We start from the raw sequence: 55,056 nt of genomic DNA on the forward strand, positions 1-55,056 counted from the left end.
GCTAAACCCGCTTTAAAAGTAGCCTGGGTCGAGCCATGCGACACCCGGGGCACCCTCTCCCGGGTATCGCTGCGCTCAACCCAGGCTACCGGCTGCATGCCCACGCGGACGGTTCGATGCGGGAACGACCATCCAGGGCGAGCCTTATTGCTTGGCCCTGGCCTGGCCGATCAGTGCGCCGCTGATCACGCTCTGGGGCTGCGCTTCGGTTACGTTGTACTCCTCGGCAGCGCGCGCGCTGTCGTCGCGCTCCTTGATCAACAGCCACTGCGCCTTACTGCCGGGCAGGCGGGTGCGCACCAAGGCCCAGGCGCCGGTAAGCTTCTCGCCGACCAAACGGAACCTGAGCCTGCCGGCCGCATAGGCCGCTGCGGGGGCTTCGAGGGGGTGCCAGACGCCGTGGTCCCAGACGATCACCTCGCCCGCGCCGTAGCTGCCTTCGGCAATGCGCCCCTCGAAGTTGGCGTAATCCAGGGCGTGATCTGCCACCTGCACGGCCAGGCGTTTGTCACGCGGGTCTAGGCTCGGGCCTTTGGGCACCGCCCAGCTCTTCAGGGTGCCGTTGAGCTCCAGGCGAAAATCGTAATGCAGGTGCCGGGCATCATGCTTTTGCACCACAAAACGCAGTGCCGCGGCTGTGCCCGGATCGGCACGGGGTGGCTCGGCATCTTGCTTGCGGGCGTGTTCGCTCTTGGCGCTGACCATGGTCGATGTCCTGCTTGGCGTGGGTACAGTTTGGCGGCCGCTGCCTGTGGCTTTCAGGCCTCCTTCAATAGCCTGCTACGCTCGCCATCCGGCGTCAGTTGGGCTGCGAGGTGGGCGAGATGCTCGCCAAAGCCTGAGCGGGCGCGGGTGTTCTTTCTGGCGCTGGTCACCACCCGGTTCTCGCCGGTCCAGACGATATGTGCGCCGGTGCCTTCCAGCGCCTGGACCAGGCCAACGTCTTCGTGCGCCGCAAGCGGGGGAAAGCCGCCGACCCGTTGATAGGCCGCCGCGCAGACACCCAGGTTGGCGCCATGGATATGCCGGTGACCATCCTCACTGCAGTACCGCTGTTGATAGGCGGCCTGCACTGCGTGGCTGTAGCCCTCCCAGTCCTCCACGTGCACGGTGCCGCACACCACCTCGGCGCCATGGCGAAGCTGCTGGTAGAGCCAGTCCGGCGCGACGTAACTGTCGGCGTCGGTGCAGGCCAGCCAACGAGCCCCGCGCGCAATGGCATGGGCTGCGCCGATACGGCGCGCCTGGCCAACGTTACAGACGTCTACCATCAGGGTGGCCACGCCGAGCGACGCCGCGATCTGTGGCGATTGGTCGGTGCAGGCATCCAGCACCACCACGATCCACACCGGCTCAGCCAATAGGCCAGGATGCCGAGCGGCCCCAAGCAAGGACTGCAGGCAGCGACCCAGCAGCGCCTCCTCGTTATGGGCTGGCACCACCACAGCAATCACCGCGCCTCCTCGCTCAGGTTTATGGCGCAGGACTCCTTGCACCACAGTTCCAGTACAAAGTCCTGCTCACGGTGGCAGATGACCCGGCGCAGCGGTAAGTGGCGGCGCAACAGGTGATGCACCTGGCGGCCATTCTGCGGGCCGTCGTCAATCGGGTGCTGCCAGTGGCAGGCGAGCACGGCACCGTCGTCCGCCAGGCTGGCGATGCAGCGCTGGATCAGGGCGTGCAGTGCGGCTTTGTCGAGGTAGTAACCGATCTCGCTCAGCACGATCAAATCAAAGGTCCCCGCCGGCCAGTCAGTGGGCAGCGCGCCGACGTAAACCTCGGCATGGGGCGCGTCGCTCAGGCGCGCCTGGGCAAGCGCCACCGCAGTCGGGCTGACATCGCAGCCCAGCAACTGAGCGCAGCGTTGTGCCAGGGCATGGCTGAGCTCGCCGTTGGCGCAACCGGCCTCAAAAATGCGCCGGTAGTGTTGGCGGGGCAGCGCGGCCAGGGTCAGCTCGCGCTTGCGCTTCTCGTACCAGCGGTGGCGAAAGCCCCAGGGGTCGGGCGTGTGCTGAAACTTCGTATCGAAGTGCTCGGCGGGCCGGCTCATAGAAAGAACACCTCGTAAGGCTGGGCGAAGCGCGCCAGGGTCGTTGGCGTGAGCACCGGCTCGGCTCCCGTAGAGGCGTCAGCCAGCAGTTGCGAGCGATGGGCGTGGATGGCCGCCTGTTTGCGCCCCAGTGCGTCGTTGTCCAGCAGCAGCTTTCTCGCCCTGGCCCACGGCAGGCGGTCATCCTCAGGCGCTGCCCAGTGCCAGGCCCAGACGGGCACCTCGTAGAGCTGGCAGCCCTGGTGTTGCACTGCAGCGGCGCAGGCGCGGCCAACGGCCTCATGGTCGCAGTGGCCGTCGTGCCGCCAGGTGCTGATCACATGGGTCGCGTCCGCGATGCACTGCACGAGCGCGTCCAGCAGATAGGCCTCGTCGCGCGCGACCTGGCTGTCGTCCAGGCGCAGGCGCGTCCAGTGCACGTCCTGCGGCGAGAAGCCGAGGCGGCGCAGGGCCAGCTGGCTTTCGCGGGGGCGCTCGCGGCGCAGCAGCTGCGTCGGCCACACCGCCGAGTGCGGGTGGCTGGCCTCGCCGTCGGTGACCGCCACCATGCTCACCCTGACGTCCTGCCAGGCAATTTGCGCGAGCAGGCCGCCACAGGCCAGCACCTCATCATCCGGGTGTGGCGCCACCACTACCACGTGCGAGCCGGGCGGCAGCAACTCGCTGGCGGTGATCAAGGGCACCCTGGCGAGCTGCGCCGAACGTTGCCAGGCCTCGCTTGGCGTGCCCTGGCCCTGGATGGGGTTGTGCGCCTGGCTCATAGGTCCCAGCGCTCAACCGGGTGCTCCAGCGTGAGCTGGCCAAGACGCTCCAGGTCGCGCTCGGCATGGCTCTGGCGCAGGAATACCGGTAAATCGGCCATCAGCCGCGCGAAGTGTGGGTCACGACAAAAAGGCGCGGCACCCAGTGCCCTGCCAGCGTGGTGCATGACCGCCTCCATGGCCGCTTCGACCGTTGCGCGCAGCCGCCGCGCCTCGAATTCGGCGTCCTGCCGGGGGTGCTCATCCACCCACTGCGCACAGGCGCGTAGCGCTGCCTGGGCGGTGCCGAGTGCGGCCTCGATGGCGCCTAAATGGGCCAGGCTATGGGCATCGCGCCTGGCCTGCTGGTGCACCTGGCGGGCCAGCGCCACCCCTGCGCCAAACCAGCAGGCGGCAATGCCCGCCGCGCCATGCCAGAAACCGGGGCGGTCGATATACACCGAACTGTCGCCGATGCACTGCGCCCGCGCGTCCTCAAACACCACCTCGACGCTGTCGGCCGCCGCCATGCCCACCGCCTGCCAGCCGTCCGTGGTCACCCGGATGCCGGGCTGCTGCATCGCCAGGGTCACCAGCGCCGGCTGGTTGTGTTCGTCGCGCACCGTCATCAGCGCATGGTCGACATGGGCCGCGCCCGAGCACCAGGCCTTGCGCCCGTTCAGCCTGACCTGGTCATGGGTGCGCGCGGTAATGCCCACCTGCGCGTAGGGTGGCTCTGCCGCCCAGACGGCCCACAGCCCGGTATCCGAATGGGTATCGACCCCCAACTCATGGAGGATCGACTGGGCATCTGCATGGGCCTCGAACAGCTTCACCAGCGCCAGATCCGCCGCCGCGACCTGGGCCAACAACTGCCAGCGCAACAAGGTGGCGCCTTGCCCCGGGTGTGGCAGGTCCGTCAAACCGGCCGCATGCAATATCTGCATCTGCCGTGGCACCTCCAGCCCAGGCTGGTCGGTGCCGCGCCGGCTGAAGTCACGCAGCATGGTTTCCAGTCCAATCAAATGTGCGCTGGCCATCGGGGTGTCTCTTGCCGTGTGTGGTCTCCTAATTCATGACCCGGCTGCGGGCTGTGGGGTTCAGGGAGAAAGTTGTGGGGGCTGGCTGCGGCAGGGTCGCTGCAACGGGCGGCGCCCCCTTGAGTGATTTACCAAGCGAATAAACATCGGTGGGCAAGCTTCGCGTTGCCCACCCTACAAGTGCCCGCCGTGGCTATCCGCGACCCGCCGCCAGAGCCTGTTGCACGCGTGGCAGCAGGGCATCGGTTGCAGTCAGCAATTCCGCCAGCAAGGTCTCGTCCACATCCATATAGCCCTCGTACTCAGCCAGATTGCGGCGCTCGTGGCAGAGCGCAAACAGGCGTACCTGGGGTTTGCTTAGCTCAAGGGTGTGCACCAGGCACTGAAACACCAAATAGCGGCGGTCTGATCGATAGCCCCGCAGACGCATGGCCGTCAATGCCAAGGCGTGAGCGGCGTTGTAGGCCAGGTCGAAGCGGCTGGCGAAGGACAGGGCGGGGGAGTGAGCGTCCTTCAAGCGATCTGCAGCTGATCTCAGTAGCCCCTCACATTCCTTTTGATCGGGCGGCTCAGCTTTCAGGCCGCCGCTGCGCACCAGGTTCTGCAGATTGTCGTTACCGTCCATGGTTTACCTCTTCCGGGTTGTGGCCAATCAAGTCGATTTTGTCCTGCTGCTCTACCCGTACCACAAAGCTGTTGCCGGCAGCTTTCTTCGCTTGCCAGTCGGTCAGCGTGTAGAGCGTCGGGTTAATGGTGCGGCCAAGCTGCTCCTCGACAGGGAGTAGGCGCTCCATTAGGTCACTGTAGCTGAGGTTTTCGCCAATCAGCATCAGGTCGATATCACTGCCTGCGTGCTCGCTGCCTTTGGCAATGGAGCCGTAAACGAACGCCCACACCACCTGTTCAGCCAGTGGCGCTAGCGCCATACGTAGCTGCTGCGCAATACCGAAGGTTTTGCGCACGATGCTTAGCAGCTCTGTATAAATGGGGCATTGCGGGTTGGCCTGGTAGTGCGTCTGGTTGCCCTGGCGGCTCATGGTCAGGATGCCCGCGTTGTGTAGACGCTCAAGCTCGCGCATCAGGCTGCCCTTACCAACCTGCGCCCAGCGGGCGATCTCATTGGCATAAAAACTCTGATCGGGCTTGCCATAGAGCAAGCCCAGCACCTTTTGCTGGGTGGCAGAGAAAAGAGCATCACTGAGCGGGATGGTTGGCATGGCTGTTTCGATAAGTCCCAAAAAGGGAACGATAGGTCCCTTTTTGGGACTTATCAAGTCGATGTCAGTAACGCAGGGCTGATTTGCAGAGTGGGCAGAATGGGACCAGGAAACAATTCGTCCATATAAAGGGCGTTTAGCGCGCAGCCCCCGCCCGGAAACGTCCCCGCCACCAGCGCGCCCACCACGAGCGGGGCTTGCGCGGCGTTGCGTGGGCCTGCCCATAAAAGCGCGGCAACTCGCCCAGGGCGATCCACAGTTCACCCTGCCACTCCAGCAAATTGACCTGCTGGTTGTCCCAGGCCATCAGGCAGCGCGACGGCCCATGAGCGGCGCCAGCCTCGCTGTCGCGCAGCGCCGGCAAGGCTACATGGCTAAGCCAGCGGCGCAGGTGACGGTTCTCCGGGTGCGAGAAGCGCCATAACGCGCGGTACATCCCTGACTCACTGAGCACTTCCACTGCCTCCACCTGCCCGCTCGCCAGTTGGAAGTACACCATCCGCACCTGATCGGCATCCATCAACCGACAGATCCGCTCCGGGTGGCGATGACCCAACAAGCGCGCAAACTCACGGGCACAGACCCACGGCTGACGGTCGATCAGCACCCCACGCAACGGGCGGCGATGGCGCATCAGTACGATGGGGGTAAAGGCGTCTTCCATAAGGCCTCCAGCGGCATAGTCTGCAATATCTGAAAATCAGATAACTGAAGAGTAGATATACCGTACCTGTCCTGTCAACGGACGGATGACCCCTGTGGAAAAGTCGGTTTATCGAGACGAAAACCTTATTTTTTTGAAGTTGCTCAAACAGTGCCGTGTCGAGTCAGGGCTGACCCAGGACGACTTCGCCAAAGCACTTGCCCGCCCGCAATCGTTTGTCAGCGATGTAGAACGCGGGCTGCGCCGGCTGGACCTGATACAGCTACGGGATATATGTCAGGTGCTGGGTGTTAGCTTGAGCAGCTTTGTGCAGCGTTTTGAGGATGAGCTGGCGGGAAACGTTGGTGGGGATAACGCGCAGGCGGATTAAGTGATGGGGCAGGGTAGAGTGGTGCAGCCGGAGCAGTGTACAACTACAGAGGAAAATAAATTTATTTTTCAAACGTTGTACTTGTTATATGAACTCAGGGGATGCAAATAGGGATACACGATTTGCAGGCTACGTTGACTCCTCGAACATTCTCAAATCTGTCCGAGGGGTCTAGGGGAAATCATACGTTCTTACCAGTTACTTGATTATCACACCACGCTTACAACAGTTGTTACACTTCGGATAGAACCTTTCTCCATCTTACTAGGTGAGATAGGTATTCGATCCCAGTTATAGGTTGTAGCTTCTCTATTGACGAATTAAGGTCGGCAAGTAAGTCCATTTTGCTAAAAGTGTTCGCTTTTTTGTGTTCAGTGTCTTTGGTATTTAAGTAATGCCTGAGGCAATTAATTTTTTCATCCTTGGTGGGGAATTGTAAGTTAACAAAGCTTTTCCCACGTCGGATCGTTTTAATAGAGCCTTCTCCTCCGAATTTGATAAAGTTGGTTATGTCTCCTGAAATGACTTTTGTGCACAGCTGACAGCTGCATACATTGGCGTGGAATTGAACTGAGTCAGATAACCAGCCAGCTTTGTTGAACCACTGTACGCAGTCGCGATATTTCTCTCTGCTGTGCATGTCAGGAACATAGTATTTAGATGTTGGAATCCCCCCGCCTACAGGAACTACCGCACGAGACTCGCCATACTCAGGACCGTGACAAACCCCCGACAATGCAGATCCAAAAGCTGGTGCACCATTAAGAATTGAAAAATATCCACCATGAAGGTTTATGACCTCGCGCTCACTGTTACCTCGTAGCTTAATATATAGCTTTCTACATGCATGTAGCTCAGATATTGAGGCCGTCTTTTCATTGAATTCGTCTACCCAGACTATAAATCCGTCGGGGTTGGCCTCTATCATTTTGTCTGCGAGCGTAAATAGCTCGTCAGTGAATAGTAGTCCTTTGTTGATCACTAAGTTTGAAAAGATCTTGGGTTTTAGTGAATTTTCATTTGCATAATTCTTTGCGTGGTGGAGCAGCTCTAGCGTAAGTGGGATCCATTCTTCGTTGTTTACATCTGTCAGGTAGAAGTAGGGGGCAATTAATGCGTACGGCTCACGCTGAATTTCATCGTCATCCAGATATTTAGCAACATCGCTTTTTTCCATGTATTTGTGCAGATAGCAGCGCTGAAATTCTAAGACATTCTTCGTGTAAGCAGCTAAGTCGGCTTTTTCAAAGTCGCTTGCCTGAAGTGCTCTCTGACCAAGATGGTCAATTATAGGAGACGAGAATTGCTCAGCCAGCTTGGCAATAGAAGACTTAATTTTTTTATTAGTGCCCGTTATGAATGACGGAGAGTGTTGGAACGCGTGGGTAAAAGGATCAATGATGAATTTTGTTGTCGGAGCTATTTTTTTTAACAAAAAACCTGCCATCGCTGAAGGGTTGTGTGCGGCCATATTGCCGTTGACAATTACGCCTTCATGGGTTTCTGCTGCAGGATAGACGAATTCCTCTTGTTCAGCGAAAGTGCCGAACTGCATCCAGTTCTCTACTGGCATTGAGACTGCTCCTTGAGGTTTTTCATTAATAGCTGCTTCTGCGGTGGCCAAATATTTTTGTTGATCTTTGGCTCATGAACCCACTGGCAACTGCTATCTTCTGGATTACACCAAACTAGTCCATAACCCAGTGATTCGACTTCCTGTACTAATTTAGTGGGTATGGATTTAGATCCCATGGCTAAGCATACGTAGTCTGCAATTAGCTCATGTGCCTTACATTGAGCTAATCCCCGTTTCCAGTTGTCTCTTTTTGCTTCAAAGGCATATATCCGGCAGCTTTTTTTTCCTACCAGATCGATGCTTTGGCCCATGCTGGAAACTTCTTCTGTCGTTTCGAAGCCTTTGTCTATAAGGAAGTTGCGGAGAACCTCCACAACCTCAGTTTCTGCTGAGAACTTCATTGTTGATCCATGTTTGTGATCGTCGTGGCATGGAAGAAGTAGCAAACCACATAGATGAAGCTAATAGCTGCGGTAATAGTTGCTACCCCTTTTGCTATCTCAGGAGTATTCATCAATAATGCAGCTATTAGATTGGCAAAGGCGACAAAGGGTAGTAGTGCTGATAGAAATAAAAAGAGGCTTGTTCTCTTTCTGAGTTTTTCAATTTTTGCAATAAATAAGGTGGATTCAATATTCTTTTTGGAGAACTCGTAGGCGTGATCCCTTTCACCCACTTCATTTCCTCTCCAGTTTCTAATATCAATGGTGGTATCTGCTTGTTTAATTATGTGATTTCCAAAGTTTGCATATGCTTTAGCTGTTGTTTCCAGATTTTCGAGTTTTAAGCGTTGAAGCTTATCCTTTAATTCAGATGGTTTTCCCATATTTGTTATAAGTGCAATCACGTTAGATAAGACAACGGAAATAACAGACATGCCAATTGTAAATAGATGAGCTTCCATTATGGCAGTATCTCGTCCTTGATTTTTGATTTTTCCGTATAGTCAGGGTATTTGGAGTAAACGTATTTCAGTAATGCTCTCAATGAGAGTCTCTGTGTTTCGGCTTTGAATTTTTCAAGAAGGTTTTGCTGGTCATCACTCAGGGTGTCATAGAGCTTTTTTGTAAAATTCAAACCTTTCTCATCAAGAAAAAAAATGTCTTCTGAGAATTCGGTTGCGGGTTCTTGCTCTTCATTTATTGCTATCCATTCTGACCACTCTGACGCGGCTTCTAGAGTTGCTTCTTCTTCTGAGGGTTTTTTTGAAATAAACTTCCTCAGGTGAAAAAAATTTAGATCCTCATATATCTCTTTGGAGAATGGTCCATAATTCCAGGGGAAGAAATTATAAAATTCTTCCTCTTGCATTTTGATATTTTTCTTGAATAGAGATAGCCATTCTTTTTGGAATAAAAATATCATTTTGGTAAGTCTTGTTCGTCCAGTAATCGGTTCGTTGATTACTTTCTCTTTGCCGGGGGCATACAACAGCAGCAGCAGGATGTCTTTACGGTTATCTATCATGCCTAGATTCCTTTGTTTCAAGCGGCCCCGAATACGTTAGTGACGATAGCACCTGGCAGCCAGACGCCCCTGCGGTGTGGCTCTGTCAAGGTCACTGTGCAGGGATCTGCAGGTATTTTGACTCTCGTAAGGTTCCTGTGAAAGCCCCCGCAACGTAAGTGTGCAGCATGCTGCGGCACTGAAGGAAAAGCGACACATTTAGCCCGTGGAAAAAGGGGGCAAATTTATTTCCTGCACGATAGCTTCTTGACCATTGCACTGCTCTGCCTTCAAAGGTTCTGCATCGTCCGACACCTGGGAAACCCCGAGCATCCCCAAAACTGTTGCCCCGCTTTCACCCCCGACTTCACGTTACGAATTACCAGAGCACTGCCGCATTTCGGGCACTGCCGCTCCGCTGTCGGATCACTTCTGCGCTTAAGGTTTTGCACATGCTCGCGGTGTGTGGCGAGAGTTGGCGCGCGGCGGCCGCTTTGCAGGGCTTGCAGCATGGCGTCGACTTCAGCCGCGCTAAATACCGCCTGCTGGAATGACTGGATATAGCGAATAAAGCCGATGCCCTGGGTCACGTTGGCCGGCATTTCGGTTTTAAAGGTGCTGCCGCCGACAAAGGTGATGACCGAGTGCAGGTGCTCGGGGCTGACGCCAAGGGTGGTTTCCAGCGCTTTGAGGTGTTTGTAGTTCTGCCGCAGCGGGTTCTGGAATTTGAAGGTGCGTTTGTAGAGCTTCTGCGTCCACTGCGCCTGGTTTTCGCTGCCGAAGATCCAGCCGCTCATGTTCTTCGTTTCCAGCACGAAGAGGCCGTAAGGCGATAGGAAGATATGGTCGATCTGCGTGGTGCCGTCGGGCGTGTTCAGGGTGACGTTGTGCAGGCGGCGGTAGGTCTGCTTGTCCAGCTGCCAATGGGCAAACAGTCGCACCAGCAGTTCGCCAATATGGCCCTTGGCCCAAGGCGATTTGAGCAGGCCGAGCAGCAGGACCGCCGGGATAAACCAGGCCAGCATGCCCCAGACCTGGGCGATGACGGGGGTGAAGTCCATTTCTTAACCTTCAGCAATTCTGAGTTAAGCGGATAGTACCGAAAGTAGGCGTAACTGGACGAAAGAATTCGAGGGCGTTTCTAGGCATGCCGGTATGGCTTCGCCGCATCTCGTAAGCTCGGTCTAACTCGGCCGTATCTGCTAGATCAGGAACTCAAATGCGGAGAGTAGTTTTACGGTTTTGGGGAGTTTTTTGCTGCAGTAGTTTGTCGAGGTATTGCCGCGCACTATGTGGCGGACTTTTCAGCGAGGCTCGCTGGCGCTGCGCCGCTTCGAGAACAGCTGCTTTGTCGAGGTCCCAAAGGTCAGTAATAAAGTCATCAGGGTGCACAGGTTCAATATCAAATGTACTGAGGACGTCTTTGGGTAAGTCCTTAAGGTTGAACGTTACGATGATTGAGGCGTTGCACTTAATTGCCGCTGCGAGTACATGGCGACCATCAGCGTCAGGGAGATTCAGCCCCTCAATCAGTGAGGCGTAGTCAGCCACCAGAGCATCCGGCACAGCCCTATCCATCAACGAGGATGTGCGGTCCAATTGTTCGGCGGTTAGCTCCGGTCGATTGATTAGAAGATTGCGCTTCCACTCGTCATGAACCTGCGCTGACCAGCGTGCACGGTACACGCCGGTCAATGCCAGGTGCATCAAAAAGTCACGCAGCGGAGCCGGGTAGAGCACATTCGCATCATAGAAAGCGGTGAACGGTGAATGCCTCATTCGTACCCCATCCCTAGCTCCTGTGCTTGTGCCGCCAGTTCATCCATAGCAGTGCGGCTCGCATGATCACGCTGTTCCTTAAAAGCCATCAGATCAGCGAACTTGATCCTGCGGTGCCGGCCGGTTTTGGTGTGTGGCAACGCACCTTGATCCAACAGTTTCACTAGGTGAGGCCGCGAAACGTTGAGCATGTCCGCACCTTCCTGGGTCGTCAGCTCGGCATGAATAGGGACGACCCTGACGGCATTACCAAGGGCCAGTTCGCTCAGGATTTCGCCGAGCAAGCGAAGGGCGAAGGTAGGCAGCTCGACGACTTCGCGCTGTTGCGTTTCGTCGATTAACTCAATGCGCTGGGTCTCAAGCTTGGTGGTGAGAAAGGCTGCTAACTGGCGACTTGACTCCACAGCCGCAGCGATTTCTTTCTCATCGGGAAGAACGGTGCGAGTGAGGTCGGCGGCGGTCATGGCTATCTCCAAAAGCTGTGCATTCGATGGTCATCGGGGTTGCTGCTCGGCACCCCCCAGGTGTTTATATTCGAAATAAACGAAAATCGCAATATACGAAACGGTTTTGCGGGGAATGATGGCTTCCTTTGAGCGGGTTTCGTCGCCACCAAAATCGCCGATGTGGTGAAAGCCCGCATGCGCACATGTTCAGCTTTGACCGGGCCAGATTGTCGGGGGCTAGGGATTTTCGCGTCCGCGAAAATAACGCGAGCCACTCAGGCGTTGTCAGCACCTTGTGCGGCTAGGGTGCAATTAACCTGATAACGGGTGCTACGCCCACCGCCCGGCAGTCGGGTGATGCAGCCTTTCGCCACAAGGTCGCTCAGGTGGCGAGTGGCCGTCGCTTTAGAGACCTTGGCCACGGCCTGGTATTGCGCCGCGCTGATACCACCCTCAAAACCACGTTCGCCACCATCGAGTAGGCGGTTAAGCACGTTGATCTGCTCCGCCGATAGCGCTTGGCTACGCTGTGCCTGCCAGAAGCGCGCCCTGGCCAGCACGCGGTCGATGCGGGCGAGGGCTTGCTCCAGGCTCTTGAGCAGCGTTGCGAGGAACCACTGCAACCATGCTGTGATATCCAGGCCACCTTTCTGGCTGGCTTCGAGGATGCGGTAGTAACCGGCGCGGTCGTCGAGGATGCTCGCGGACATGGCGTAAAAGCGGATGGCCTGTTGTTCGCCCTGGGCCAGTGCCAAGTCGGTAATGGCGCGCGTAAGGCGACCGTTGCCGTCATCGAAGGGGTGCAGGGTGACAAACCAGAAATGGGCAATGCCGGCGCGCAGCAACGGATCGAGACTGGCATCGCTGTGGCTGCTTTCGAACCAAGTAAGGAAGTCGGCCAATTGCTCTTCCAGCACTGCGCGGGGTGGGGCTTCAAAATGCACGGTAGGGCGGTCGAGCCTGCCGGAAACAACCTGCATGGGCTCTTCGCCGCGTAGCGTGCCGACACGCAGTGGTTGGGCCAACAGGTTGTTGTCGCGGGGGAACAGCCAGCAGTGCCAGTCGTACAGCCGCTCCAGATCCAGCGGCTGCTGATGTGCGCGGGTGGTATCGAGCAGCAGTTCTGCCAGGCCTTCGGAGCGCGCCGTGGTGCGACCTTTGTCGTTTAACCCCAAGCGCCGCGCCAGTGATGAGCGCACCGAGCCGACATTCAGCTGCTCTCCCTCGATAGCTGATGAGGTGACGATGTTTTGCAGCATGGCATCCAGGCTGCTCTGCACTTCCGTATCACTACCCACAGCGCCGAGCATGCCAAGCAAGCGCCCTTGGGCCTGGGTGCAGGCGCGCAACAGCGGGGCAAGCGGTTCGGCTTGCCAGGTGAAGTGTGGCCAGTCGGGCTGCTGCCAGATCCAGGCAGTGTCATTCATGAGCTTGCTCATCTGTGAGCCGATTAGCGACTCTATTCGGCTCATTGTGTGAGCTGATAGTGCCGGCTATTCGGCTCACTGTCGAGAGCAGTGGGCTGGCGGTGTCGCGCAACTAGGGTCTGTTGTTGTTTCGCTCAATGCGCTCAAGACAGACTTAGCTTCGTATCAATCATGCCAGAGCCGCCAGGTGCTCTAGGGTTTCTGGATATTTTTGTACGAGGCGGATCAAGGTTACGGCTTGGGCATTGGGTTTAGCGCGGCCCTGCTCCCAGTTTTCCAGGGTGCGGGCATTGGTGCGCAGGTACATTGCGAAGACCGGGCGGGACATGTTGAGCTGCTGGCGAATGCTAACCAGCTCTTCGGCACTGACCTCTGGAAGCGCGTTAAGTCGTGCCTTGTGGGAGCGCAGCGTGACCTTTCCCTGGCGCTCATCAGCCAAGGCTTCAAAGCCTTCGACCAGTTCGGCAAAAATGTCACGTTTCATGGTTTGTTCCTCGCCTCGATTTCGGTGTCTAACAGTTTTCTGAGTACCTTCTTCTGTGGTTCGCTCAAGTCGTCCTGAGCGTCTTTGCCATAGACGGTAAATAACCAGAACTGAGCACCACCCAGCCACCAGTATTAAATGATCTGAATGCCGCCACGCTTGCCTTTCTGGCGCTTCTCATCGGTGAAGCGGATTTTGCGCAAACTGCCTGTTCCCTGGATCACATCGCCGGCTTCGGGATTTTCCATTAGGGCCGTCTGGAAAGCGTGGAAGGCCTCATCATCCAGATAGTCCGCCCGGTACCGCTGGAACGGTGGGAGCTCAACAAATAGTGCGTTCATATTATGTACGTTATCTGCGTATAGATTGTGCTGTGTTTAGCGCACCGTCAAGGTGGTCTAGCGTTCGCTGGTTATCTTATCCAGCTTGGTGAGTAGGTCTTCGGCGCGCAAGTGTGTGTAGCGCTTCAGCATTGCGGGCATCTCCTGATCAGATCGGCCGCCTTACAGCAGTCGGCTGGGTGGTCGCTATGTGCCGGGGTTTTGTAGGGGCGTGGGCAGCGCTGCTTGCTCTGCGGGTGGCAGGCGTAGCCAGCCGAGTACCCGTGCGTGTTCTATATACCAGCGGCCGTCACGTTGGCTCAGGGGCAGGTCTTCTCGGGAGCTGGCAAAGGGGCCGGGGTTTTGTTGGGCGATTTGCAGGGTGCCGGTGCCGACGCTGGCGATTATCGCGACGTGGCCGTAGCGGTTAAGCAGTGACGGGGCGAATACCAGCAGGTCTTCGGCTTGCTACGGATCGCGGCGGCGAGTAACGGCTGCTTGCTCAAATCTGAGCAGCGACTTATAGTTGGACTGCGCCATTGACGTACTCCAGGGAAGGCCATGATCTTTATCGAAACCCCGATCTTCACCGATGACGTGAAAGCGCTTTTAAGCGATGACGAATACCGGGCGTTTCAGCAGTTCATGGCCCAGAACCCGCAGGCGGGTGATGTGATCACCGAGACCGGTGGCCTTCGGAAGGTACGCTGGAAGCTTGAGGGCGGAGGTAAGCGTGGCGGCGTGCGGGTGATCTACTTTCACGTCGTCGCGGCAAGTCAGATCCGGCTGGTGATGATCTACCAAAAAGGTGTGAAGGACGATCTGACCAAGGATGAAAAGAAGGCGCTACGCAAAATCATCGAAAGGTGGAAATGATGGACAAGAACCTGTTTAACCGGCTCCTGGAAAGCACCACACAGATGGATGAAATCGCCCGTGGCGAGCGCCAGCCGTCCCGCGAATTCCACGTCGATGCTGCCCAGGTTCGTATCATCCGTAAGCGCACGGGGCTGGCCCAGCCGGCCTTCGCGGAGGCTATCGGTGTGGCGGTGGGGACGCTTCGCAACTGGGAGCAGGGGCGGCGTGATCCAGAGGGCCCCGCCAAGGCTCTGCTCCGGGCGATCAACAACGACCCAACGAATGTGATGGCCGCGCTGCGGCAATGAAGCCAGGTTGTGTGGCGCTCCGAATGTCCGTAATCCCAGCACCCAGACGAACAAAAGCCGCGCATTGCGCGGCTTTGGAGTTGGTGGGCCCACACGGACTCGAACCGTGGACCAAAGGATTATGAGCCCCAGTCAAATACGCGTGCCGCCTGGGAAAAGCCAGCAATACCAATACGTTACGGGATATATGCGGCGTCCTTCCGCTGATATTACCAGTGGGTGTGGACACAATGTGGACACTCTCGACTGTACTGTTTTGCACGGCCTTGCAAAACCTTTCACAGCGTGAAAACACTCATCACCAGCCAAGGCCCGCGCCACTGCTGGCCCGGAACCCCTCTTTCACCACCACCCAGGTTTGCACAAAAAATTCACGCAAGGCCCGTCGGCGGGAGGGGGAAAAGTGCGTTCCTTTCCTCGGTTTCTTGGCCGAGTGGAATTTTCCCGGGGTGAGCGGCCCCCGGCCGTGTGCGACTCGATATCGGCGCTCGGCAGGATCTTGAAGGCATGAAAAAGCCCGCCAGTGGGCGGGCTTATCAGATGCAGCTTTGGTTCAGGCAAAGACTACTTCCACTCTTCCTTCCCGTCGCGAGCGCGGGGCAGCTTTCACCACAATCTGAACATCACGGCCTAGGCGTGACAGGCAATCAATCATTTTGGTTTCGCTGATGCCTCTGAACTTACCGCGCAGCATGTCGGAAACCTTGGGCTGAGGTAGCCCCAGTATCTCTGCCGCTTCGGTTTGGGTTAGGTGTCGTGCCTTAATGATGCCGCCGATTTTTTCGGCAAGTCTTGCCTTGACCAGCATTTCACCTGCATCGGCTCGACCGATGTCGGCGTATACGTTGCCGCTACCTTCTTCAATCTCAATCATTTCTTTCCACCGTTCGCATGTGCTGCCGCAGCTTGTAGTCGGGTTTTGATTAGCTCGACGTCGTGTTGCGGTGTCTCTATGCCTTTGGTCGATTTTTTTTGGAAGCAATGCAGGGCATAGACTGCTGTTCCAAACTTCACTGTGTAAACGGCTCGGTAGGTATCACCATCGAAGTCTTCAACGACTTCCAGAACCCCCGCACCTGAAAAGCCTTTAAGGGGCTTCGCTTGGGGGTGTTTACCGCCTCCCTGAGCCAGATGCAGGGCATATCCGAATATGTCCTGCACATCTTCGGGCATATTTCCGAGATCCTTCTTGCTTCCGCCCATCCAATGCAAAGGCTTCACTATCCGGACTGCTCCCTGTGTATATTTGCGCCAAATATATATCTATATCGGTATAAGATTCTATGGGTATTTAATAAATTTGATGAACGGCGTGGTTCACGCAGTGATCGGCTTGAGCTGCCCAGCCAGCGCTAGCGCCTGCCCTGCCTTGGCGGTGAAGGCCGCGGCATCGGGGGCGGCTTGGGGTTGGCCCTGGCACGTGGGTGTGGGCGGCCAGCTGGGTGTTCATGGCCTGCACTAGGTCGATCAGATCGCACACCACCTGCAGCACGTTGACGCCTTCGGATCCGAGCCAGGTCCCGAACACCTGGGCGAGGCTGTCCATGGCTTGGAAGCCGGTGGCCAGGCTGTAGAAGTAAGGGGCCTTCACCTTTGCGTAGGGCTTGTCTGGCACCCGAAAGCGCAGGCCGGTGCGGGCGGCGATCTCGCCCAGCACCTGGCGCATGTCCACGTGGCGCAGGTTCATGGGCAGGGGCAGGGCCAGCACGCTGGTCAGCTCGCGGCAGAACAGCACATGTTCCAGGCTGCTGGCTTGGGTGCAGCGCTCCACGTGCCCGATGAAGTGCCGCTGCAGGGCGCGTTCGTTGTAGCCGAGGTCGAACAGCACCAGGCCGCGCACAGGCACTTCGGACTTGATCGTAAAGCTGGCCCGGCCGGGGCTGCGCAGATCCAACCGCACGTCGTCTTTCACCAGCGGGTAGACCTTGCCGGCGATGCTCAACACCTTATGCAGTTTCATGCCAGTGAGTCGTCCAGGCGTTTCAGCACGGCCTCGAATCCGGTCAGTTCAGCCGGTTGCGCCGCGGTGCCCTGATCGTTGCCGGCGGCTGTTGCGGCTGCGCTGGCCACGGGTTGCCCTGGCGCTGACTGCTGCTTGACCGGGTTGCTTGGGCGGCGGGTTTCCACTCGTTCGGCTGTCGACAGTTTTTCGGTCAGGGTGAACTGCACCCGCCAAGCGGCCAGGCTGTCGTCCTCGCGGGCGGTCAGGTTGTCGCTGAACTCCACCTGGCGCACGCCAAAGGTGGCTGCGGTGTCGTTCACGATGCGATAGACGCGGCGCTGGCCACCGTTGGCGGTCGCTTCGGCCATGCTCATCAGCTGTTTCAGGTCGGCGGCATCCACAAAGGGGATCATCAGCGAAACGGTCAGCGCCTTGGGCTTGAAGCCCTTGTGCGCCGCGTCTGTGTTGCTGGTTTGACCCGACATGTCGTCGGACTCGATGCGCAGGCTGGCAGAAACTTTCAGCCCCTTGCCGCGCACCTTCTGGCCATCCAGTAGCAGGGTCATAAGCCCACCAATTCACGAACAAAGCTCAGCCCATCCAGCGAGCCCACCAGCACCACGCCGGCACTCAGCACCCACTCATGGCCAGGGGCGTCACCCTCAATCAAGGCGGTGCGCAGCTCGAACGGGTCACCGGGGCCGATCAGACGGGCGCGCATGTTGTTGTCGGCGGTGCCGCCGGCCAGCAGGGCCTGCAGATCCGCCAGTTGTTGATCACGGCTTTGCTGCTGGGCCGCCTTACGCCCGGCCAGCGCGGCCAGTGGCGATCGCGATGATCCAGGTGTTGATGAATTGGAATGATATTCGGGAGGGGGTATGCGATATCAACAGTCGTCTTTCACCCAGCGACACGCTTGCCGACGCTCGAAAATTTGTCAGAACGAGGCTCTGTGGTATGCCAGCGGCTTACGTGCGGATCGTGAGTCGAGATAATGTGAATCTTCGATCCGCGGCTGGCATGAAGTCAGAAGTGATCACTCAGTTGCCCAAAGGGCTTGCTGTTGCCGTTGTGAGTCGTGATGACCGTGATTGGCTGGAAGTATCTTTCAATCGTGACGGGTATGTGATTGAGGGCTGGGTCTCAAGGAAATATCTAACCCGCGTTCGCTAACGGGGACAATTTCCAGTCTGTCGATACCTCAGGGTATTGAAGCCCAGCAGCAGCTTTGCCGCTGGGTTTCCAGTCACTAACTGACTAATAACTCGCCTAGTGAAAACCCAGAAGTAGATGCAATTGTGCCCCTCCAAAGAACTCCGGGGGCGGATGGAATCTGCCCGCTTGGAGAGCACAATCTGGCGCTTTTCAGGTGTAGAAACTGCGGTGATGGAGCACCCTCATCATCAGTCTCCTGCGAAAGCACCCTCCCTTTTGCTTCATATGCTTCTCGGATCTCTTGGCGTTGTTCCTCAGGAAAGGCTTCTGAGAACGACTCAGCGTAAAGCCTGAAATACTCCTCCGCGCTAATTAGCTGCCCGGTTATCGTTCCACCAGCCGTGAAAATTGTAATGTCCATCGAAAACTTGAATTTGTTTACCAGCTTGACTTGGTCTTGGAGGAACCAGTCAGTGGTGCGCCCATTCCATTCCACAGCCTGAAAAACAGGATCGGCCAAACATTCAGCCATCTCTGCGTGCCAGACGGGCTTCTGATTTTCCGCTGTCATGATTGCTCCATATCGTAATTGCCGGTTTTGGCTGTACGGTTTTAGCGCATGAGCATCGAGTGTGCGAGTTCAATCAGATGGAGAGCGTGGACGATTTGTGGACGTTTTGGGTTTTTGAAACGCCAGTATTCATTGTGTAGAAACACAAAAGCCGCGCAGTGCGCGGCTTTGGAGTTGGTGGGCCCACACGGACTCGAACCGTGGACCAAAGGATTATGAGTCCTCTGCTCTAACCAACTGAGCTATAGGCCCTCAGAGGCCGGCGGATTATACCGATGCGCTGGCGCCTGCGCCAATCGTATGACGTGGATGCAGGAAGTTGGCGGCGAACGCCTCGGCGCTGACTGCGCGGCTGCAGACGAATCCCTGGATATGTTCGCAGCCCTCGGCTGCCAGGAAGCATTCCTGGGCCTTGGTTTCGACGCCCTCGGCGATGACCGTGAGTTGCAGGCTGCGGCCCATGGCGATGATGGCCCGGGCGATGGCCGCATCGTTGGGGTCGTCGGGCAGGCCGCGGACGAAGGATTGGTCGATTTTCAGGGTGTCCAGCGGCAGGCGCTTGAGGTGGCTCAGGGAGGAGTAGCCGGTGCCGAAGTCGTCGATGGCCAGTTGTACGCCGAGGGCCTTGAGCTGGTGCAGCAGGGCCAGGCCTTCTTCTTCTTTGTTCATGATGAAGCTTTCGGTGATTTCCAGTTGCAGCAGGTGCGGCGCCAGGCTGTTTTGTTCGAGCAGTTGGCCGATGCGCTCGAGCAGGTTTGGCTGGCGTAGCTGGGCGCCCGCGAGGTTGACCGAGAGGGGCCCGAAGGGCGCGTAGTGGCGTTGCCATTCCTGCATTTGCTGGCAGGCGTGCTGCAGCACCCAGTCGCCCAGGGGCAGGATCAGCCCGCTGTCTTCGGCCAGGGGAATAAAACGATCCGGTGGTACCTCACCGAATACCGGGTGTTGCCAGCGCAGCAGGGCTTCGGCGCCTACCAGGCGTTGGTTCTCCAGGCTGAATTTGGGCTGGTAGAACAGTTCGAGCTCGCCACGTTCTAGGGCGCGGCGCAGCTCCTGTTCCAGGGCCATGCGTTCGGTGGCCTGGAAGGTCAGGTCGCGGGTGTAGTGCTCCACCCGGTTACGGCCTTTGGCTTTGGAGCGGTACATCGCCGCGTCGGCGTTTTTCACCAGGGTGGCGACGTCCAGACCATCGTCGGGGTAGAAGCTGACGCCAATGCTGACGCTGACGAAAAACTCGTGCTCATCGAGCTGGAACGGCAACGTAAAGCAGGCCAGCAGTTTGTTGGCGATCTGGCTGGCGTCTTCGCGCTGGTGCAGGCCGGGCAGCAGGATGATGAATTCATCGCCGCCCAGGCGGGCGACGGTGTCGAGGTCGCGCAGCTGTTCTTTCAGGCGCCGGGCGATGCTCTTGAGCAGTTGGTCGCCGACCGGATGACCAAGGCTGTCGTTGATGTGCTTGAAGCGGTCCAGATCGAGAAACAGTACGGCCCCCTGGTGGCTGTCTGTCTGGGCGTCTTCCAGTGCGCTGTGCAGGCGATTTTCGAACAGCAGGCGGTTTGGCAGGCCGGTGAGTGGGTCGTGGTGGGCCTGGTGGTCGAGTCGCGCCTGGGCGTGTTTGAGCGAGGAAATATCCGCGAAGACACCGACGAAGTGGGTGGTCTGCTGCTCTTTATTGCGTACCGCGTTGATGGTCAGCCACTCGGGGTATACCTCGCCGTTGCGCCGGCGACTCCAGAGTTCGCCTTGCCAGTGGCCCTCGGTAATGAGCTGGTGCCAGATCGCATCGTAAAAGGCGCTGTCATGTTTTTCCGAGGTCAGCAGGTGAGGGGTTTGCCCCAGTGCTTCGATTTCGCTGTAGCCGGTGATTTCGCTGAAGGCGCGGTTGACTGCAACGATGCGCAGCTGGGTGTCGGTGATCATCACGCCTTCGGCCGTGCTCTCGAATACGGTGGCGGCCTGTTGCAGTTTTTCCTGAAGCAGCTGGCGTTCGGTCACGTCGCGGGCGATGGTCAGCATGCAGGCTTCGCCATCAATCGGGATCATCTGCGCGGACAGCTCACACAGGCGCAGCGCGCCGGCCTGGTTGCGAATCGGCACGGTGAAGTCATGCACACTGCCGTTGCTGCGGATCTGCTCGATCAAGCGTTGACGGTCGCTGAGCGAAGCCCAGAGGCCAAGCTCGATGGTCGAGCGGTTGCGGATCTCGGCCATGTCGTAGCCCATGATGCGGCTGAAGCCGTCGTTGCCTTCGAGCACCCGGCCATCGGCGATACGGGTGATCAGCAGGCCGTCGGGTGAGGCGTGGAAGGCCGTGGCGAACTTTTCTTCGGAGATTTTCAGTAGCTGCTGGGTGGCCTTGAGCTGGCTGATGTCGCGGATGATCACGACCAGCGCCGGGGTATCGGCATGCTGGAAGGCCTGGGCGGAGATGAGCCCGGTGAAGAACTCGCCGTTATGGCGGCGGAACAGCAGTTCCAGGTTGCGCAGGCTTTCCTGCTGCAGGCGATCAATCAGGATCTTGCCGATGCCAGGTGAGCCCCAGATGTTCAGTTCGGTGGCCGTGCGGCCGATGGCCGCGCGGGCGCTGATGCCGGTTTGCTGCTCGAATGCGCGGTTGACCTCCAGCAGGCAGCCGTCGGCACGGCGGGCGATCACCATGATGTCCGGGCACTGCTGGAATACGGACGAGAATTTCTGCTCGGATAGGCGCAGGGCCTGTTCGGTCTGTTTGGCCTCGCTGATGTCGATCATCAGGCCGCGCATGATCAGGCGACCTTCCTGGTGCGTCAGGGTGACGATGTTGCGGATCCAGATCAGGCGGCCGTCCGCGGTCTGCATGCGGTAATCCAGGCTATGGCTGCGCCCGGCGTTGGTTTCTTCGCGGCAGTAAGCCATTGCCCGCGCCTGGTCGGCCGGGTATACGCAGCGTTGCCAGAAGTCGGGCTGTTTCCAATCGTTCAGTGGGTAACCCAGCAGGGTTTCGGCATGGGCTGAGACGTAGGTGTAGGTGAAGTCGCCGGTGGTTGCTTCCCAGGCAATGGCGGAGAGGTTTTCGACCAGGTTGCGGTAGTGGGTTTCGCGCTCGCGAAGCTCCTCTTGTAGCACGGCGCTGCGGGCGATTTCCCTGTGCATGCGCTGGTTGATGCGCAAGGCCATAAACAAAATCAGCAATACGGGCAGGCCAAACAGCAGGCTGTGCCAGCCGCTTGAATCAATACCCAGCGCATCATCCGATGCGGCGGCCATAACGACGCCGCTGCAGAGCAGCAGGCACAAGGAAAGAACGGCCAGCAGTCTCGGCATGGCAGCCTCAGGGAGGGCGAAAGGTGGTGGCAGTGTAGCTGTGCCGCTGGCAGGAATAAACGCAGCGATGTGGCACTTTGCTACTGATGAGTGGGTTTGTTGTGCGCTGGCGCACGCTAGGGTCTGTTGCCGTTTCGTTCGCGGCAACGCGGCTCACGACGAAACGGGAACAGACCCTAGCCAGGCCGTGCGCCAATCAGGTCGTGCAGACGATGCGCCCGGTGTGCTTGTTTGCGGCTGTATGAGCTCGGGGTGGTCTGGTTGGCATTGTGTGTAGGCCGAAAGAGCATCGCGAATAAATTCGCTCCTACAGGGGGGGGGGGGGGCTGCAGGCAGTGGGCGTATCGCCAATGCAAAACCCCCGGCCTGGGCCGGGGGTTCTGGTATCACTCGTCGAGGAAGGAGCGTAGATGCTCGCTTCGCGTCGGGTGGCGCAGCTTACGCAGCGCCTTGGCTTCGATCTGACGAATCCGCTCACGGGTTACATCGAACTGTTTACCGACTTCCTCGAGGGTGTGGTCGGTATTCATGTCGATGCCGAAGCGCATGCGCAGGACCTTGGCTTCACGGGCGGTGAGGCCGGCCAGGACTTCGCGGGTCGCTTCCTTGAGGCTTTCGACCGTGGCTACGTCGATCGGGGACTGCATGGTGCTGTCCTCGATGAAGTCGCCCAGGTGCGAATCCTCGTCGTCGCCGATCGGGGTTTCCATGGAGATCGGCTCTTTGGCGATCTTCAGTACCTTGCGGATCTTGTCCTCAGGCATTTCCATGCGTTCGCCCAGCTCTTCCGGGGTCGGTTCGCGACCCATTTCCTGCAGCATCTGCCGCGAGATACGGTTGAGCTTGTTGATCGTCTCGATCATGTGCACCGGGATACGGATGGTGCGGGCCTGGTCGGCGATCGAGCGAGTGATCGCCTGACGGATCCACCAGGTGGCATAGGTCGAGAACTTGTAGCCGCGACGGTATTCGAACTTGTCCACCGCCTTCATCAGGCCGATGTTGCCTTCCTGGATCAGGTCGAGGAACTGCAGGCCGCGGTTGGTGTACTTCTTGGCGATGGAAATAACCAGGCGCAGGTTGGCCTCGACCATTTCCTTCTTGGCGCGGCGGGCTTTCGCTTCGCCGATCGACATGCGACGGTTGATATCCTTGATCTCTGCCAGGGTCAGGTCGCACTCCGCCTCGAGGGCAGTGAGCTTCTGCTGGCAGCGCTGGATATCAGCCTGCAGGTTGCCAATCGCTTCGGCGTACTTGCCTTTGCCCTTGGCCAGGCCCTCGGCCCAGGTCGGGTCGGTTTCATTGCCAGGGAACAGACGCAGGAAGTCGGCACGCGGCATGCGGGCATCACGCACACACAGCTGCATGATGGCGCGTTCCTGAGCACGCAGACGCTCCAGAGCACCACGGACGCGAACCACCAGGGCGTCGTACTGCTTGGGTACCAGCTTGATCGGCATGAAGAGTTCAGCCAGCCCGACCAGCGCTTCGGTGGCCTGCTTGCTGCCACGACCATGCTTTTTCAGGGCTTTCTTGGCCAGTTCGAGGGCGTCGCCAATCGCGGTGAAGCGGCGCAGGGCCTCTTCAGGGTCCGGACCGCCGTCGCCTTCTTCTTCCTCGTCGTCGCTGTCGTCGCCGTCTTCTTCATCGTCCTTGTCGTCGGCAGCGTCACCGTCCTTTGCCGGGACCGGGGCAGCCGCTTCGGCTGGCACGATGCCGTCATCGGGATCGATGTAACCACTGAGCACTTCGACCAGGCGACCACCTTCGGTGGTGACACGGGTGTACTCGCCGAGGATGCTGTCGACGGTGCCGGGGAAATGGGCGATAGCGCCCATGACTTCACGGATACCTTCTTCGATACGTTTGGCGATTTCGATCTCGCCTTCACGTGTCAGCAGCTCGACCGTACCCATTTCACGCATGTACATGCGCACTGGGTCGGTAGTACGACCGATATCGGTCTCAACGGCGGCGAGGGCAGCGGCAGCTTCTTCAGCCGCCGCTTCGTCGGTGTCGGCCTCGGCCAACAGCAAGGCGTCGGCATCCGGCGCACTCTCGAATACGTTGATCCCCATGTCGTTGATCATGCGGATGATGTCTTCCACCTGTTCCGGGTCGGAAATATCCTCCGGCAGGTGGTCATTGACCTCCGCGTAAGTCAGGTAACCCTGCTCACGACCACGGCTGATCAATTCTTTCAAACGAGACTGTTGTTGCGCTTTTCCGGACATAACACCCTATCCACTGAAGGTCTTGGCGGGCTAAAAACAAGCCGCGGATTATACCCGAGTAAGACCCTTACGCGCCAGTTGGGCTCGGGATTACTGGTGAAGTATTACGATTGAGCAGGTTACGCAGCTGATCTTTGTCTTCTGCGCTCAGCTCGCTTTGACGCGCTTTACGCAGCAGATGTTCCAGGCTGCGCTCACGTTGGCGGGCGACAAGACTAGTTATAGTGTCGAAAAACTGTTGTTCAAGGTTATCGGCTGAAATCAGCCATTCCTTTTCCGCCAGCGCCCGTAACAAGCGGCCCTGCTCGGTGCCGTGCCAGCGTGCAATCAGCTGCAATGAGCGCAGCTTGGGGTTTTTCTGCAGGGCGCCGAGCAGGGCGACCAGCAATTGGGCGTAGGTGTCGTCTTCGGCAGCGAAGTGGCTGACGTCCTCGACATTCTGCGCCAATTCCGGGTGGTGCAGCAGGGTGCGCAGTGCGCTCAGGTGCGGCGATTCGACGCTCACGGCGGTGCGTGGTGCGCGCGGAGCGAATTCGCCCTGGCCCTGGCGGCTCCATTTGCCACCGTCTTTTTTCCAGTTGCCCTTGCCTTTGCCGGCGCTGCGCTCGAAGGCTGGCGGCGGGCTGGGGTTTTCGTATTCGTTGTTGCTGGGGACGGCGTCGTAATAGGCGCTGTCCGGTATGTCCGGGTAGCTGGGTGGGCCGTCGTGTCCGGTGCTGGGCGCTGCGGCGCTCGTTGTGCGCGGTGCGGCGGACAGCTGGCTAAGGGCCTCGCCATTGAGACCGGTGATTTCGCTCAGGCGCTGGCGCATCAGGGTGCGCAGGTTGTTGCCGGGGATCTTGTCGATCAGCGGCGCGGCCAGGGTTACCAGGTGCGCCTTGCCTTCCAGGGAGCGCGGGTCGGCTTCTTCGCTGAGTTGCTGGAAGAAGTAGTCGGCCAGGGGCTGGGCGTGCTGGTTGATGCGCGCGCGGAAAGCGTCGGTGCCTTCGCTGCGCACCAGGGTGTCCGGGTCTTCGCCGTCGGGCAGAAACAAGAAGCGCGCGCGGCGGCCGTCCTGCAGGCTCGGCAGGGTTGCCTCGAGGGCGCGCCAGGCGGCGTTGCGCCCGGCGGCGTCGCCGTCGAAGCAGAACAGCACGCTGGGGACCAGGCGGAACAGGCGGCGCAGGTGTTCTTCGCTGGTGGCGGTGCCGAGGGTGGCGACGGCGTTGCGCAGGCCTTGCTGGGCCAGGGCGATGACGTCCATGTAGCCTTCGACCACCATGATTTCATCGAGGTCGCGGTTGCTCTTGCGTGCCTCGTACAGGCCGTAGAGTTCCTGGCCCTTGTGAAATACCGGGGTTTCCGGGGAGTTCAGGTACTTGGGTTTGTCGTCGCCCAGCACTCGGCCGCCAAAGGCGATGACCCGGCCGCGGCTGTCGCGAATGGGGAAGATCACCCGATCGCGGAAGCGGTCGTAGCGTTTGCCGCTGTCGGCGTTTTCCACCAGCAGGCCGGCGTCGATCATGGCTTTTTGCTGCAGGGTATCGCTGGCCAGGTGCTTGAGCAGGTTGTCCCACCCTGGTGGGGCGAAGCCCAGGCCGAAGTCGCGGGCGATCTCACCGGTCAGGCCGCGGCCCTTGAGGTAGTCGACGGCGGCGCGGCGCTGGGGGTGGCTCTTGAGCGCTTGGCGGTAGTAGTCGGCGGCGGCGCTCAGCAGCGGGTAGAGCGGTGAGTCGGTGGGCTGGCGCGGCTTGCTGGGGCGGCCGTTGTCTTCGCGCGGGATTTCCATGCCGGCGCGCTTGGCCAGGTCCTCGATCGCCTGGGGGAAGTCCAGTTGGTCGTGGTCCATGACGAACCCCAGGGCGTTGCCGCCGGCGCCGCAACCAAAGCAGTAATAGAACTGCTTGTCCGGGCTGACGCTGAACGAGGGGGTCTTTTCTTTGTGGAACGGGCAGCAGGCGGTGTAGTTCTTGCCGGCTTTTTTCAGCTGGATGCGCGAAGACACCACGTCGACGATGTCGGTGCGGTTGAGCAGGTCATCGATAAAGGACTGTGGGATCAGGCCGGCCATAGGTGCTCAGAATACTGCCGTGCGAGGCGGCTGGACAGGTCGGGCAGAAACTAAAAGACTCCGATCGTCACCCGAGGGTGGCGCGGAGTCCTTGAGCGACGCCCGGACAAGCCGGGCGCAGGGCGTTACGCGTGTACGGTATTAGTACAGGCGGACGCTGCGACGCTGCTCGCGTTGTACTTTCTTCGCGTGACGCTTAACTGCGGCTGCAGCCTTGCGCTTACGCTCGGAAGTCGGTTTTTCATAGAATTCGCGGCTACGAACTTCAGCCAGAACACCGGCTTTTTCGCAGGAGCGCTTGAAACGACGCAGAGCTACGTCGAAGGGTTCGTTCTCTTTAACTTTGACGGCTGGCATCCAGGGCGTACCTTCTTTATTACCGGGGGTAACGTTGCTCCTGGCAAATGGCGCTGGAGAACGTAGGTTTTTAAGGGTTGCGGATGTTACCGTCTCATCGCCCGGAATGCAAAGCCTCTGATCGAAAACCGCTAGGCGGCGTGCGGGGCTGGCCATTATCATGCGCGGCTTGCGTGATTACGCCCCCCTTTTTGAATGAAGGCGACCGCCATGTTGGTACTGGGACTGGAAACCTCCTGCGATGAAACCGGTGTCGCGCTCTATGACAGTGAGCGCGGCCTGCTGGCCGATGCCCTGTTCAGCCAGATCGACCTGCACCGCGTCTATGGCGGCGTGGTGCCTGAGCTGGCCTCGCGTGACCACGTCAAACGCATGCTGCCGCTGATCCGCCAGGTGCTCGAGGAGGCCGGCTGCACGGCCGCGCAGATCGACGCTGTGGCCTATACCGCCGGCCCCGGGCTGGTTGGCGCGTTGCTGGTCGGTGCGTCCTGCGCCCAGGCGATGGCGTTCGCCTGGGGCGTGCCGGCGCTCGGTGTTCACCATATGGAAGGTCACTTGCTGGCGCCGATGCTGGAGGCCACACCGCCGGCGTTTCCGTTCGTCGCCTTGCTGGTTTCCGGCGGCCATACCCAACTGGTTCGCGTCGATGGCATCGGCCAGTACCAACTGCTCGGCGAGTCCCTGGACGATGCGGCTGGGGAGGCGTTCGACAAGACTGCCAAGCTGATGGGCCTGCCGTATCCCGGCGGCCCCGAGATCGCCCGTATCGCCGAGGCCGGTGTGGCGGGGCGCTTCGTCTTCCCCCGGCCGATGACCGATCGCCCCGGGCTGGACTTCAGCTTCAGCGGCCTCAAGACCTTTACTTTGAACACCTGGCAGCAGTGTCAGGCCAGCGGCGACGACAGCGAGCAGACCCGTTGCGATGTGGCCCACGCGTTCCAGCAGGCGGTGGTCGATACCCTGACCATCAAGTGCCGCCGCGCGCTCAAGCAGACCGGCCTGAACAGCCTGGTGATCGCCGGCGGCGTCAGCGCCAACAAGGCCTTGCGGCAGTCCCTGGAGCAGATGCTCGGCTCGATCAATGGGCAGGTATTCTATGCACGTCCGGCGTTCTGCACCGACAATGGCGCCATGATCGCCTACGCCGGTTGCCAGCGTCTGCTGGCTGGCCAGCATGAAGATTTGAGCATCAGCGTGCAGGCGCGCTGGCCGATGGAGCAGTTGCCGGCACTGTGAACCGCTGGTTAGAAGTGTCGTTCCCGCCCGGCGAACAGGTCGCGTAGATTGCTGCGGTGGCGCCAGACGATCAGCCCACAGAGCACGCACATCGGCAACAAGGCAGCCGGTTGCTGCCAGGCCAGCAGTGGCAGGGTCAGCGGCGTGGCGATCAGCGCCGCGAGGGAGCTGGTGCGAGTCATGATGAAGGTCAACAGCCAGGCGGCGATGGCCAGCAGCGCTGCTGGCGGGTAAAGCCCCAGTAACATGCCGGCAGCGGTGGCGACACCCTTGCCGCCACGGAAGCGGAAGTACAGGGGGTAGAGGTGACCAATCACCGCTGCCAGGCCCAGCCAGGCTTGTTGTTGCAGGCTGAAACCGAGCAGTTTGGCCAGCAGTACCGGCAGCAGGCCTTTGAGCAGGTCGCCGAGCAGGGTGAGAATCGCCAGCTTGCGACCGGCGACGCGTAGCATGTTGGTCGCGCCGGGGTTGCCCGAACCGCTGATGCGCGGGTCGGCACGCCCGGCCAGGCGACTGAGCAGGATGGCGAAGGACAGGGAGCCGAGCAGGTAGGCGAGGATCGCCAGCAACCAAAACATGGTAACCATTCCGGGCATGGGATGGCCGATTCTAACGAGGTGCGACGCCCTTGTCGTGCCGTGGAGAGCGTGCTTGGACACAGTCTTTATTCAGGGTCTGGAAGTCGATACGGTGATTGGTGCCTACGACTGGGAACGGACCATCCGCCAGTGCCTGAGCCTTGACCTGCAGTTCGCCTGGGACAACCGCGCGGCGGCGGTCGACGATGACCTGAGCAAGGCCCTGGACTACGCTGCGGTGTCCGCGCGGATCCAGGCCTTCGCTACGGATTCGAGCTTTATCCTGGTGGAAACCTTCGCCGAACGTCTGGCTGCGGTGCTGATGAGCGAGTTCCAGATTCCCTGGCTGCGGCTGAAACTGACCAAGCCGGGTGCCGTGCCGGCTGCCCGTGGCGGTGTCGGCGTGGAGATCGAGCGCGGATGTCGCTGACCCCGGTTCTGCTCGGGCTCGGCAGCAATATCGAGCGCGAACCCCATTTGTGCGCCGGGCTCGATGCCCTGGCCGAGCTGCTGACCGACATGCGCTGCTCGCCGGTGTTCGAGAGCCAGGCGGTCGGCATCAAGAGTGGGCCTTTCTATAATCTGGTAGTGGCCGGGCAGTGCGCGTTATCGCTGCGCGACCTGGACCGCCGGCTGAAATTCATCGAGGCCGATAACGGCCGCTACGCACCGGACCGCAAGGGCTTGCCACTGGATATCGACGTGCTGCTGTACGGCGACCTGGTCGGCAACTTCGATGGGTTGATCCTGCCGCGGGCGGAGATTCTGCGTAATGCCTTCGTGTTGCGCCCGCTGGCGCTGCTGGTGCCTGAGCGCCTGCACCCGGGTGAGCAGCGCAGTTTTGCGGATTTGTGGCAGGCGGCGCAGATCGATCAGCAACTGCAACCGGTGGCCTTCCAGTGGCGTGATCGCGAGTTGACCCCGGCGGAGCTGCTGCAGGGGCATTCTTCGTAGCCTGGTGTGGCGGGTGCCATCCGGGCGATTTTGCTTAGATCGTGCAGACGCTATCGCGAATAAATTCGCTCCTACAAAAAACCACCAGCCTGTCGCCCGAATGCAGGCGCAACACAAAACCTGTAGGAGCGAATTTATTCGCGATCCGGCCCAGGCACGCTCTTAAGGGCCTTGTAGGCTTTGAGCGCTTGCAGGCGTTCGCGGTTGAGTGCTTCGCCCAGCTCTGCACCTTTGAAGCCCTTCTCCAGCAAGGGTTTGACTGCGACCTGGCGCGCCACATCGGCGGCGCCGAGCAGGTAGGCGGCTTGGGGGTAGTCGCGCTGCTCGAGGCCAGTGCGGCCGCGGGCATCCATCTCGCAGGCGGCGACGAAGGTCTCGAAGCGCTGCGGGCGGCGGTAGACGTCGAAGCGTTGCAGCAGCTCAAGCAAAGTCGAGGCCTTGAGCTCCAGGGCGCGATGGCCGTGGGTGTGAAACTCGCCCACCAGCAGCGCCAGTTCGGCGCAGTCACGCGGCACCTTGCAGCGCTCGTTGATGGCCTGTATCAGGCGTACGCCCCGGTGTTCGTGGGCGATATGCCGGGGCCACTCAGCCTCGGGTGTGAGTCCCTTGCCCACGTCATGCAGCAGGCAGGCCCAGCGCACCTCTAGCGGCTGCGCATGCTCGGCACATTGGCGCAGCACGGCGAGCACATGGGCGCCGGTGTCGATTTCCGGGTGATGGGCCGGCGGTTGCTGCACGCCGAACAGCGCGTCGACTTCCGGCAGCAGCGCCGCCAGGGCGCCGCAGGCGCGCAGCACCTCGATAAACACATCCGGGCGCGGCTCCATAAGGGCGCGGGAGATTTCCTTCCAGCTGCGTTCAGGGGTGAGCGCGCTCAGTTCGCCTGACTCGCTCAGCTCGCGCATCAGCGCCAGGGTTTCATCGGCAACGCGAAAGCCCAGGGGGGCATAGCGCGCGGCAAAGCGCGCTACGCGCAAGACGCGCAGCGGGTCCTCGGCGAACGCTGGGGAGACATGGCGCAGCAGGCGCGCCTGCAGGTCGCGCTGGCCGCCATGCGGGTCGATGACTTGGCCGTGGTCATCTTCGGCCATGGCATTGACCGTGAGATCGCGGCGAATCAGGTCGTCTTCCAGGGTGACATCGGGGCTGGCGTAAAAGGTAAAGCCGCCATAACCGCGGCCGCTCTTGCGCTCGGTGCGTGCCAGGGCATATTCCTCGCCGGTCTGCGGGTGCAGGAACACCGGGAAATCCGCGCCGACCGGGCGATAGCCCAGGGCCTGCATCTGCTCGGCCGTGGCGCCGACCACCACCCAGTCCACCTCGGTGATCGGGCGCTGCAACAGGCGGTCGCGCACGGCGCCGCCCACTCTATAAATCTGCATGGTTACCTCCGTTGGCGCAGAGGATACCGGTTGTGCCCTGTACAGGTGTAGCGCGGCGGGCCCTGGTGGGCCCGGCGCTCAGATCGGCGGGATGATTAGATCCAGACGCGGGTAGTCGCCGTCTGGGCTGCTGTCGGCCCGCGGCGGGACATGGTGGGTATTGACCAGTTGATCGCCTTGCAGGGTTTCCAGGTGGATGTCGAAGCCCCAGAGGCGATGCAGGTGCTTGAGCACTTCCTCGGTGGAGGCGCCCAGGGGTTTGCGGTCGTGCTGCTGGTGACGCAGGGTCAGCGAGCGGTCGCCGCGACGGTCGATGCTCCAGATCTGCACATTGGGTTCGCGGTTGCCCAGGTTGTACTGCGCGGCCAGGGTCTCGCGGATGGCGCGGTAGCCGATTTCGTCATGGATCGCCGGCACGCTCAGTTCGTCCTTCTGGTCGTCGTCGAGCACGCTGAACAGCTTGAGGTCGCGGATCACCTTGGGTGAGAGGTACTGCAGGATAAAGCTTTCGTCCTTGAAGCTGTTCATGGCGAATTTCAGGGTGCTGAGCCAGTCGCTGCCGGCAATGTCCGGGAACCAGTGGCGGTCCTCTTCGGTGGGCGCCTCGCAGATACGGCGGATGTCGCGGTACATGGCAAAGCCCAGGGCGTAGGGGTTGATGCCGCTGTAGTAGGGGCTGTCGAAGGCCGGTTGGTAGACCACGCTGGTGTGCGACTGGAGGAACTCCATCATAAAGCCGTCGGTGACCAGGCCTTCGTCGTACAGGTCGTTCATCAGGGTGTAGTGCCAGAAGGTCGCCCAGCCTTCGTTCATCACCTGGGTCTGGCGCTGCGGGTAGAAGTACTGGGCGATCTTGCGCACGATGCGCACGATCTCGCGCTGCCAGGGCTCCAGCAGGGGCGCGTGTTTTTCCAGGAAATAGAGGATGTTTTCCTGGGGTTCGGCGGGGAAGCGCTTGTTGTCCTTGTCGCCGCCTTTGCTGGCGCTTTTCGGGATGGTGCGCCACAGGTCGTTGATCTGCTTTTGCAGGTGCTCTTCGCGGTCCTTCATGCGCCGCCGTTCTTCCTCGGCGGAAATCGGGTAGGGGCGTTTGTAGCGGTCCACGCCGTAGTTCATCAGGGCATGACAGGAGTCGATCAGGTCCTCCACCGCGTCGATGCCGTGGCGCTCTTCGCATTGGGTGATGTACTGCTTGGCGAACACCAGATAATCGATGATCGAACTGGCATCGGTCCAGGTACGGAACAGGTAGTTGCCCTTGAAGAAGCTGTTGTGGCCGTAGCAGGCGTGGGCGATCACCAGGGCCTGCATGCAGATGGTGTTTTCTTCCATCAGGTAGGCGATGCAGGGGTCGGAGTTGATCACGATTTCGTAGGCCAGGCCCATCTGCCCGCGCTTGTAGCCCTTCTCGGTGGCGAGGAATTGCTTGCCGTAGGACCAGTGGTGATAGCCCAGGGGCATGCCGACCGAGGCGTAGGCGTCCATCATCTGCTCGGCGGTGATCACCTCGATCTGGTTGGGGTAGGTGTCCAGCGCATAGCGCTCGGCGAGCCGGCCGATTTCCTTGTCGTAGGCGCGGATCAGCTCGAAGGTCCATTCCGAGCCGGTCGACAGGGGTTGGCGCAGATGGGCGCCCTCACGCTTGCTCATGTGGCGAGCCTCCGCTGGAAGAGTTCGCGAAACACCGGGTAGATGTCCCCGGCCGACACCAGTTGTTGCTGGGCGAAGGTGTCGGCGAAGGACTCACAGACCTTTTCGTACTCGAACCACAGTGCCTGGTGTTCGCGCGGGGTGATCTCGACATAGGTGAAGTACTGCACGAACGGCATGATCTGCTTGGTCAGGATGTCGCGGCAGATCGGTGAGTCGTCGTTCCAGTTGTCGCCGTCGGAGGCCTGGGCGGCGTAGATGTTCCACTCGTTGACCGGGTAGCGCTCGGCCATGATCTCCTGCATCAGCTTGAGGGCGCTGGAGACGATGGTGCCGCCGGTTTCGCGGGAGTAGAAGAACTCTTCCTCGTCGACCTCTTTGGCACTGGTGTGGTGGCGGATAAACACCACGTCGATCTTCTCGTAGCTGCGCTTGAGGAACAGGTAAAGGAGGATGAAGAAGCGCTTGGCGATGTCCTTGGTGGCCTGGGTCATGGAGCCGGAAACGTCCATCAGGCAGAACATCACGGCCTTGGAGCTGGGCTTGGGGTGTTTGACCAGCAGGTTGTATTTGAGGTCGAAGGTGTCGAGGAAGGGCACGCGATGAATGCGCGCGCTGAGGCGTTCGATTTCCGCCTCGATGGTCTGGATATCGCCGAAGTTATCCGGCTCCTCGCGTTTCAGGCGCTCCAGTTCGGCTTGGGCTTCGCGCAGTTTGGCGCGACTGGAGCCGGACAGGGCGATACGCCGGGCATGGGCCGAGCGCAGGGTGCGGACGATGTTGATGCGCGCGGGGTTGCCTTCATTGCTGATGCCGGCGCGCACGGTCTTGAAGGTTTCGACGCCGGTCAGCTGACGCTTGACCAGGTTGGGCAGCTCGAGGTCCTCGAACATGAAATCGAGAAACTCCTCCTGGGTGATCTGGAAGACGAACTCATCCATGCCGTCCCCGGAGTTGCCCGCCTTGCCCGCGCCCTTGCCGCCGCCACCGCCTTGCGGGCGGGGAATGCGATCCCCCGTGGTGAACTCGCGGTTGCCGGGGTGCACCGTGGTCTGCCGGCCACCGCGGCCGTGGTGCAGCACCGGCTCGTCGATGTCGCGGCCGGGAATACTGATTTGCTCGCCGTGCTCCATGTCGGTAATGGAGCGTTTGCTGACCGCGTCTTCCACGGCCTTTTTGATGTGGTCACGGTAACGCCGCAGGAACCGCTGACGGTTTACCGTGCTCTTGTTCTTGCCGTTCAGACGCCGGTCGATCACATAGCTCATAAGCCCCTCCGGGGCAGCTATAAGCCGCAAGCTGCACGCTGCAAGTGAAGCGCCGGTGACGCCTGCTTGTCGCGTGAAGCTTGTGGCTTGCCGCTGCTCTTACTGCGATTTACGAACCCGCAGATACCACTCGGACAGCAGGCGCACCTGCTTGTCGGTGTAGCCGCGCTCGACCATGCGTGTGACGAAGTCGTTGTGTTTTTGCTGGTCCTCCTTGCTGGCCTTGGCGTTGAAGCTGATGACCGGCAGCAGGTCCTCGGTGTTGGAGAACATCTTCTTCTCGATCACCACGCGCAGCTTCTCGTAGCTGAGCCAGGTAGGGTTCTTGCCGTTGTTGTTGGCGCGGGCGCGCAGCACGAAGTTGACGATCTCGTTGCGGAAATCCTTCGGGTTGCTGATGCCAGCCGGCTTCTCGATCTTCTCCAGCTCCTCGTTGAGGGCCACGCGGTTGAGGATTTCGCCGGTTTCCGGGTCGCGGTATTCCTGGTCCTGAATCCAGAAGTCGGCGTACAGCACGTAGCGGTCGAAGATGTTCTGCCCGTACTCGCTGTAGGACTCCAGGTAGGCGGTCTGGATTTCCTTGCCGATGAATTCGATGTAGCGCGGCGCCAGGTATTCCTTGATGAAACGCAGGTAGCGCTCGCGGGTTTCCGCCGGGAACTGTTCCTGCTCGATCTGTTGCTCCAGCACGTACAACAGGTGCACCGGGTTGGCGGCGATCTCGTGGGGGTCGAAGTTGAAGACCTTGGAGAGGATCTTGAAGGCGAAGCGCGTAGACAGGCCGTTCATGCCTTCGTCGACGCCGGCGCTGTCGCGGTATTCCTGGATCGACTTGGCCTTGGGATCGGTGTCCTTGAGGTTCTCACCGTCGTAGACGCGCATCTTCGAGTAGATGTTGGAGTTCTCCGGCTCCTTGAGGCGGCTCAGCACGCTGAACTGGGCGAGCATCTTCAGGGTGTCAGGCGCGCAATGGGCCTTGGCCAGGGAGCTGCTGATCAGCAGCTTGTCGTAAATGCGGATCTCATCGCTGACACGCAGGCAATAGGGCACCTTGACGATGTAGATGCGGTCTATGAACGCCTCGTTGTTCTTGTTGTTGCGGAAGTTATGCCACTCCGACTCGTTGGAGTGAGCCAGCAGAATGCCGCTGTAGGGGATCGCGCCGAGGCCTTCGGTGCTGTTGTAGTTGCCTTCCTGAGTCGCGGTGAGCAGGGGGTGGAGTACCTTGATCGGCGCCTTGAACATCTCGACGAATTCCATCAGGCCCTGGTTGGCCCGGCACAGTGCCCCGGAATAGCTGTAGGCGTCGGCGTCGTTCTGCGGGAATTCCTCAAGCTTGCGGATATCCACCTTGCCGACCAGGGCGGAGATGTCCTGGTTGTTCTCGTCCCCCGGCTCGGTCTTGGCCACCGCGATCTGATTGAGGATCGAGGGGTAGAGCTTGACCACCCGGAACTGGCTGATATCGCCGCCGAACTCGGCCAGGCGCTTGGTCGCCCAGGGCGACATGATGCTGCCCAGGTAGCGCCGCGGAATGCCGTATTCCTCTTCGAGGATGGCCGCATCCTCGGCCGGGTTGAACAGGCCCAAAGGCGACTCGAACACCGGCGAGCCCTTGATGGCGTAGAACGGCACCTTTTCCATCAGTTGCTTGAGCTTTTCCGCCAGCGAGGATTTACCGCCGCCGACCGGGCCGAGCAGGTAGAGGATCTGCTTCTTCTCTTCCAGGCCCTGAGCGGCATGGCGGAAGTAGGAGACGATCTGGTCGATGCACTCTTCCATGCCGTGGAAGTCGGCAAACGCTGGGTAGCGACGGATCACCTTGTTGGAGAAGATCCGCGACAGCCGCGAGTCAGCGGAGGTGTCGAGCAGCTCGGGCTCACCGATGGCCTGGAGCAGACGCTCGGCAGCGGTGGCGTAGGTATGGCGATCCTGCTTGCACAGTTCGAGGTACTCCTGCAGCGAGTACTCCTCCTGGCGGGTCGCCTCGAAACGCTGTTGGAAGTGGCTGAAAATACTCATGACTTCACCTCGCTCGATGCGTAGAGCCGGCAGGGCTTCGATCACGGGTGTCTGGCCGCCGCCCGTGCGGGCAACGATGCCGATAAATCCCCCAGAACACCTAATGATCGTACCGAATGGCCCGGCTGCCGGTTACCCGACTCTACCTGGTTTTGGATGGCCTGATCTAAGGATAGTTGCTTATGGGCAGGGTCAAGGACCGTATGGCGTTAACAGGATGTTGCTGGTTCAGTAAACTCCCGTCCGGGCCAGGATTAACAGGCCGTTGAAAAACTACCTGCGTTGGCAATACTGCGTTAAAAACAGCCTCAAAATGCTCATTTACAGCTCGTAAACTGCGCTTTTGGCTGTTTTGCGGGGCCGCCTAGGCCTTGTCCTGCCTGCCTCGCCTAGGTTTTTCAACAGCCTGTTGGTGGGAGTCTACGGAGTAATATTTTTATTCGTGCTCGACTCGGGCCGTCAAGTCCGGGAAGGTGGCGCGCCACAGCTCGAAGCCGCCGTCCAGGCTGTAGACGTCGCTGAAACCCTGGCCAACCAGGTAGGCGGCCGCGCTCTGGCTGGAGTTGCCGTGGTAGCAGGCGACGATCAGCGGTTGGTCGAGATCGGCCTCGCGGATAAAGGCATGCAGCGACTGATTGTCCAGGTGACGTGAGTCGCTGATATGGCCGGCGGCGAAGCTGGCCGGGTCGCGGATGTCGACCACGACCGCACCCAGCTCGCGCAGGGCCTGGGCCTGTTGGGGGGCAATGCGTTTGAATTCGCTCATGGGCGCTCCTCATGGCAGTCGCAGGTATGACGTTCGCCACTGTCGATGTTCATCAGGGTCATATGGTTGCCCCAGACGCAGCCGCTGTCGAGGGCGAAAACTCCTGGCTCGTCGCACTGACCTTCCAGGGCAGCCCAGTGGCCGAATATGATCTTGTTGACCCGGGTACGACGGCTCAGGTGGCTGAACCAGGGGGCATAGCCGGGTGGCGCGGTGCCGACGCCCTCCTTGCTCTTGAGGTCCAGGGTGCCGTCGGCGGTACAGAAGCGCATACGCGTGAAGTAGTTGGTGATGACCCGCAGCCGGGTGACGCCACGCAGGCTACCCTCCCAGCGCGCGGGTTCGTTGCCGTACATGCCGTCGAGGAACAGCGGCAGGCGGGCATCATCACACAGGGCTTCCTCGACTTCGGCGGCACGCCGCAGGGCTTTCTGCAGGCTCCATTGCGGAGGAATGCCGGCGTGCACCATGGCGATGTTGCGCTCGACATCGTAGTGCAGCAATTTCTGCCGACGTAGCCAGTCGAGCAGGTCGGCGCGATCGGGGGCGTCGAGAATTTCCTGCAGGGTGTCGGTTTTTTTCAGGCGCTCGATGTTATGCGCCGCGGCCAGCAGGTGCAGGTCGTGGTTGCCCAGCACACAGGTCAGGGCATCGCGCATGCGGTACAGGTAACGCAGGGTTTCCAGGGACTGCGGGCCACGGTTGACCAAGTCACCCACCAGCCACAGGCGATCGACCGCCGGGTCGAAGTGCACGCGCTCCAGCAGGCACTTCAGGGGCTCCAGGCAGCCCTGCAGGTCACCGACGGCATAGGTGGCCATTAGGGTCTGATCCCGTTTCGTCGCGAGCCGCGTTGCTGCGAAAAATGGCACCAGGCAAGGCGTGAGGCGCAGGTAATGGTCGTTCCCTTACCAAGCCTCGCAACGCAGCATGGTGCCATTTTCCGCGCAACCCGAAGGGCCGGGCCAGTTTTTGCGCGGTGCTGCGTTGCTCGTCGTTCATTTGGAATAACCACAAAAACGCCTGGAGCGTTTTTGCGCGTTAGCCCCGAAGGGGTGAAGCACATGGATGTGCTGAACAAATTTCTCTCCTCATGCCTTGCCCCGCGCAAAAACTGGCTCCGGCGCGGCCGTGAACGAAACGGGATCAGGCCCTAGTGCAGCGAACCCGGCACTGCCAGGCGAAAGGGAGCGATGGTGGCTTCGAAGTGGGTGCCGTCTTCGGCCAGCATCTGGTAGCTGCCCTGCATGGTGCCCACCCGCGTCGCCATTACCGTGCCACTGCTGTAGCTGTGGCAGGCGCCGGGGGCGATCAGTGGCTGTTGGCCGACCACGCCAGCCCCGCGCACTTCCTGCACTCGACCATCACCATCGGTGATCAGCCAGTGCCGTGACAGCAGTTTGGCAGCCACGTCGCCGAGGTTGGCGATGTCGATGCTGTAGGCGAAGGCGAAGCGGTTCTGCTCGGGCTGAGACTGCTCGGGCAGGTAGCGGGTGGTGACGCTGACGTCGATCTGGTAGCGGGTATCAGGCATAGGTTACTCGGTTGGCTGAGGCATCAGGCGCGGGGCACTCATGCGGGCGTCTGCAGGTCGGCGAGTTGATCGGCCAGGCGCACAAACGCGGCCAGGTCCAGTTGTTCGGGACGCAGGCTGCCGTCTACGTCGGCGGCGGTGATCTGCTCGGCCGTGAGCAGGGCCTTGAGCGTGTTGCGCAGGGTCTTGCGGCGCTGGTTGAAGGCTTCACGTACCACGGTTTCGAGCAGACGATGATCCTTGGCCGGGTGCGGCAGCACGGCATGGGGGGTCAGGCGGACGATGGCCGAGTCGACCTTGGGCGGTGGGTTGAAGGCGCCCGGCCCGACATTGAACAGGTGCTCCACGCTGCAGTGGTACTGCACCATGATCGACAGCCGGCCCCAATCGCCACCGCCCGGCTCGGCGGCCAGGCGTTCGACTACTTCCTTTTGCAGCATAAAGTGCATGTCGCGGATCAGCCCTGCATTGTTGAGCAGGTGGAAGATCAGCGGGGTGGAGATGTTGTACGGCAGATTGCCGACCACGCGCAGGCTGTGTGGCGCCGGTTGCAGGCTGTTGAAATCGAACTTCAGGGCGTCGCCCTGGTGCAGGCGAAAGCGTGTTTGCCCGGCGAACTTGTGATTGAGGATGGGCACCAGGTCGCGATCGAGTTCGATCACGTCCAGCTCGGCGCCGCTGCTCAGCAAACCTTCGGTCAGGGCGCCCTGGCCTGGACCGATCTCCAGCATGCGCTCGCCTTCGCGGGCATGGATGGCGCGCAGAATGCGGTGGATCACCCCGGCGTCATGCAGGAAGTTCTGGCCAAAGCGCTTGCGCGCGCGGTGTTGGTACTCGGACATCGAAGGCAGCTCCACGCTTCGCGGCACGGGCCCGAAGCGAATACAAAAGAACGGAAGTTTAGCAGCATTGGTAGGGCAAGCCGACCTCGCGTGGTGCTGTTCGCAGGCCGCAGGGGTTGTTGCCATTGTGTTTGTGACGCGGCGCGCGCTTCCCCGCTGAGCCATTCGCTGCACCGCTCGCTGCGTAGAAGCCTGCCCTGGGGCGAAGCTTTAACGCAGCGAAGCAGTTTGCGAGGACGTTGCTCTTAGTGTGCTGGTTGCTGGCTGGCTGCCATCGCATAGGCGGTGTGCAGCGCCACCTTGAGGCTGCCGCTGTCGACGTTGCCACTGCCGGCCAGGTCGAGGGCGGTGCCGTGATCGACCGAGGTGCGGATAATCGGCAGGCCCAGGGTGATGTTCACCGCCGCGCCAAAGCCTTTGTACTTGAGCACCGGCAGGCCCTGGTCGTGGTACATCGCCAGGACCGCATCGCAGTGCTCCAGGTGCTTGGGAGTAAACAGGGTGTCGGCCGGCAGTGGGCCGATCAGGTCGATGCCTTCTTCACGCAGGCGTGCCAGGGTTGGCTCGATGATTTCGATCTCTTCGCGGCCCAGGTGACCCCCTTCACCAGCGTGGGGGTTGAGCCCGCAGACCAGAATGCGCGGCTGGGCGATGCCGAATTTGCTGCGCAGGTCATGGGCAAGAATGCGCGTAACCCGGATCAGGCGCTCTTCGGTAATGGCGGCGGCGATGTCCTTGAGTGGCAGGTGGGTGGTCACCAGGGCCACACGCAGGCCTTCAGTGGCCAGCATCATCACCACTTGTGGTGTCTGGGTAAGGTCAGCGAGGAACTCGGTGTGCCCGGAAAACGCGATGCCGGCCTGGTTGATCACACCCTTGTGCACCGGGGCGGTGATCATTCCGGCAAAGTCGCCCGTCATGCAGCCTTCGGCCGCACGGGTCAGGGTCTGCAGCACGTAGCCGGCATTGGCGACATCCAGCTGACCCGCGACGACTGGCTCGGCCAGGGGAGTGTCCCAGACGTACAGGCTGCCGGCCGCTGCCGGCTGGCTGGGCCACTGGCCGGGGGGGACGTCGAGCAATTCAATTTGCAGGCCCAGCTGTGTGGCGCGATCAGCCAGCAATGTGCGGCTGGCGATGGCCACCAGAGCGGCGGGCTGTGCATCACACGCCAGCAGCAGGCACAAGTCAGGGCCGATGCCGGCCGGTTCACCAGGGGTCAGGGCAAAAACAGGTGTGCGGCTCATCGCGAGGCTCCGAAAAACTGAGCGGTCATTGTAGCGGTGTTGTGTGGTGAAGGCGGGGGTCTGGCGATTGAGTGCGGAGCGACGGTGCCATCTGGATCCTGGGGGCGGACATGAATAAGGCTATGTCCTGCATGGCTATTGCAGTTCCGGTTTGGCGTGTAGACACGAAGTAGGTGCATAGGTCATGCATTAAATGGCGGTCAATGCCAGGCGGCGAGAGAGGGGCGGGATGTGCTCCGCTCTAGCCGCGACACTATCAGCGCCTTCAAGGTCTATCGCGAATAAATTCGCTCCTACAGGAGGGAGGCAGCTCGTTGTTGTGTAGGCATAAAAAAGCCCGGTCCTGAGACAGGTACCGGGCTTGATCTGCAGCGAGCGGTTAGATCCGCGTTTCGACGTAGGCCTCGTCGCGGATCTGGCGCAACCAGGTCTGCAGTTCTTCGTCGTACTTGCGGTTACGCAGCAGGGTCATGGCCTGTTGCTCGCGGAACTGCGCGCTGCTGTCGGTGGCGCGGCGGCCCATGACCTGCAGCACGTGCCAGCCGAACTGGCTCTGGAAAGGCTTGGACACTTCGCCACTCGGGGTGTTGTTCATCACCTCGCGGAACTCCGGTACCAGCGCGTTGGGGGCGATCCAGTTCAGGCTGCCGCCGTTGAGGGCCGACCCCGGGTCTTCGGAGAAGCTCTTCGCCAGCTCGGCGAAGTCTTCGCCGGCTTCGATGCGCTGGTAGATGCGCTCGGCCAGGCGTTGGGTTTCTGCAGCGCTGCGAATTTCGCTGGGCTTGATCAGGATATGGCGCACATTGACTTCGTCACGCACCAGGGTCTCGCCGCCACGCTTTTCCAGGACCTTGAGGATGATAAAACCACCCGGGGTACGGATCGGCTCGGTGACATCGCCGGCTGACAGGCTGCCCAGCAGGGTGTCGAAGGGCGGTGGCAGTTGGGCGGCCTTGCGCCAGCCCATTTCGCCGCCTTCCAGAGCAGTTTCACTGGCCGAGCGGGCAATTGCCAACTGGGCGAAATCGGCACCCTGTTGCAGTTGCTGGTAGATATCGCGGGCCTGGGTTTCGGCGGCGCGGATGGCATCTGAGGAGGCACCGTCCGGCGTCGGGATCAGGATGTTGGCCAGGCGGAACTCTTCCGACAGCTGCATCTTGCCCAGGTCCGAGGCGAGGAAGTTCTGCACTTCCTGATCGGTGACCTGGATGCGCTCGGCCACACGGCGCTGGCGCACGCGGCTGATGATCATCTCGCGACGCACCTGGTCGCGCGCTTCGATATACGACAGACCGTCCTGGGCCAGCGCCGCCTGGAACTGTTCGACGCTCATTCCGTTGCGCTGGGCGATAGTGCCGATGGCCTGGTTGAGCTCTTCATCGGTGATGCGAATGCCTGAGCGGTCGCCGATCTGCAGCTGGATGTTCTCGACGATCAGGCGTTCGAGCACCTGTTGCGTGAGTACATCCTGCGGCGGCAGTTCAGCGCCGCGCTTGCTGATGGTCTGCTGGACTTCACGCACACGCGCGTCGAGCTGGCTTTGCATGATCACGTCGTTATCGACGATCGCCACCACGCGGTTGAGTGGCTGTACCTCGGCCATGGCCGATGTACCCAGTAACAGCGCGCCCAACAGCAGCGGGCGCACGCAATCAGAAAGCTTGGTCTTCACGTTCACGGTAACCTTGAATGCCTTGGTCGAGGAAAGACTCAGTTTTGTTGCCCACTACACCGCCGAGGCCCTTGAGGACGATCTGCAGGAAGATCCCACGATCCGGCTCATCGTTAAGCGATGGGTTGAGGCTGACTTCGTCGTAGTCGATCCAGTAACGGTTGATCAGGCGCAGCTTCCAGCAGCAGCTGTCGTACTCGAAGCCACCAAAGGCTTCCAGGGTACGGTTGCGACCGTAGTCATACTGCCAGCGGGAAATGACGCTCCACTGCGGGACGATTGGCCAGATGACCGAGAAGTCATGCTGGCTGATCTTGTAGTAATCCTTGATGTAGTTCGGATTGACCGAGCCATCCGTCAGTGTTGGGTTGCCGTAGTCCGAGCCATAAGACCACTGTCCACTGCTCTGGTCGTAGCGCAGGGTGTCGTTGCGGTAACGATAACCGGCGTTGACCACCTTGTTCGGGTTGTCTTCAGGCTGGTAGTGGAACATCGCGCTACCCGAGCGAGTGCGGTGAGTGTCCGGGTCCCAGTTGAAGTCCGAGCTGAAGCGCCAGTCGCGGTTGAAACGGTACAGGTATTCCAGCGCATAGGGCGACTGCGAGGCCGTGGCATCGGAGCGAGTGCGGTAGTCGATGCCTGGCATCTGCACGGTGCGGTCTTCGAAATAGAAGGCCTGGCCGATGCTGAAGCGCTGACGCTCGAAGCCGTTCGGCTCGATCCAGCGGTTGGTCACGCCCAGCGAGAGTTTGTTCTCGTCGCCGATGCGGTCCTTGCCGGAGAAGCGGTTTTCACGGAACAGCGACGAGTAGCTGAAGGTGCTTTCGCTGGTGTCGAACACCGGAATATCGGTCTGGTCTTCCTCCGGTACATAGAGGTAGAACAGGCGTGGTTCCAGGGTCTGGCGGTAGTTGTTGCCGAACAGCTGGGTTTCGCGGTCGAAGTACAGGCCGCTGTCCAGGCTGAACATGCCGACGCCACGGTTCTGGCTGCTGTTGTAGCTCTGCTCGGCGAGCAGGCTGTCCTGGCCGCGCTGATCCAGGTCCAGGTCGTAGTTGGTCTGCAGGTACTTGACCTTGGGCGTGATAAAGCCCCAGCTCCAGTTCAGCGGCAGGCTGACCGAGGGTTCGAGGTGCATGCGTGTGCCGTTGGCGCGAGCCAGACCCTGAACGCGAGTGTCATACCAGGGTTGCTCGGTTACACCGTTTTCATTGATGAAGTTACCCGAGCGCAGGTCGCGGTCGAAACGCACCAGTTCAGTACCGTAGGCGAAGTTCAGGCCGCCCGGCTGGAACGGCAGTTTGCCGTCGAGGGTGATCTGCGGCAGACGGTTGTACGGGGTGATGTCGGTGATATTCGCCAGTTCGTAGGCGTGGGCATTGAACTTTGCGGTGTAGCTATCGCCGCGGTAGGTCAGGGTGCCGCGCTGGTCGACGTAGCTGCTGGTCTCGATGCCCAGGTCGGTGTTCAGGTCCTGGAAGTAATACGGGTCGCTGATGTCGGTGTAGTCGACTTCGGCGAGCAGACGCTTGTCCAGGCCCTGGCGGTGCTGCCAGCTGTACATGTAGCGCTGGTCTTTGTAGTCGGACTGCAGCTTGCGGTCGTCGTTGCTGTCGTCCAGGTACGCGGCGCCCACCTGACCTTCACTGCTCTTGGTCAGGTAGCGGAACTCACCCTCCAGCAACAGCCCACGGTCGGCCATATAGGTCGGGTACAGGGTGGCGTCGTAGTTCGGCGCCAGGTTGAAATAGTAGGGCGTCTGCAGCGTCATGCCGTTGTCGCTGGAGCTGCCGATGCTCGGCGGCAGGAAGCCGGACTGGCGACGGTCATCGATGGGGAAGTAGATGTACGGCGTGTAGAACACCGGGAAATCTTTGACCCGCAGGGTGACGTTGGTCGCGGTGCCGAAACCGGTGGCCGGGTTCAGCGTGATGTTGTTGCCCTTCAGGTGCCAGGCGTTGCTGCCCGGTTCGCAGCTGGTATAGGTGCCATCCTTGAGGCGGATGATCGCGGTCTCTTCACGCTTGGCGTACTGCGCGCTGCCACGGATATGGCTCTTGTGCAGCACGTATTCGGCGTTGTCGATCTGCGCCTCACCGTTATCCAGTTGCAGTTCGGCGGTGTCGCCGACTACGAGCATGCCCTGATCACGCAGGCGCACGTTGCCTTTGAGCTCGCCGCGGTTTTCTGCCTGCAGCAGGTTGGCCTCGTCGGCCTCGACCTGCATGCCGGACTGACGCACGACGACCTCGCCGGCGAGGGTCGCGGTCTGCGATTCCTGGTCGTAGCGCGAAGCACGTGCCGATACGAACATCGGCGCTTCGTTCATCGGCGTGCTGTCGTTCATCCCCGGTCGCGTCGGCTCGACATAGGCGCCGGCGCAGTACGGCCCGGCTTCTGCCAACTGAGCTGCCGTCAGTTGCTCACGTGGCACCCAGTCGAGGTGGCTGTAGTCAGCGCTGCGCGAGGCCAGGGCACGGCCACCCGCTTCGGTGACCAGTCGGGTGGCCGCGGCCTGCTGCGCCGGGGCTGCCGTCGCGCCATCGGTCGAGCTGACCGCCGCGCCGCTGTGCACCGGGCGTGCCGGCACGGCTGCGCTGGCGGAGCGAGGCGTACAGGCCCAGCCGCCGCTGGCCGAAGCCTGACAGTCGTACTGCTCTGCAGCACTGGCAAAGTGAGTGGCTAAGGGTTGAAGGGCGAGAAAGCCGCCAGTAACCAAAAGAGGAAATTTTCTGCGGAACGTGGGGTATTTTACTGCCATCTTGTTTTTCCGGGCTTCCTGCGCGCCAATGGCCCAGGGGCCGCACGCCTCTCGATGGGCTGAAAAAGATGCTGGATAATAAAGCATGACCCGCGCAACGGCTAGCGCCGTCGGAGACCCTTGTAATGCCTGATGAAGATGTACGCCTGCAACAGCTAGAAGACTGGCTCGCTGAGCAATTGCTTGTTCTGTTCGATACCCGCGGCTGGGGCGCTGTGCCTGCCGCGACCTTGGTCGCGGCCAGCAGTGACGCGAGCTTCCGCCGTTATTTCCGCTGGCAAGGAGAGGGGCGCAGCTTGATCGTGATGGACGCGCCACCGCCCCAGGAAGACTGCCGGCCGTTCGTCCACATGGCCGAATACCTGGCCTGTGCCGACTTGAATGTGCCGGAAATTCTCGCCGCCGATCTGCCGCGCGGTTTTTTATTGCTCAATGATCTGGGCCGGCAGACCTACCTGGATGTGATCGACGCCGATAACGCCGACCGCCTGTTCGACGATGCGCTCACCGCGTTGCTGGCCCTGCAGCGCCTGCCCATGGACCGGCCGCTGGGCCACTATGACGATGCCCTGCTGCGCCGCGAGTTGCAGTTGTTTCCCGAGTGGTATGTGGAAAAACACCTGGGCGTGCAGTTCAGTGCTGAGCAGCAAGCGCAGTGGGCACGGGTCAGTCAGTTGTTGATCGACAGCGCGCTGGCCCAGCCTAAGGTACTGGTGCACCGTGATTACATGCCGCGCAACCTGATGATCAGCACGCCCAATCCTGGGGTGCTGGATTTCCAGGATGCGGTCTATGGCCCGGTGACTTACGACGTGACCTCGCTGTTCAAGGATGCCTTCCTCAGCTGGCCCGAGGCACGCGTAGAGGATTGGCTGCTGCGTTACTGGCAGCAGGCGCGGGAACTCGGCATTCCGGTGCAGGCGACGTTCGAGGCGTTCCAGCAGGCCAGTGATCTGATGGGCGTGCAGCGCCACCTCAAGGTCATCGGCATCTTCGCGCGCATCTGCCATCGCGATGGCAAGCCGCGTTACCTGGGCGATGTGCCGCGTTTCTTCGCTTATATAGAAACCGTTCTGGCGCGCCGGCCGGAGCTGGCCGAGTTGGCGGCGCTGTTCGCCAGCCTGCCGCGTGACGCAGCGGTGCCAGCATGAAGGCGATGATTCTGGCCGCGGGTAAAGGCGAGCGCTTGCGCCCGCTGACCCTGCACACGCCCAAGCCGCTGTTGCGCGCCGCCGGCGTGCCCTTGATCGAATACCACGTGCGTGCGCTGGCCGCTGCCGGCTTCGATGAGTTGGTGATCAACCATGCCTGGCTCGGTCAGCAGATCGAGGATTACCTCGGTGATGGCGCGCGCTTTGGGGTGCGCATCGCGTATTCGCCCGAGGGCGAGCCGCTGGAAACCGGCGGCGGCATTCATCGTGCGCTGCCCTTGCTCGGCGATGCGCCCTTCGCCGTGGTCAATGGCGATATTTTCACCGACTACCCGTTTGCGGCGCTGCGTCGACCCTTGTCTGGCCTGGCGCATCTGGTGCTGGTCGATAACCCGGTGCACCACCCGAGTGGTGATTTCCGCCTGGTCGATGGGAAACTTGCGGCGGCTGAGGGCGATGCGCCCTGCCTGACCTACAGTGGTATCGCGGTGCTGGCGCCGGCGCTGTTTGCCGGCTGCACGGCTGGTGCCTTCAAGCTCGCGCCCTTGTTGCGCGAGGCCATGCAGCAGGGGCAGGTGAGTGGTGAGCACTTTGCCGGTAGCTGGATCGATGTGGGTACCCATGAGCGTCTGGCTGACGTCGAGCGTCTGCTCGCCCGTGGAGCCTGAGGGTGTTCTGGCCCGTAACCTTGCTCGGCGCGTTTGCCGGTTGGGCGCTGGCGAGTATTCCTGGCGCGCTGCTGGGTGGTTTGCTGGGGCAGGTGCTGGACAGGCGCCTGCGGCTGAACAGTTGGGCGGCACTGCGCGCCCGGCTGTGGGGCGCCCCGGCGGATGAGCCGATGCTGCTGTTCGTCATGCTTGGGCGTTTGGCCAAGTGCGAGGGGCGCGTGTTGCCCGAGCATATTCGCCAGGCAAAAGCAGAAATGCAGCGCCTGAGTCTGGATACGGTGGCGCAACAGCAGGCGATTGCCGCATTTGCCCGTGGCAAGACCGGGCATGACAGCCTGCGCCGGCCGTTGCAGCGCCAGCGCGATGAAGGTGAGCGGCTGCTACGCGCCTGCTGGCGCATGGCGTGGGTCGACGGCCAGATCGGGCAGACCGAGCAGGAGCTGATCCTGCTCTGGGGGCAGTGGCTGGGCGTGTCCGTCACCGTGCAGGAGGGCTGGCGTACGGCCTATGCACCGCGTCGCCAAGGGCCGCCGGCTTCACCGGCTGGCGGTGCCTACCCAGCGGCCTTGCGTGTGCTCGGGGTGTCGGCCGACACCGATCCGGCGCAGATCAAACGGGCCTATCGACGCCTGCTGAGCCAGCACCATCCCGACAAACTGACCGGCAGTGGCGCCAGCCCCGAGCGCATCCGCGAGGCCACCGAGCGAACCCGCGACCTGCACCAGGCCTATGCCTTGGTGCGTCAGCAGCGCGGGTTTCGCTAAGTTTCGTTGCACGCCGCGGTGCGGCGAAAAAGCTTCGCGCCGGGGCGGGGCTCCTACGCGGTGGGTGGTGCGGCGGATTTCCCTGTAGGATTCGCGCCCCGCGGCGAATAGTGGCCATACCGCGAGCGTTAAGGCATCACCTCGAAAAGCTGACCCGAGGAACCTCTCGGGGTTTTCCGCAGTAGAACAGCGTTAAGTCCGACAGGCCCCACGCTTCACTTCTGTACGTTCTTCTCAAGCCAGCCGCGGATACGCCGTTGCAGTTGCTCGCGCTCCACGGCCTGGTTACCCGGCAGGGCTTTCATGGCTATCTGGGTATAGGTTGTGTGTCCCAGGCGTTTGGCGGCCTGTTTGCGCAGCAGCGCTTGAGTGCGATCAACGGCCTGGTCCTTGTAGTAGAAATCACCGGTGCCGAGCTTGAGCGCTGGCAGCAACTCATCCAGAGGCGGCGCGAAGCCCAAGGGGACTGTGGGTTCGACCACGATCAGATGCTGCACGGTTTCCGGCTTGCGCTCGCTGAGGTAGCGACCTGCCCAGTAGGCGCCGCTGCCATCACCGAGGAGTACCAGGCGGCTGGCCTGCTGGCTTTGGGCAAAGGCCAGGGCCGCATCGATGCGCGCAAAGATGCGCTCGGCCTGTGCCTGTTGCTGGGCTTCTGGGCTCAAGGCCGGGTTGGCCGCTGCAGGCTCTGCGGCTTTTGGCGGCGCGGCTGTTTCGCTGGGTTCGGCGGGAGGCGCGCTGGGATCAGCGGCGGGGTCAGCCTCAGGCGTAGGGGCAGTCTCGGCGGGAGGCAGGGCCTGCAACGGATCGCCTGGGTCGGGCAGGGTCAGGCTCAGGCTGTGCCAGCCAATGTCTGGCAGGCTGGCGCGCAGCGGGCCGGCCAGGCGTGGGTCATCGGCGCTTTGCCCGGCAGCGGGCAGGATGACCACTGCGCCTTTGGGGCTGGGGGTATTGGCGGCACGCCACAGCGCAAGAAAGCGGTCGCTGTCCGGGCCCAGTTGCTGCTGTTGTGCCGCTGGCAGTTGTTCACTGAGGGCCGTGGCGTCGAGCTGGCTGCGCTCAGGCAAGGTGGGCCGTTCGCTGGGCACCTCGTCTGTGGCAGGCGGCGTTTCGGCCGGGGGTGTGGCGTCCGCCAGGGCATTGCCCAGCCAGGGCAGCAACGCCAGAAGGAGCAGGGCACGTGTCGAACGGCGTGGGCGCGGCATCAAAGCAGTCCTGTCTGGTGGGTCACCGCTTGAGACTAATGGCTGCTGGCACTTTTGTCAGGCGCGGCGGTGGCGTAGGGTGCGGGCAATGGGGCGTTCCATGGCAAACGGTGAGTACCAATGAACAGGCGTGCATGGCGATGGCTGCTGCTCGGGCTATGGATCAATATCGCCTGGGCGCAAGCCCCGGCTGCGGTGCCGCTGACGCTGGAGCAGACGAATTGGCTGCGCGAGCATGAGCCGCTACGTGCCGGTGTCGTGCTGCAAGCCCCCTACGCGCAGTTCGATCAGCGCCAGCAAAGCCTGAGCGGTGCCAGCATCGATCTGCTCAACCTACTGGCAGAGCGCCTGGGTAGCCGTCTGCACTGGCGCCACTTCAAAACGCACGCCGAGCTTGAGGCAGCACTGCGCGCCGGGCAGATTGATGTGGCGCCAGGGCTGCAGCAAACCCCGGCAGGTTTGCGCCGCTGGCTGTTCAGCGACCCTTACCTGCGTATTCCGCATCTGCTGGTAGGCGTGCCCAGCGGGGCCGGTAGTGTCGATCTGGAAAGCCTCGGTGGCGAAGCGCCGCTGGCCGTGCCGATGCCCAGCGCCGTGGCCGATTTCTTGCGCGGCAGCTACCCCGGCTTGCAGTTGCGCGAGGCGAACAACGCGCGTCAGGCGCTGCAGCAGGTCATGGCCCAGCAGGCGGCCTATGCAGTGGTCGAGGCGTCTCAGGTAGCGCGCTTGCTGCGTGAGTCGGAGTTCGCCGAGCTGGCGATTGTCGGTGATGCCGGCCTGTCGCAGTTGCTGCGCATTGGCTCGCGGCGCGACTGGCCGCAGCTCGCGGCAATCATCGACAGCGCCCTGCGGGCGATTCCCGCCCAGGAGCTGGATGCCCTGCAGAGCCGCTGGATCGAGCCTGCCGTGCGTGTCTCCAGCACCTCACCGGCGTTTTTTCGCAACCTCAGTCTGTTACTAGGTGTGCTGTTGCTCAGCAGTCTGGCGCTGATGTTCAGCCTGCGCCGTCAGCGCGATGCCCTGGAGTTTCGCCTGTTGGCCGCGCGCCATGAGATCGAGCTGCGCGAAGCGGCCCGTGATGCCCTGCGTCTGGCGCAGTTCTCCATCGACCACAGCACCGTGGGCATTCTCTGGGTCAACTGGGACAGCCGCGTGCACTACGCCAACCGCGCCACGGAGCAGATGCTCGGCTACGGTTCGGGCGGCATCCTGCAGCGGCCGTTGGCAGATTTCGAGCCGAGCCTGACCATGGACCGTTGGCTTAACCTGTGGAAGCGCGCGCGCCAGGGCGGCCAAGGCCCGCTGAGTTTTGCCAGTGATTGCGTGCGCGCCGATGGCAGCCTGCTGCCGGCCGATGTGTCGCTGAGTTTTATGCGCTACCGCGAGAACGAATACCTGGTGGTGTTTATCACCGACGTCACTGAGCGCCGCCGTGCCCTGGCTGCGCTGCAGGAAAGTGAGGCGCGCCTGCAGGGTATTGCGGCCAACGTGCCAGGGTTGGTGTTTCGCCTGGAACGGCCGCAGCCGGGTGGGGTGGTGGACTTTGCGTTTATCAGCGAGGGCGCCGAGAACCTGGTCGGTTACAGCGCCGGTGAGCTGATGGCGCCGGATCGCGGCCTGCGCAGCCTCGTTCATCCCGATGATCGCCAGGCCTATCACCGCAGCCAGGATGCCGCCCTGGCCAGTGACCAGGATTGGCACTGGCAGGGCCGCATCCTCACCCGCAGCGGTGAGCAGCGCTGGGCGGATATCAAGGCCATTGCTCGTCGCCTGCCCACCGGCCAGGTGCTGTGGGACGGCATCGTCTGGGACATCAGCGACAACAAGCGCATTGAACTGGCCCTGGCCGATTCGCGGGCGCAGCTGCGCGAATTGTCGGCGCACCTGGAAAGCGTGCGCGAGGAGGAGAAGGCGCGTATCGCCCGTGAGGTGCACGATGAACTGGGCCAGGTGCTCACCGTGCTCAAGTTGGAAACCTCGATGTGCGAGCTGAGCTACGCCGACCTCGACCCCGGTCTGCACGAGCGCCTGGGCAATATGAAGCGCCTGATTGCCCAGCTGTTCCAGTTGGTGCGCGATGTCGCCAGCGCCCTGCGCCCGCCGATCCTCGATGCCGGCCTGGCCTCGGCCATCGAGTGGCAGGCCCAGCGTTTCGAGGCGCGTACGCAGATTCCTTGCCTGGTCGAGGTGCCGGATAACCTGCCGGAGTTGGCCGATGGCCAGGCCATCGGCCTGTTCCGCGTGTTGCAGGAGGCGCTGACCAATGTCATTCGGCATGCCGGCGCGCATACTGTCGACGTGCGCCTGGCCGTGCAGGGGGCGACCCTGAACCTGGTGATCAGCGACGATGGCCGTGGTTTTCGCCCGGCTGCCGTAGGCAGCAGTTCGTTTGGCCTAGTCGGCATGCGCGAGCGCGTGCTGATGCTCGGCGGCACCCTGGACATCGACAGCCAGCCCGGCGAAGGCACAACCCTGAGCGTGCGGGTGCCGCTGGACAGCGAGCAGGCATTTATCAGCGAGGAGGAGCAAACGTGATCCGTGTACTGGTTGCCGAAGACCACACCATCGTGCGCGAGGGCATCAAGCAATTGATCGGCCTGGCCAAAGACCTGCAGGTGGTCGGCGAGGCGAGCAATGGCGAGCAACTGCTCGAAGCCTTGCGCCAGACGCCCTGCGAGGTGGTGCTGCTGGATATCTCCATGCCCGGTGTGAATGGCCTGGAGGCGATCCCGCGGATTCGCGCGCTGAACCAGCCTCCGGCAATTCTGGTGCTGTCGATGCACGACGAGGCGCAGATGGCCGCGCGCGCGCTGAAGATCGGTGCGGCGGGTTATGCGACCAAGGACAGCGACCCGGCGCTGCTGCTCACTGCCATCCGCAAGGTTGCCGCCGGTGGTCGCTATATCGACCCGGAGCTGGCTGACCGCATGGTCTTCGAGGTCGGTCTGACCGATGCGCGGCCGTCCCACGCGCTGCTCTCGGAACGCGAGTTCTCGGTGTTCGAGCGCCTGGCCCAGGGCGCCAACGTCAACGACATCGCCCAGCAACTGGGCCTGAGCAGCAAGACTATCAGCACCCATAAAGCGCGCCTGATGCACAAGCTCAACGCCCATTCGGTAGCCGACCTGGTGCGCTACGCGCTGGAACACAAGCTGCTGTAATACGACTGTCATGTAGGGCGTTCCCTACACGCGATTGTCCATAAGCCTGATGGCATTCTCTCCTGCCGCCCGATTTGCGCGCCGTTGCTGGAGGCCTAGTCTCTGTCTACGGTTTACGAACGAGAAGGTGCGGTATGGACGAGGTGTTGGTCAGCTTCCAGGGTGTGCAGAAGAGCTATGACGGTGAGTCACTGATCGTCAAGGATCTCAACCTGGACATCCGCAAGGGTGAGTTCCTCACACTGCTGGGGCCGTCCGGCTCGGGCAAGACCACCAGCCTGATGATGCTTGCCGGCTTCGAGACCCCGACCGCGGGTGTCATCCAGCTTGGCGGTCGGGCGCTGAACAACGTGCCGCCGCACAAGCGCGACATCGGCATGGTGTTCCAGAACTACGCCCTGTTCCCGCACATGACCGTGGCCGAGAACCTGGCGTTCCCGCTCACCGTGCGTGGCATGAGCAAGACCGACGTCAGCGAGCGGGTCAAACGTGCCCTGGCCATGGTGCAGCTCGACGCCTTCGCCACCCGTTACCCGGCGCAGCTTTCCGGCGGCCAGCAGCAGCGTGTGGCCCTGGCCCGTGCTCTGGTGTTCGAACCGCAGCTGGTGCTGATGGACGAACCCCTGGGTGCCCTCGACAAGCAGTTGCGTGAGCACATGCAGATGGAGATCAAGCACCTGCACCAGCGCCTGGGCGTCACCGTGGTTTACGTGACCCACGACCAGGGCGAAGCCCTGACCATGTCCGACCGGGTGGCGGTATTCCACCAGGGCGAAATCCAGCAGATCGCCCCGCCACGCACGCTTTATGAAGAGCCGTGCAACACCTTCGTCGCCAACTTTATCGGCGAGAACAACCGCCTCAACGGGCGTCTGCTCAGCCGTGATGGCGAGCAGTGTGTGGTGGCCCTGGAGCGCGGCGAGCAAGTGCGGGCCCTGGCGGTCAACGTCGGTGCCGTCGGCGAGCCGGTGACCCTGTCGATCCGCCCCGAGCGGGTGCGTTTGAACGCCGCCAGCGAGCGTTGCGACAACCGCTTTACCGGCCGCGTGGCCGAATTCATCTACCTGGGCGACCACGTGCGTGTGCGCCTGGAGGTCTGCGGCGCCAGCGATTTCTTCGTCAAGCAGCCGATCGCCGAACTCGATCCTGCCCTTGCGGTGGGCGATGTGGTGCCACTGGGCTGGCAGGTCGAGCACGTTCGTGCGCTCGATCCGCTGCCTGTCGGGCACTGAGCCAACGCGTTACCAACCAGCCACAGTGGAGTCATAAGAATGAACAAATACCTCACATTGCCGGCATTGAGCCTGGCAATCGCCTGCGCCGCCCCGGCCATGGCCGCGGACCTGACCGTGGTGTCCTTCGGCGGCGCCAACAAGGCCGCCCAGGTCAAGGCCTTCTACGCACCGTGGGAAGCCAAGGGCGGCAAGATCATCGCCGGCGAGTACAACGGTGAAATGGCCAAGGTCAAAGCCATGGTCGACACCAACAGCGTGTCCTGGAACCTGGTCGAAGTCGAATCGCCGGAACTGGCGCGCGGCTGCGACGAAGGCCTGTTCGAGGAGCTCGACCCGGCGCAGTTCGGCAATGCCGAAGACTTCGTCGAAGGTGCCATCCAGCCGTGCGGCGTGGGCTTCTTCGTCTGGTCCACGGTGCTCGCCTACAACGCCGACAAACTCAGCAGCGCACCGAGCGGCTGGGCGGATTTCTGGGACACCGAGAAATTCCCGGGCAAACGCGGCCTGCGCAAGGGCGCCAAATACACCCTGGAATTCGCCCTGATGGCCGACGGCGTTGCCGCCAAGGACGTCTACGGCGTACTGGCCACCAAAGAAGGCCAGGACCGTGCGTTTGCCAAGCTCGACCAGATCAAGCCGCAGATCCAGTGGTGGGAAGCCGGTGCCCAGCCGCCGCAGTTCCTCGCCTCCGGTGACGTGGTCATGAGCTCGGCATACAACGGCCGCATCGCTGCCGTGCAGAAAGAAAGCAACCTGCAAGTGGTGTGGGAAGGCGGCATCTACGACTTCGACGCCTGGGCCATCCCGAAAGGTGCCAAGGATCAGGACGCTGCGCGCGAGTTCATCGCCTTCTCGGTACAGCCCGAGCAGCAGAAGACCTACTCGGAAAACATCGCCTACGGCCCGGCCAACAAGCAGGCAGTCGAGCTGCTCGCTCCGGCGCTGCTCAAGGACATGCCGACCACCCCGGAAAACATCGCCGGCCAGGTGGCCATGGACGTGACCTTCTGGGCTGACTACGGCGAGCAACTGGAACAGCGCTTCAACGCCTGGGCCGCGCGTAACTGAGTCACCCGGCAGTGCCCCTCTCCCGTACGCGGGGGAGGGGATGGTTTTCCCGTTTCCCGGAGTTCGCTATGGCCCTCGCAGTGTCCCCGACCACGGTCACCGGCCCCACCCTGAAACAGCGTCTGGCCCGTGCCGAGCGCGTCAACCGGCTCAAGGCCCAGGCGTTAATCCTGCCCTTGCTGGTGTTTCTGGTGCTGGTCTTCCTGGTCCCCATCGTTGCCCTGCTCAACAAGAGCGTGAACAACCCCGAGGTGGTCGGCAGCCTGCCGCGCACCGTCGAGCAGATCGCTGATTGGGATGGCAAGGGGCTACCCGCCGAGCCGGTGTACCAGGCCTTGGCGCTGGACCTGGCCGATGCGCGCCGCGATCAGACCCTGGGCGATCTGTCCAAACGCATGAACATGGAGCTGGCTGGCTACCGCAGCCTGATGGCCAAGACCGCCCGTGCCTTGCCGTTCAAGGACACGCCGGCGTCCTACAAAGATGCGCTGGAAAGCTTTGATGAACGCTGGGGCGACCCGGCTTACTGGCAGGTGATCCGTCGCAATGCCAGCAGCGTCACCCCCTATTATTTGCTCGCCGCCCTCGATCACCGTATCGACGACCTCGGCGAGCTGACCCAGGCCACGCCCGACCAGGCGATCTACCTGGACATCTTCACCCGCACCTTCTGGATGGGCCTGGTAATCACCGCCATCTGCCTGGTGCTGGCCTACCCGCTGGCGTATTTGCTGGCCAACCTGCCGACCCGGCAGAGCAACCTGCTGATGATTCTGGTGCTGCTGCCGTTCTGGACCTCGATCCTGGTGCGGGTGGCGGCGTGGATCGTGCTGCTGCAGTCCAGCGGCCTGATCAACAGCGCGCTGCTCGGCCTGGGCATCATCGACAAGCCGCTGCAACTGGTGTTCAACCGCACCGGGGTGTACATCTCGATGGTGCACATCATGCTGCCGTTCATGATCCTGCCGATCTACAGCGTGATGAAGGGCATTTCGCCGACCTACATGCGTGCGGCGATCTCCCTGGGCTGTCACCCGTTCGCCAGCTTCTGGCGCGTGTACTTCCCCCAGACCCTGGCCGGTGTCAGTGCCGGTTGCCTGCTGGTGTTCATCCTGTCGATTGGCTACTACATCACCCCGGCCCTGCTCGGCAGCCCCGGCGACCAGATGGTCAGCTACTTCGTCGCCTTCTACACCAACACCTCGATCAACTGGGGCATGGCCACGGCCCTGGGCGGCTTGTTGCTGCTCGCGACCCTGGTGCTTTATGTGGTCTACAGCTGGCTGGTCGGCGCAAGCCGTCTGCGCCTGGGTTAACAGGAGAGTCATCCGATGCTCAGCCCTTACATGTCCCCCGTCGAGCGCATCTGGTACTACAGCCTGCGCACTATCTGCGCGCTGGTGCTGTTGTTTCTGATCCTGCCGGTACTGGTGATCATCCCGCTGTCGTTCAACGCCGGGACCTTTCTGGTCTACCCGATCGAGTCGTTCTCGCTGCGCTGGTACGAGGACTTCTTCGCCTCGGCCAGTTGGATGCGCGCGCTGAAAAACAGCCTGCT

General features: G+C 61.2%; 52 protein-coding genes, 1 tRNA gene and 5 pseudogenes (1 of these 58 only partly in view). 16 read left to right on the forward strand and 42 right to left on the reverse strand.

Annotated elements, in window-relative coordinates:
• Nucleotides 1–153 precede the first annotated feature (153 nt).
• The 8 genes and pseudogenes from BMW49_RS20055 to BMW49_RS20090 form a co-directional block, all read right to left on the reverse strand.
• Nucleotides 154–705 (reverse strand): annotated as a pseudogene (locus BMW49_RS20055) (DNA polymerase ligase N-terminal domain-containing protein); the annotation flags it as partial.
• Nucleotides 706–758: 53 nt separating this feature from the next.
• Nucleotides 759–1,454 (reverse strand): glycosyltransferase family 2 protein, encoded by a 696-nt coding sequence (locus tag BMW49_RS20060; protein ID WP_069522254.1) that lies wholly within the window; start codon nucleotides 1,452–1,454, stop codon nucleotides 759–761.
• The gene (locus tag BMW49_RS20065) at nucleotides 1,451–2,050 is read right to left on the reverse strand and encodes a class I SAM-dependent methyltransferase (protein WP_069522252.1); all 600 of its coding nucleotides are present in this window, start codon (nucleotides 2,048–2,050) and stop codon (nucleotides 1,451–1,453) included. Before BMW49_RS20065 ends, BMW49_RS20060 begins: the two co-directional genes overlap by 4 nt.
• Complete coding sequence (locus tag BMW49_RS20070; protein ID WP_069522250.1) at nucleotides 2,047–2,811, reverse strand: PIG-L deacetylase family protein; 765 nt, start codon at nucleotides 2,809–2,811, stop codon at nucleotides 2,047–2,049. Before BMW49_RS20070 ends, BMW49_RS20065 begins: the two co-directional genes overlap by 4 nt.
• The gene (locus tag BMW49_RS20075) at nucleotides 2,808–3,830 is read right to left on the reverse strand and encodes an acyl-CoA dehydrogenase family protein (RefSeq protein WP_069522248.1); all 1,023 of its coding nucleotides are present in this window, start codon (nucleotides 3,828–3,830) and stop codon (nucleotides 2,808–2,810) included. Before BMW49_RS20075 ends, BMW49_RS20070 begins: the two co-directional genes overlap by 4 nt.
• A 193-nt stretch (nucleotides 3,831–4,023) precedes the next feature.
• Nucleotides 4,024–4,455, reverse strand: coding sequence for a hypothetical protein (locus BMW49_RS20080; protein WP_069522245.1), 432 nt, complete (start codon nucleotides 4,453–4,455; stop codon nucleotides 4,024–4,026).
• On the reverse strand, nucleotides 4,445–5,047 hold the full coding sequence (locus BMW49_RS20085; RefSeq protein ID WP_069522243.1) for a nucleotidyltransferase domain-containing protein: 603 nt from the start codon (nucleotides 5,045–5,047) through the stop codon (nucleotides 4,445–4,447). The genes BMW49_RS20080 and BMW49_RS20085 overlap by 11 nt, the downstream gene beginning before the upstream one ends.
• 136 nt (nucleotides 5,048–5,183) lie before the next feature.
• On the reverse strand, nucleotides 5,184–5,711 hold the full coding sequence (locus BMW49_RS20090; RefSeq protein WP_069522241.1) for a BRO-N domain-containing protein: 528 nt from the start codon (nucleotides 5,709–5,711) through the stop codon (nucleotides 5,184–5,186).
• An 85-nt stretch (nucleotides 5,712–5,796) separates the two neighbouring features.
• Here BMW49_RS20090 and BMW49_RS20095 point away from each other — a divergent pair, with 85 nt between their 5' ends.
• Complete coding sequence (locus tag BMW49_RS20095) at nucleotides 5,797–6,081, forward strand: helix-turn-helix domain-containing protein (protein ID WP_083251854.1); 285 nt, start codon at nucleotides 5,797–5,799, stop codon at nucleotides 6,079–6,081.
• 232 nt (nucleotides 6,082–6,313) lie between these two features.
• Here the strand turns inward: BMW49_RS20095 and BMW49_RS20100 are convergent, their stop codons facing one another.
• The 10 genes and pseudogenes from BMW49_RS20100 to BMW49_RS20145 all read right to left on the reverse strand — a co-directional run bounded on the left by BMW49_RS20100 (nucleotide 6,314) and on the right by BMW49_RS20145 (nucleotide 13,580).
• On the reverse strand, nucleotides 6,314–7,654 hold the full coding sequence (locus BMW49_RS20100) for a hypothetical protein (protein ID WP_069522239.1): 1,341 nt from the start codon (nucleotides 7,652–7,654) through the stop codon (nucleotides 6,314–6,316).
• Nucleotides 7,645–8,058, reverse strand: coding sequence for a hypothetical protein (locus BMW49_RS20105; RefSeq protein WP_069522237.1), 414 nt, complete (start codon nucleotides 8,056–8,058; stop codon nucleotides 7,645–7,647). Before BMW49_RS20105 ends, BMW49_RS20100 begins: the two co-directional genes overlap by 10 nt.
• Nucleotides 8,055–8,561: a hypothetical protein gene (locus tag BMW49_RS24670; protein ID WP_139133861.1), complete on the reverse strand. Its 507-nt coding sequence runs from the start codon at nucleotides 8,559–8,561 to the stop codon at nucleotides 8,055–8,057. Before BMW49_RS24670 ends, BMW49_RS20105 begins: the two co-directional genes overlap by 4 nt.
• Entirely contained in the window at nucleotides 8,561–9,124 is a 564-nt protein-coding gene (locus BMW49_RS20115) for a type II toxin-antitoxin system antitoxin SocA domain-containing protein (RefSeq protein WP_069522233.1), read from the reverse strand. The genes BMW49_RS24670 and BMW49_RS20115 overlap by 1 nt, the downstream gene beginning before the upstream one ends.
• A 269-nt stretch (nucleotides 9,125–9,393) precedes the next feature.
• On the reverse strand, nucleotides 9,394–10,164 hold the full coding sequence (locus tag BMW49_RS20120) for a nuclease-related domain-containing protein (protein ID WP_069522232.1): 771 nt from the start codon (nucleotides 10,162–10,164) through the stop codon (nucleotides 9,394–9,396).
• 141 nt (nucleotides 10,165–10,305) lie between these two features.
• Nucleotides 10,306–10,882, reverse strand: a pseudogene (locus BMW49_RS20125) (PIN domain-containing protein).
• Nucleotides 10,879–11,346, reverse strand: a complete 468-nt coding sequence (locus BMW49_RS20130; protein ID WP_069522227.1) for a helix-turn-helix domain-containing protein — start codon at nucleotides 11,344–11,346, stop codon at nucleotides 10,879–10,881. Before BMW49_RS20130 ends, BMW49_RS20125 begins: the two are co-directional and overlap by 4 nt.
• Nucleotides 11,347–11,603: 257 nt before the next feature.
• Nucleotides 11,604–12,755, reverse strand: a complete 1,152-nt coding sequence (locus tag BMW49_RS20135) for a Fic family protein (protein WP_069522260.1) — start codon at nucleotides 12,753–12,755, stop codon at nucleotides 11,604–11,606.
• A gap of 169 nt (nucleotides 12,756–12,924) precedes the next feature.
• Nucleotides 12,925–13,239 (reverse strand): helix-turn-helix domain-containing protein, encoded by a 315-nt coding sequence (locus tag BMW49_RS20140; protein WP_069522225.1) that lies wholly within the window; start codon nucleotides 13,237–13,239, stop codon nucleotides 12,925–12,927.
• Nucleotides 13,229–13,580: pseudogene (locus BMW49_RS20145) on the reverse strand (toxin). The gene BMW49_RS20140 and the pseudogene BMW49_RS20145 overlap by 11 nt, the downstream one beginning before the upstream one ends.
• A 540-nt stretch (nucleotides 13,581–14,120) precedes the next feature.
• Between BMW49_RS20145 and BMW49_RS20150 the strand changes: the two are divergent.
• Together BMW49_RS20150 and BMW49_RS20155 are read left to right on the forward strand one after the other, a co-directional pair.
• A complete protein-coding gene (locus BMW49_RS20150) occupies nucleotides 14,121–14,435 on the forward strand; it encodes a hypothetical protein (protein WP_069522223.1) in 315 nt (104 codons plus the stop codon).
• The gene (locus BMW49_RS20155) at nucleotides 14,435–14,725 is read left to right on the forward strand and encodes a helix-turn-helix domain-containing protein (protein WP_069522221.1); all 291 of its coding nucleotides are present in this window, start codon (nucleotides 14,435–14,437) and stop codon (nucleotides 14,723–14,725) included. Before BMW49_RS20150 ends, BMW49_RS20155 begins: the two co-directional genes overlap by 1 nt.
• Before the next feature lie 553 nt (nucleotides 14,726–15,278).
• Here the strand turns inward: BMW49_RS20155 and BMW49_RS20160 are convergent.
• From BMW49_RS20160 to BMW49_RS20180, 5 genes and pseudogenes are all read right to left on the reverse strand, one after another.
• Complete coding sequence (locus BMW49_RS20160; protein ID WP_069522219.1) at nucleotides 15,279–15,599, reverse strand: helix-turn-helix domain-containing protein; 321 nt, start codon at nucleotides 15,597–15,599, stop codon at nucleotides 15,279–15,281.
• Nucleotides 15,596–15,928 (reverse strand): type II toxin-antitoxin system RelE/ParE family toxin, encoded by a 333-nt coding sequence (locus tag BMW49_RS20165; RefSeq protein ID WP_069522217.1) that lies wholly within the window; start codon nucleotides 15,926–15,928, stop codon nucleotides 15,596–15,598. Before BMW49_RS20165 ends, BMW49_RS20160 begins: the two co-directional genes overlap by 4 nt.
• A gap of 88 nt (nucleotides 15,929–16,016) precedes the next feature.
• Nucleotides 16,017–16,685, reverse strand: a complete 669-nt coding sequence (locus BMW49_RS25215) for a hypothetical protein (protein WP_069522215.1) — start codon at nucleotides 16,683–16,685, stop codon at nucleotides 16,017–16,019.
• Complete coding sequence (locus tag BMW49_RS20175; protein ID WP_069522213.1) at nucleotides 16,682–17,233, reverse strand: baseplate complex protein; 552 nt, start codon at nucleotides 17,231–17,233, stop codon at nucleotides 16,682–16,684. The genes BMW49_RS25215 and BMW49_RS20175 overlap by 4 nt, the downstream gene beginning before the upstream one ends.
• Nucleotides 17,230–17,490, reverse strand: a pseudogene (locus tag BMW49_RS20180) (hypothetical protein); the annotation flags it as partial. The gene BMW49_RS20175 and the pseudogene BMW49_RS20180, both read right to left, overlap by 4 nt.
• Nucleotides 17,491–17,624: 134 nt before the next feature.
• On the opposite strand from BMW49_RS20180, the gene BMW49_RS25690 reads away from it, so the two are divergent.
• Nucleotides 17,625–17,840: an SH3 domain-containing protein gene (locus tag BMW49_RS25690; protein ID WP_425272767.1), complete on the forward strand. Its 216-nt coding sequence runs from the start codon at nucleotides 17,625–17,627 to the stop codon at nucleotides 17,838–17,840.
• Nucleotides 17,841–17,916: 76 nt separating this feature from the next.
• On the opposite strand, the gene gvpU is transcribed toward BMW49_RS25690, so the two are convergent.
• From gvpU to rpsU, 6 genes and pseudogenes are all read right to left on the reverse strand, one after another.
• Nucleotides 17,917–18,393 carry a gas vesicle accessory protein GvpU gene (gene gvpU, locus BMW49_RS20190; protein WP_083251852.1) on the reverse strand — a complete coding sequence of 159 codons (477 nt, stop codon included), beginning with the start codon at nucleotides 18,391–18,393 and terminating at the stop codon, nucleotides 17,917–17,919.
• Between the two features lie 175 nt (nucleotides 18,394–18,568).
• Nucleotides 18,569–18,645: transfer RNA gene (locus BMW49_RS20195), tRNA-Ile, on the reverse strand.
• Between the two features lie 15 nt (nucleotides 18,646–18,660).
• Nucleotides 18,661–21,591, reverse strand: a pseudogene (locus BMW49_RS20200) (EAL domain-containing protein); the annotation flags it as partial.
• 488 nt (nucleotides 21,592–22,079) lie between these two features.
• Complete coding sequence (gene rpoD, locus BMW49_RS20205) at nucleotides 22,080–23,927, reverse strand: RNA polymerase sigma factor RpoD (protein ID WP_069520886.1); 1,848 nt, start codon at nucleotides 23,925–23,927, stop codon at nucleotides 22,080–22,082.
• A 67-nt stretch (nucleotides 23,928–23,994) separates the two neighbouring features.
• Entirely contained in the window at nucleotides 23,995–25,977 is a 1,983-nt protein-coding gene (dnaG, locus tag BMW49_RS20210) for a DNA primase (RefSeq protein ID WP_069520884.1), read from the reverse strand.
• Nucleotides 25,978–26,118: 141 nt separating this feature from the next.
• Complete coding sequence (rpsU, locus tag BMW49_RS20215; protein WP_003296736.1) at nucleotides 26,119–26,334, reverse strand: 30S ribosomal protein S21; 216 nt, start codon at nucleotides 26,332–26,334, stop codon at nucleotides 26,119–26,121.
• A gap of 210 nt (nucleotides 26,335–26,544) precedes the next feature.
• Here rpsU and tsaD point away from each other — a divergent pair, with 210 nt between their 5' ends.
• The gene (gene tsaD / locus BMW49_RS20220) at nucleotides 26,545–27,570 is read left to right on the forward strand and encodes a tRNA (adenosine(37)-N6)-threonylcarbamoyltransferase complex transferase subunit TsaD (RefSeq protein WP_069520882.1); all 1,026 of its coding nucleotides are present in this window, start codon (nucleotides 26,545–26,547) and stop codon (nucleotides 27,568–27,570) included.
• A gap of 8 nt (nucleotides 27,571–27,578) precedes the next feature.
• Here the strand turns inward: tsaD and plsY are convergent, their stop codons facing one another.
• A complete protein-coding gene (gene plsY / locus BMW49_RS20225) occupies nucleotides 27,579–28,148 on the reverse strand; it encodes a glycerol-3-phosphate 1-O-acyltransferase PlsY (RefSeq protein WP_069520880.1) in 570 nt (189 codons plus the stop codon).
• Between the two features lie 73 nt (nucleotides 28,149–28,221).
• Between plsY and folB the strand changes: the two genes are divergently transcribed.
• Together folB and folK are read left to right on the forward strand one after the other, a co-directional pair.
• Nucleotides 28,222–28,578, forward strand: coding sequence for a dihydroneopterin aldolase (gene folB / locus BMW49_RS20230; RefSeq protein ID WP_069520878.1), 357 nt, complete (start codon nucleotides 28,222–28,224; stop codon nucleotides 28,576–28,578).
• A complete protein-coding gene (gene folK / locus BMW49_RS20235) occupies nucleotides 28,569–29,102 on the forward strand; it encodes a 2-amino-4-hydroxy-6-hydroxymethyldihydropteridine diphosphokinase (protein ID WP_069520876.1) in 534 nt (177 codons plus the stop codon). The genes folB and folK overlap by 10 nt, the downstream gene beginning before the upstream one ends.
• A gap of 134 nt (nucleotides 29,103–29,236) precedes the next feature.
• Here folK and BMW49_RS20240 read toward each other — a convergent pair whose 3' ends face one another.
• The 11 genes from BMW49_RS20240 to BMW49_RS20290 form a co-directional block, all read right to left on the reverse strand.
• Nucleotides 29,237–30,484, reverse strand: a complete 1,248-nt coding sequence (locus tag BMW49_RS20240; RefSeq protein ID WP_069520874.1) for a multifunctional CCA addition/repair protein — start codon at nucleotides 30,482–30,484, stop codon at nucleotides 29,237–29,239.
• Between the two features lie 78 nt (nucleotides 30,485–30,562).
• Nucleotides 30,563–32,134, reverse strand: coding sequence for a SpoVR family protein (locus BMW49_RS20245; protein WP_069520872.1), 1,572 nt, complete (start codon nucleotides 32,132–32,134; stop codon nucleotides 30,563–30,565).
• Nucleotides 32,131–33,402 (reverse strand): YeaH/YhbH family protein, encoded by a 1,272-nt coding sequence (locus BMW49_RS20250; protein WP_069520870.1) that lies wholly within the window; start codon nucleotides 33,400–33,402, stop codon nucleotides 32,131–32,133. Before BMW49_RS20250 ends, BMW49_RS20245 begins: the two co-directional genes overlap by 4 nt.
• A 99-nt stretch (nucleotides 33,403–33,501) precedes the next feature.
• The gene (locus tag BMW49_RS20255; RefSeq protein ID WP_069520868.1) at nucleotides 33,502–35,424 is read right to left on the reverse strand and encodes a PrkA family serine protein kinase; all 1,923 of its coding nucleotides are present in this window, start codon (nucleotides 35,422–35,424) and stop codon (nucleotides 33,502–33,504) included.
• A gap of 436 nt (nucleotides 35,425–35,860) precedes the next feature.
• Nucleotides 35,861–36,190 (reverse strand): thiosulfate sulfurtransferase GlpE, encoded by a 330-nt coding sequence (glpE, locus tag BMW49_RS20260; protein ID WP_069520866.1) that lies wholly within the window; start codon nucleotides 36,188–36,190, stop codon nucleotides 35,861–35,863.
• Nucleotides 36,187–37,011 carry a symmetrical bis(5'-nucleosyl)-tetraphosphatase gene (locus BMW49_RS20265; RefSeq protein WP_069520864.1) on the reverse strand — a complete coding sequence of 275 codons (825 nt, stop codon included), beginning with the start codon at nucleotides 37,009–37,011 and terminating at the stop codon, nucleotides 36,187–36,189. The genes glpE and BMW49_RS20265 overlap by 4 nt, the downstream gene beginning before the upstream one ends.
• A 332-nt stretch (nucleotides 37,012–37,343) precedes the next feature.
• A complete protein-coding gene (apaG, locus tag BMW49_RS20270; RefSeq protein WP_069520862.1) occupies nucleotides 37,344–37,724 on the reverse strand; it encodes a Co2+/Mg2+ efflux protein ApaG in 381 nt (126 codons plus the stop codon).
• A 38-nt stretch (nucleotides 37,725–37,762) separates the two neighbouring features.
• Nucleotides 37,763–38,566, reverse strand: coding sequence for a 16S rRNA (adenine(1518)-N(6)/adenine(1519)-N(6))-dimethyltransferase RsmA (gene rsmA / locus BMW49_RS20275; protein ID WP_069520860.1), 804 nt, complete (start codon nucleotides 38,564–38,566; stop codon nucleotides 37,763–37,765).
• Nucleotides 38,567–38,811: 245 nt separating this feature from the next.
• A complete protein-coding gene (pdxA, locus tag BMW49_RS20280; RefSeq protein WP_069520858.1) occupies nucleotides 38,812–39,813 on the reverse strand; it encodes a 4-hydroxythreonine-4-phosphate dehydrogenase PdxA in 1,002 nt (333 codons plus the stop codon).
• Between the two features lie 379 nt (nucleotides 39,814–40,192).
• Nucleotides 40,193–41,491, reverse strand: coding sequence for a peptidylprolyl isomerase (locus BMW49_RS20285; RefSeq protein WP_069520856.1), 1,299 nt, complete (start codon nucleotides 41,489–41,491; stop codon nucleotides 40,193–40,195).
• Complete coding sequence (locus tag BMW49_RS20290; RefSeq protein WP_069520854.1) at nucleotides 41,466–44,246, reverse strand: LPS-assembly protein LptD; 2,781 nt, start codon at nucleotides 44,244–44,246, stop codon at nucleotides 41,466–41,468. Before BMW49_RS20290 ends, BMW49_RS20285 begins: the two co-directional genes overlap by 26 nt.
• A 125-nt stretch (nucleotides 44,247–44,371) precedes the next feature.
• Between BMW49_RS20290 and BMW49_RS20295 the strand changes: the two genes are divergently transcribed.
• Genes BMW49_RS20295 through BMW49_RS20305 form a run of 3 tightly spaced genes read left to right on the forward strand, consistent with a single transcriptional unit; the run spans nucleotide 44,372 to nucleotide 46,829 of the window.
• Nucleotides 44,372–45,397, forward strand: a complete 1,026-nt coding sequence (locus tag BMW49_RS20295; protein WP_069520852.1) for an aminoglycoside phosphotransferase family protein — start codon at nucleotides 44,372–44,374, stop codon at nucleotides 45,395–45,397.
• Nucleotides 45,394–46,065 carry an N-acetylmuramate alpha-1-phosphate uridylyltransferase MurU gene (gene murU / locus BMW49_RS20300; RefSeq protein ID WP_069520850.1) on the forward strand — a complete coding sequence of 224 codons (672 nt, stop codon included), beginning with the start codon at nucleotides 45,394–45,396 and terminating at the stop codon, nucleotides 46,063–46,065. The genes BMW49_RS20295 and murU overlap by 4 nt, the downstream gene beginning before the upstream one ends.
• A gap of 2 nt (nucleotides 46,066–46,067) precedes the next feature.
• On the forward strand, nucleotides 46,068–46,829 hold the full coding sequence (locus tag BMW49_RS20305; RefSeq protein WP_069520848.1) for a DnaJ domain-containing protein: 762 nt from the start codon (nucleotides 46,068–46,070) through the stop codon (nucleotides 46,827–46,829).
• Nucleotides 46,830–47,044: 215 nt separating this feature from the next.
• Here BMW49_RS20305 and BMW49_RS20310 read toward each other — a convergent pair whose 3' ends face one another.
• Nucleotides 47,045–48,034, reverse strand: a complete 990-nt coding sequence (locus tag BMW49_RS20310) for a DUF3530 family protein (protein WP_069520846.1) — start codon at nucleotides 48,032–48,034, stop codon at nucleotides 47,045–47,047.
• Nucleotides 48,035–48,154: 120 nt separating this feature from the next.
• Here BMW49_RS20310 and BMW49_RS20315 point away from each other — a divergent pair, with 120 nt between their 5' ends.
• The 6 genes from BMW49_RS20315 to BMW49_RS20340 all read left to right on the forward strand — a co-directional run.
• On the forward strand, nucleotides 48,155–50,569 hold the full coding sequence (locus tag BMW49_RS20315) for a PAS domain-containing sensor histidine kinase (protein WP_069520844.1): 2,415 nt from the start codon (nucleotides 48,155–48,157) through the stop codon (nucleotides 50,567–50,569).
• Nucleotides 50,566–51,195 (forward strand): response regulator, encoded by a 630-nt coding sequence (locus BMW49_RS20320; protein WP_069520841.1) that lies wholly within the window; start codon nucleotides 50,566–50,568, stop codon nucleotides 51,193–51,195. Before BMW49_RS20315 ends, BMW49_RS20320 begins: the two co-directional genes overlap by 4 nt.
• Nucleotides 51,196–51,329: 134 nt before the next feature.
• Nucleotides 51,330–52,427 (forward strand): ABC transporter ATP-binding protein, encoded by a 1,098-nt coding sequence (locus BMW49_RS20325; protein WP_069520839.1) that lies wholly within the window; start codon nucleotides 51,330–51,332, stop codon nucleotides 52,425–52,427.
• Nucleotides 52,428–52,466: 39 nt separating this feature from the next.
• Nucleotides 52,467–53,498 (forward strand): ABC transporter substrate-binding protein, encoded by a 1,032-nt coding sequence (locus BMW49_RS20330; protein WP_069520837.1) that lies wholly within the window; start codon nucleotides 52,467–52,469, stop codon nucleotides 53,496–53,498.
• Nucleotides 53,499–53,566: 68 nt separating this feature from the next.
• The gene (locus BMW49_RS20335; RefSeq protein WP_069520835.1) at nucleotides 53,567–54,814 is read left to right on the forward strand and encodes an ABC transporter permease; all 1,248 of its coding nucleotides are present in this window, start codon (nucleotides 53,567–53,569) and stop codon (nucleotides 54,812–54,814) included.
• A 15-nt stretch (nucleotides 54,815–54,829) separates the two neighbouring features.
• Nucleotides 54,830–55,056 carry the start of an ABC transporter permease gene (locus BMW49_RS20340; RefSeq protein WP_069520833.1) on the forward strand. 601 nt of this gene lie beyond the right edge of the window, so the window shows 227 of its 828 coding nt (coding positions 1–227); it begins with the start codon at nucleotides 54,830–54,832; the stop codon falls past the right edge of the window.

Origin of the sequence: Pseudomonas cuatrocienegasensis (assembly GCF_900110925.1) — a bacterium.
GTDB classification, from domain to species: Bacteria; Pseudomonadota; Gammaproteobacteria; order Pseudomonadales; family Pseudomonadaceae; genus Aquipseudomonas; species Aquipseudomonas cuatrocienegasensis.

Coding starts and splice junctions, on each gene's coding strand:
- rsmA (WP_069520860.1), bottom strand. CDS start 38,566: ATGTCCGAGTACCAACACCGCGCGCGCAAGCGCTTTGGCCAGAACTTC.
- BMW49_RS20130 (WP_069522227.1), bottom strand. CDS start 11,346: ATGACCGCCGCCGACCTCACTCGCACCGTTCTTCCCGATGAGAAAGAA.
- BMW49_RS20335 (WP_069520835.1), top strand. CDS start 53,567: ATGGCCCTCGCAGTGTCCCCGACCACGGTCACCGGCCCCACCCTGAAA.
- BMW49_RS20310 (WP_069520846.1), bottom strand. CDS start 48,034: ATGCCGCGCCCACGCCGTTCGACACGTGCCCTGCTCCTTCTGGCGTTG.
- BMW49_RS20135 (WP_069522260.1), bottom strand. CDS start 12,755: ATGAATGACACTGCCTGGATCTGGCAGCAGCCCGACTGGCCACACTTC.
- BMW49_RS20065 (WP_069522252.1), bottom strand. CDS start 2,050: ATGAGCCGGCCCGCCGAGCACTTCGATACGAAGTTTCAGCACACGCCC.
- BMW49_RS20290 (WP_069520854.1), bottom strand. CDS start 44,246: ATGGCAGTAAAATACCCCACGTTCCGCAGAAAATTTCCTCTTTTGGTT.
- murU (WP_069520850.1), top strand. CDS start 45,394: ATGAAGGCGATGATTCTGGCCGCGGGTAAAGGCGAGCGCTTGCGCCCG.
- BMW49_RS24670 (WP_139133861.1), bottom strand. CDS start 8,561: ATGGAAGCTCATCTATTTACAATTGGCATGTCTGTTATTTCCGTTGTC.
- apaG (WP_069520862.1), bottom strand. CDS start 37,724: ATGCCTGATACCCGCTACCAGATCGACGTCAGCGTCACCACCCGCTAC.
- BMW49_RS20105 (WP_069522237.1), bottom strand. CDS start 8,058: ATGAAGTTCTCAGCAGAAACTGAGGTTGTGGAGGTTCTCCGCAACTTC.
- BMW49_RS20155 (WP_069522221.1), top strand. CDS start 14,435: ATGGACAAGAACCTGTTTAACCGGCTCCTGGAAAGCACCACACAGATG.
- BMW49_RS20080 (WP_069522245.1), bottom strand. CDS start 4,455: ATGGACGGTAACGACAATCTGCAGAACCTGGTGCGCAGCGGCGGCCTG.
- BMW49_RS20255 (WP_069520868.1), bottom strand. CDS start 35,424: ATGAGTATTTTCAGCCACTTCCAACAGCGTTTCGAGGCGACCCGCCAG.
- BMW49_RS20090 (WP_069522241.1), bottom strand. CDS start 5,711: ATGGAAGACGCCTTTACCCCCATCGTACTGATGCGCCATCGCCGCCCG.
- BMW49_RS20165 (WP_069522217.1), bottom strand. CDS start 15,928: ATGGGCGGAAGCAAGAAGGATCTCGGAAATATGCCCGAAGATGTGCAG.
- dnaG (WP_069520884.1), bottom strand. CDS start 25,977: ATGGCCGGCCTGATCCCACAGTCCTTTATCGATGACCTGCTCAACCGC.
- BMW49_RS20115 (WP_069522233.1), bottom strand. CDS start 9,124: ATGATAGATAACCGTAAAGACATCCTGCTGCTGCTGTTGTATGCCCCC.
- folK (WP_069520876.1), top strand. CDS start 28,569: ATGTCGCTGACCCCGGTTCTGCTCGGGCTCGGCAGCAATATCGAGCGC.
- BMW49_RS20070 (WP_069522250.1), bottom strand. CDS start 2,811: ATGAGCCAGGCGCACAACCCCATCCAGGGCCAGGGCACGCCAAGCGAG.
- BMW49_RS25215 (WP_069522215.1), bottom strand. CDS start 16,685: ATGAAACTGCATAAGGTGTTGAGCATCGCCGGCAAGGTCTACCCGCTG.
- plsY (WP_069520880.1), bottom strand. CDS start 28,148: ATGTTTTGGTTGCTGGCGATCCTCGCCTACCTGCTCGGCTCCCTGTCC.
- BMW49_RS20265 (WP_069520864.1), bottom strand. CDS start 37,011: ATGGCCACCTATGCCGTCGGTGACCTGCAGGGCTGCCTGGAGCCCCTG.
- glpE (WP_069520866.1), bottom strand. CDS start 36,190: ATGAGCGAATTCAAACGCATTGCCCCCCAACAGGCCCAGGCCCTGCGC.
- BMW49_RS20100 (WP_069522239.1), bottom strand. CDS start 7,654: ATGCCAGTAGAGAACTGGATGCAGTTCGGCACTTTCGCTGAACAAGAG.
- BMW49_RS20140 (WP_069522225.1), bottom strand. CDS start 13,239: ATGAAACGTGACATTTTTGCCGAACTGGTCGAAGGCTTTGAAGCCTTG.
- BMW49_RS20075 (WP_069522248.1), bottom strand. CDS start 3,830: ATGGCCAGCGCACATTTGATTGGACTGGAAACCATGCTGCGTGACTTC.
- rpsU (WP_003296736.1), bottom strand. CDS start 26,334: ATGCCAGCCGTCAAAGTTAAAGAGAACGAACCCTTCGACGTAGCTCTG.
- BMW49_RS20120 (WP_069522232.1), bottom strand. CDS start 10,164: ATGGACTTCACCCCCGTCATCGCCCAGGTCTGGGGCATGCTGGCCTGG.
- BMW49_RS20175 (WP_069522213.1), bottom strand. CDS start 17,233: ATGACCCTGCTACTGGATGGCCAGAAGGTGCGCGGCAAGGGGCTGAAA.
- rpoD (WP_069520886.1), bottom strand. CDS start 23,927: ATGTCCGGAAAAGCGCAACAACAGTCTCGTTTGAAAGAATTGATCAGC.
- BMW49_RS20315 (WP_069520844.1), top strand. CDS start 48,155: ATGAACAGGCGTGCATGGCGATGGCTGCTGCTCGGGCTATGGATCAAT.
- BMW49_RS20250 (WP_069520870.1), bottom strand. CDS start 33,402: ATGAGCTATGTGATCGACCGGCGTCTGAACGGCAAGAACAAGAGCACG.
- gvpU (WP_083251852.1), bottom strand. CDS start 18,393: ATGACAGCGGAAAATCAGAAGCCCGTCTGGCACGCAGAGATGGCTGAA.
- tsaD (WP_069520882.1), top strand. CDS start 26,545: ATGTTGGTACTGGGACTGGAAACCTCCTGCGATGAAACCGGTGTCGCG.
- BMW49_RS25690 (WP_425272767.1), top strand. CDS start 17,625: ATGCCAGCGGCTTACGTGCGGATCGTGAGTCGAGATAATGTGAATCTT.
- BMW49_RS20150 (WP_069522223.1), top strand. CDS start 14,121: ATGATCTTTATCGAAACCCCGATCTTCACCGATGACGTGAAAGCGCTT.
- BMW49_RS20160 (WP_069522219.1), bottom strand. CDS start 15,599: ATGATTGAGATTGAAGAAGGTAGCGGCAACGTATACGCCGACATCGGT.
- BMW49_RS20330 (WP_069520837.1), top strand. CDS start 52,467: ATGAACAAATACCTCACATTGCCGGCATTGAGCCTGGCAATCGCCTGC.
- BMW49_RS20095 (WP_083251854.1), top strand. CDS start 5,797: ATGACCCCTGTGGAAAAGTCGGTTTATCGAGACGAAAACCTTATTTTT.
- BMW49_RS20085 (WP_069522243.1), bottom strand. CDS start 5,047: ATGCCAACCATCCCGCTCAGTGATGCTCTTTTCTCTGCCACCCAGCAA.
- BMW49_RS20245 (WP_069520872.1), bottom strand. CDS start 32,134: ATGAGCAAGCGTGAGGGCGCCCATCTGCGCCAACCCCTGTCGACCGGC.
- BMW49_RS20240 (WP_069520874.1), bottom strand. CDS start 30,484: ATGCAGATTTATAGAGTGGGCGGCGCCGTGCGCGACCGCCTGTTGCAG.
- pdxA (WP_069520858.1), bottom strand. CDS start 39,813: ATGAGCCGCACACCTGTTTTTGCCCTGACCCCTGGTGAACCGGCCGGC.
- BMW49_RS20295 (WP_069520852.1), top strand. CDS start 44,372: ATGCCTGATGAAGATGTACGCCTGCAACAGCTAGAAGACTGGCTCGCT.
- BMW49_RS20325 (WP_069520839.1), top strand. CDS start 51,330: ATGGACGAGGTGTTGGTCAGCTTCCAGGGTGTGCAGAAGAGCTATGAC.